The sequence below is a fragment of the Marinobacter orientalis genome, from assembly GCF_004792665.1.
Taxonomy (GTDB): Bacteria; Pseudomonadota; Gammaproteobacteria; order Pseudomonadales; family Oleiphilaceae; genus Marinobacter; species Marinobacter orientalis.
Window position 1 is genome coordinate 1260670 of sequence record NZ_SRZX01000001.1, and the last position, 57311, is coordinate 1317980.

Genomic DNA, 57311 nt, shown 5'->3' on the forward strand with positions numbered 1-57311 from the left:
CTTCACCGCCGTCCACAGTAATGAAATCCGGCAGCAGGCCGGTTTCCAGCATCGCCTTGCAGATTCCGAGGAACTCGCGCCGGTTACCGGGGCAGAATTTGAATCCCACCGGCTTGCCACCGGACAGCTTGCGAAGCCGGGCTACGAAATGCAGCAATTCCAAGGGGTTGGTGAAGGCAGAGTGCACGGGCGGTGACAACACATCCTCCCCCAGGGGCACCATGCGGATACGGGCAATTTCTTCGGTAACCTTGGCAGCCGGCAACACTCCCCCATGTCCGGGCTTGGCACCCTGGGACAGTTTGACCTCGATCATCCTGACCACGTCGCGACCTGCCTGCTCCGAGAACAGCTGCGGATCGAAGACACCCTCTGGTGTGCGGCATCCAAAATAACCGGTCCCGATTTGCCAGATCAGGTCACCCCCGTATTCAAGATGCCAATCGCTGATTCCACCCTCGCCGGTGTTATGGGCAAAATTCCCAAGTTTCGCGCCACGGTTCAGTGCCATTACGGCATTGCGGCTCAGGGCGCCATAACTCATGGCAGAGATATTCAACGGCGAGGCTTCATAGGGCCTGGTACATTCCGGCCCGCCAAAAGTAACCCGCAGATCAACTGGAAGGCATTCCTTGGGTGCCAGCGAGTGGTTTACCCATTCGTAGCCGTCGCGGTAAACATCGAAGATGGTGCCGAAGGCGCGGGTGTCGTTGTCTTTTTTGGCGCGTTGATAGATCAGGCTGCGGAATTCGCGGTTGACCGGAGCGCCATCCAGATCGGATTCCACAAAGTACTGTTGCAGCTCCCGCCGAACCGACTCAAACAGGTAACGGAAATGGCCAACAACCGGATAGATCTTGAGCAGTGTGTGTTTTTTCTGGAAGAGGTCACGAATACCCAGTGCAATGAACGGGCCGATGACCAGCCAGGCCCAGTTAACGCCCGGCCAGACGATACCGGCGATAATCAACAAGGCGCTCAGCGCCAGACTCGAGATTATGAAAGCTTGACGGAAGACCATTTGGGGAATCCTGTTTCCAGCGCTGATGGTTGATTATTTGTCTGGATTAAGGGACACGCTTGCGGCCTGCCTGTTACAGGCTTCAGGAGATGGCAGATGCGTGGGGTAAATTTCTTTGTAACGAAGCAGGTGCGTGAGAGTCTATAGTGGTGGGAGTTCAGACAACGGGTTTAACAGAGAGTTACCATGACAAGATCCAAAGTAGAGTTTGTAAACGCACAGGGGCACAGCCTTGCCGGCTTGCTGGAACTGCCGGGCCAGGGCAAGCCTCGCGCCATGGCGCTGTTCGCCCATTGCTTCACCTGCGGGAAAGATATTGCTGCAGCCTCCAGGATCGGACGTGCACTGGCAAAGCATGGCATCGGCGTGCTGCGTTTTGACTTTACCGGGCTGGGTAGCAGTGATGGCGACTTCGGCAATACCAGTTTCTCTTCCAACATCGAAGACCTGCTGTCGGCCGGCGAATTTCTCGAGGAACATTATCAGGCACCCCGTATCGTCATTGGCCATAGCCTTGGCGGAGCTGCTGTGCTGGCGGCGGCCCAGCGCATGGCGTCCGTAGAAGCGGTTGCCACCATCGGGGCGCCGTCTACCGCCGATCACGTACAGCATCTGTTCGACGGCAAGGCCAACGAGATTCGTGAGCTCGGTGAAGCCGAGGTGACCCTGGCCGGGCGTAAATTCAATGTAAAGTCGCAGATGCTGGATGACCTGGTGCAATGGAATACACCGGACCACATCGGCAACCTGCGCAAGGCGTTGATCATATTTCACTCGCCGGTTGACCAGGTCGTGGACATCAGCGAAGCCGCCGCCATCTATCAGGCCGCGAAGCATCCCAAGAGCTTTATTTCCCTGGACAATGCCGACCACCTGCTCTCGAGGGCGGCGGATGCGGAATACGTGGCAGATATGCTGGTGGCCTGGTCCAGCCGGTATCTATAGGGCTATGTAGGCTAGCGCACCGACCTGGTAGCGCCTCGCAGTCTAGTGTCGGGGTTTCTTCCCTCATATTCCCCCACGGAGAAAACCTGATGTCAGACTCCAACAAGACCATTAACCCTGCCACCGAAGAAGCTCTTGAAACCTATCCCCTGATGTCCCGGCAAGAGGCCGAGGGTATTATCGAGCAGACCCACGATGCGTTTCTGAGCTGGCGCAAAACGACATTCAGCGAACGTGCCGGGATTTTGCGCAAGACCGCCGCGCTGATCCGGGAACGCCAGGACGACTACGCCGCACTGATGACCCGGGAAATGGGCAAGACCCTGACCGAAGGCAAGCAGGAGTGCGAGCTGTGTGCGGCTGTGTGTGAGTACAGTGCCGAGCACGGCCCCAAAGAGCTGGCGGATGAAACCCGGGAGCTCCCGGGTGGCCAAGCCCTGGTGTCCTATCAGCCTCAGGGCGTGATCTACGGCATACAGCCGTGGAACTTTCCGCTTTACCAGGTCATCCGTTACAGCGCCGCCAACCTGATGGCGGGCAACACGGTGCTGTTGAAGCACGCTGCCAATGTCTGGGGTATGGCGCTGGAAGTTGAAAAGCTTTACCGGGATGCCGGGTTGCCGGAAAACGCCTTCCGCACCCTGCTGATTGGCCACGATGTGTCGGATGCAGTCATCGAGCACAAACTGGTGCGGGGTGTCACGCTCACCGGTAGTCCCAACGCGGGACGCGCGGTGGCCCAGCGTGCGGGTAAAGTGCTGAAGAAGACCGTACTTGAGCTGGGCAGCAACGATGCCTATCTGGTGCTGGCGGACGCTGACGTGCAGAAGGCGGCCGAAGCCTGTGTCCTGGGCCGTACCAATAATGCCGGCCAGACCTGCGTGGCCGCGAAGCGTTTTATCGTTGTTGACTCGGTCTACGACGAGTTTCGGGATGCTTTCCTGGCCGGGATGAAAAAACTCGCCGTCGGTGACCCCACCCGCAGTGACACCCAGATGGGCCCCATGGCGCGTTCGGATCTGCGAGATGGCCTTCATGAACAGGTTCGGAAATCGTTTGATGCAGGTGTCACTTGTACTCTGGGGGGTGAAATCCCCGAAGGCAAAGGCTACTTCTATCCGGCAACCGTGCTGGAAAATGTTGCGCCAGGGCAGCCGGCCTATGACGACGAGTTATTTGGCCCGGTGGCCGCGCTGATCCGGGTAAAAGACGACGCCGAGGCGATGCGGGTTGCCAACGACTCCATCTACGGTCTGGGCGGCGGCATCTTCTCTGCCAATGAAGACGAAGCCCTGCGCCTGGCCCGCGACGAATTCGACACCGGCATGATCAATATCAATGGCTACAACCTGGCCCTGCCCAATCTGCCCTTTGGTGGTGTCAAGCAGAGTGGCTATGGCCGTGAACACGGCGGTTTTGGCATGCGCGAGTTTGTGAATGTGAAGGCGGTTATGGTGGCCCAGTCCTGATTCAGACTTCAGCGGCCTCGGTTAACGCGAGGTCCGCGATGATCTGGTGCTTAATGCTGGTTCAGAAAATCCTGGATCAGGGCGCTGATCTGATCGGGTTTTTCTTCCAGCAGAAAGTGGCCGACATCGTCAATTACGGTAAGTTTGGCGTTGGGTATCGCCTGTTCCAGGCGAGGGCCATACTCTGGTTTCTGGAAGGGGTCCTTCTCCCCCCAGACAATCAGGGTGAAATGCGGTAACTGTGAAAGCTCGTCGGATATAGCGAGAGTGTATTCGCTGTTCAGGCGCCGCAGATTTCGGAAAAAGGCCCGCTTTCCTTTTTCGGTGGACCAGGGTTTCGTGTAGAGGTCAACGACCGATTCGGTCATGACCTGCGTATCGACAACGCCCTTTGGCAGAAAGCCACGAATCATCTCGACGAAATCATCGAGTGCCATGTCGTCTTCAGCTCCGGGTTTCTGCAAGGGCTCGAATTCCGGAATGGGCCAGGAGTCGAAGCAGATGCTGTCAATCAGCACCAATCGGTCGACGCGCTCGGGTCTTTCGACCGCCATGAGTTGTGCCACGCCGCCACCAATGTCATGGGCAATCACATGAGCCCGCCGGATACCCAGTGAATCGAGGAGCCCGAACAGGATGCGTCGCTGGGCGTTGATTGAAACATCGGCGTTTGCGGGCATCCCCGACTGGCCATAGTTGAGAAGGTCCGGCGCAATAACGCGAAACTGTTTTGACAGCACCGGAATGACTTCGCGCCACATAAGGCCATTGCTCGGGATACCATGGATCAGCAGCAGGGGTACGCCCTTGCCTTCATCGATGTAGGCGATTTGATGGCCATCGACCTGGGTGAATTGTTGGGTGGATGTCGAGTTGACCTGATTACTGTCCATAAACTGATCTCCAGGTGAATGTGTCGTTCTGTTCAATCCAGCGAATTGACAGCTTCCCGGGTGGTCAGGGCCTCGCTGGCGATAAATTTAAAGTTGACCAGGGCGGCCTGATAGCCATCACCAAGCTCCGGATCGATGGCGGCTGCGGTGGCATCCGTGACCACGAACACCTCGAAGCCCTGTTCCACCAGGTCACGCAGGTGCGATTCGACGCACAGGTTCGCCGACATTCCGGCCAGGATGACCTTGCTGATTCCGTGCTTGCGAAGATTGAGTGCCAGGTCGTTGTTCTGGGGGCCGTAGACCTTGTGCGGGCTAACCACGATGGTGTTGTCGTCGTTCAGCAATGGCTTGAGCCGCTCCAGCCAGTCAGCGCCGGAGCCTTCAAATCCGGTCAGATCCAGCGGTCCACGGCGGGTGAACATGCCGATTTCATGCATTTTGGTCTCGAGCGTGCCGCCGAACTGCCACTCCTTGTCAGCGGGGTAATAGTAATGCGGCGACACAAACGTCCGGTAGCCGCCATTGCGGGCGGCGGTCAACAAGGCTTCCAGGTTGGCGATGGTGTTGTTCTCGCGAACGCTGTCGCTGACCAGACCCCAGGCGGCACCGTTTTCGCTGAGGAAATCATTCTGGGGGTCAGTCACAACCAGCGCGGTGGTTTTGTTGTCGATGTTCATACCGGGATCCTCGGAATTGGCCAAATTTATTCAGAACACACTTCAAAGGCCAGTTTTAGGAATGACGGTAGCGGTGTCGGTGCGTTGTCGCACTTAGCGGAGGACAGCGGCAACTCCAAAGCGGCGTAAGCGTTCGCTATCGAACAGACAGATCCCGCCAGATAATTCAGCTTCACATTCAAATTCACGAACATAGAGCAAACGAAACTCGCTAGCTCGCCCATTTCATTCAACCTGAAGGATTCCTCTATGAGCATGACCATTCTTGTCGCCGGCGCGACCGGCGGAACCGGCCAGCATCTGGTCCAGTACCTGATCGACCAGGGCCATAAGCCGACCGCGCTGGTTCGCGAAAGCTCTGACACCAACGCATTACCCAAGGGCCTCGACCTGCGGCATGGTGATCTGGCCGATCTGCAGGCTGGCGTTTGCGACGGCATGGACGCTGTAATCTTTGCGGCAGGCTCGGGTGGATCCACGGGCCCCGAAATGACCCGCAAAGTGGATCGGGAAGGCGCCAAACGCCTGATCGATCTGGCCCGTGAATCCGGCGTGAAACGTTTCGTGATGCTCAGCTCGATCGGCGCAGACCAAGCCAACCCCACGGGCGACATAGCCCCTTACCTGAATGCCAAACATGAAGCGGACGAACACCTGAAGGGCTCTGGAATGACCTACTCAATCCTGCGACCGGTGGCACTGACCAACGACGGGCGCTGCAGGAACGTGATCCTGGGCGCGAAGGTCGACAAATCTGCAAAGGCCTCCCGTGCGGACGTGGCCTATGTGCTGGCCGAGGCCGCCACGACAGGCCGTTACGACGGTATGGCGCAGGATATGCGGTCCGCCTGACTCATTCATATTCAAAGGAGAAGAACCCATGTCAGAAATCAATGGCAAGGTCGTCATCGTCACCGGCGCCAGCAGTGGTCTCGGTAAAGCCATCGCCCACCGCCTGGCCAAGGGTGGCGCAAAACTGGTGCTGCCCACCATGCGCGAACAGCATGGCGGCCAAATAATCAATCTCTCCTCCGTCGCCGGGCATAAAGTATTTCCCGCGTCGGCTGTCTACTCTGCAACCAAGTATGCGGTGAAGGCGCTTTCAGAAGGGCTTCGTCAGGAAGGCGACGGGGAAATCCATTCCACCAATATCTCGCCGGGGGCTGTGGCGACCGAGCTGACCAGGCAGGCTCAACGCGAATGCCCGGGTCCGTTGCGGTTGCAGCAATGTCAGAGGCGGCATGCAGTGCGTCACGAACAATGTGTCGCCTGGCCCTGAGGGGCATGTCCGGTTGATCTGGCGCTGGCTGGCGGGTGGTGACCGGTTCGAAAGCCATGGCGTTCTCCGCCAGCCACTCAGGGGTTGCTGTGAAATCCGTGCGTCCAGGGCGTCGCCCTGAACCAGCCGAGCCAGAATGCAGCTGTAGCCAACGCCCGGGCTTCATCACATGGCTGCCGTCTTCCGGCTCTTCACTTGTTTTTCAGATATTTAATCAGTGCCAGAATCGCAAGCACCAGAAGGGCGATAAGAAGAAGCCAGACAACTATCGTAAATATCCCCATGACTCCCGTACCGGGCATCATAAAGCCATCCATCATGCCGCCTCCCATACGCCCGGGACCGTCGGCAAGAGCTAAGAGGGGCAGGAAAAGCCCTGTCATCAAAATACACAGCTTCTCAAAAACTTTCATTTCAGTTTCTCCATATGTTTGGTGCCTCAATGCCATAAAAGGCGTTGCGGATGAGTCTGTAACACCTGTTCGCCTCTTGCAATAAATACAAAAAATCCGCGATTAGATCCGCAATCTATGCTGCATCGAGACGGTTTTATCCAGGATTTTGGAGGAATGTTCAGGGAAAAGTCCAGTGGGGCTGGCGGGCATCATCGCCCATGAAATCTGTGGCGCCGCGTGAGTCTTACCGGTAACCGGGTCGAGAAATGGCAACCTCTGAGCTAGGCTGACTGGAGCGGTAGGACAAAGAAATCCCATTTATTTGCAAGATCAAGGAGATTCTTCATGGGCAAAACCTATCAATCAATCGTGGTCAATACGCCGGCTGAGGCGGTCTGGGAAAAGCTTCGCGACTTTCATGACCTGAGCTGGGCGCCGGATGTGATAACCAATGTTGATGTTGTCGGGGACAAGGCAGGCGATCAGCCAGGCGCCAGGCGGGTGCTGAACGGGGCATTTCACGAGACCCTGCATGCTCTCGACGACGACAACCGGGAGCTCACCTACAGCATTGACGAGGGCCCTTCTCCGGTCTCTTCCGGCGAAGTCAGCAGTTACGAGGGGCATGTCCGGGTTCGTCCGGTAACCGAAGGCGATGGCGGCACCTTTGTGGAGTGGTACTCACAATGGAAAGGTAATGACGAGTCTGCCGCTGAATTCTGTCACGGCATTTACGCCGGACTGCTGGAGCAGCTCAAGAAAACCCTGGAGCACTAAACGTTCAGCCTGGCTTTTTCGTGAGCAGGCCGGAAAGGCTGGATCAGCATCCGGTCCAGGCGCAGATCCTGCACCGTGCGAAAGTCCTCAATTCCGATGGTCATGCCCAGATGGCCCTTTTCCGGCTGAGCGCGGTAGGTGCCGAACAGCCGATCCCACCAGGGCAGGTTGAAGCCGAAGTTGCTGTCGGTCTCCCGCACGATGACGGAGTGGTGGACCCGATGCATGTCGGGTGTCACCACAAACAGCCGCAAATATCTGTCAAACCAGAGCGGAAGGCGTGCGTTGCCATGGTTGAACATGGAAGTGGCATTCAGCAATACCTCAAAAATCACCACGGCCAGCGCCGGGGCACCCAGTGCCAGAACTACGGCCAGTTTGATGGCCATGGACAGAATAATCTCTATGGGATGGAAGCGCAGGCCGGTGGTCACGTCAAACTCCAGATCCGCGTGGTGCATCCGGTGCAGGCGCCAGAGCCAGGGCACGGCATGGAACAGCCGGTGCTGGAAGTAGATGGCGGCATCCAGCAGCAGAACCGATACAATGACCGTAAGCCAGCCTGGCAGCGACACCAGATTCAGCAAGCCCCAACCGTTTTCCGATGCCATAAAGGCTGTACCAACCGCCGCCACCGGAAATACCAGGCGTACCGCCAGGGTGTCCACAACAACGATAAGCAGATTGTTGGGCCAGCGGGTCAGTCGACCGATCTGCTGGGGCCTGCGCGCCGCAAACACTTCCCATACAGCCATCACGGCCAGCACTGAAAGAAAAAAACTGACCCGAATGAGGGGTTCGTGTTCAAGCAGTGTGTCGGTCACAACAGCGTCTCAGGTTAATGGATGGGCAGCCCAGCTGCTTTCCATTCTGGAAAGCCTTCGTCGAAACGACGCACCTGATAGCCCAGTTTCCTCAGGCGCTGAACCGCCTCGTGGGAAAGCACGCAATAGGGGCCGCGGCAGTAGGCAATAATTTCCCGGTCCCTGGGCAACTCGTCCAGCATGGACTCAAGCTGCCCCAGCGGAATATTGATCGCCGTGGGCAGGTGTCCTGCCTCAAACTCCTCTTCCGGGCGCACATCAAGTAATGCCACGTCACCACTATTCAGGCCCGAAAGCAGTTCATCCCGGGAGATGGCTTCCAGGGCTCCATCCGGGTTGGCATCGGGAAACATCCGGCTGACCAGGCGTTCCATTTCCGCAAGATTGGTTTCAGCCACCTCTCGCATCAGCCCCATGAGCGTCACAATCCGCTGGTCAGTGAGCCGGTAAAGCATCTGCTTGCCGCAGCGGGTGGCTGTAACCAGCCCGGCTCTGCGCAGATGTTGCAGATGCGCCGAGGCATTTCCGACTGTCAGGTCCGCTGTGCTGGCGAGGGTTTCCACGGAAGCCTCACCCTGGGCAATACGCTCCAGCAGCATGAGGCGGTGGCCACTTCCCAGAGCCTTGCCAACCTGGGCCAGGGTATCGAACAGATCCTGTCGGGATGTCATTGCTGTTTTGAGCTCCATCAAATTCTCGGAATTGTTACTTGACAGGTGATGACGTTATTTTATTCTAATGATAATTAGAATGTTGGCAAGAGGGAAAAGCCATGAATACGCTGATTATCATCAACGATCCTCCCTACGGTACCGAACGGCTCTATAACGGATTGCGACTGGCTCACGCCCTGCTGAAAAAGGAGTGTGATGTGACGGTGTTCCTGATGGGCGACGCAGTTACCGGGGCCAAGGCCGGGCAGAAAACCCCGGACGGTTTCTATAACGCGGAACGGATGATCAAACGCGTTGCTATCAAGGGCGCTGTGCTGATGTGCGGAACCTGTATGGATGCCCGCGGAATTACTGAAGAAGAAATGGTTGAAGGCGCCGACCGCAGCACCATGGACGCTCTGGCGGAGGCGACGCTGAGCGCCGACAGGGTGCTGGTGTTCTGAACAGGGGTTTCTCGCCGGTCAGATTGATGTATGTCACCCATAACGTCCGCTTATGGGTGCAGACTACGGGGATATTCGCCTCTCAGGAAAGGAGATCCTTCAATGGCCCGTCCAGATATCCCCGCAACAGCATCCTCAAAACTGCAAGTCCATATCGACGCTCTGCAGGCGCAGGAGGTCGAAGTCACCCCCGACGCTTCCTCCCGGCACCTGCACAACGGTCTCGATACGCCGCTGCCACCGGCGGACCTGCACGGTGCCTATGTCAATAATCGCCCGCTGCCCACCGAAGGTATCACAAACCGGCGCACCTGGATTGTGGGTAGTGGTATCGCCGGCCTGTCCGCCGCTTTCTTTCTGATCCGCGACGGTCATATGCCGGCTGGCAATATAACCTTCCTGGAAGAGCAGGACATTGAGGGCGGTTCCCTTGATGGCGCCGGTAACGCCGAGGACGGTTACATCGTGCGCGGTGGCCGGGAAATGGAAATGACCTACCAGAATTTCTGGGATGTTTTCTCGGAAATACCAGCTCTGGAATTGCCGGAACCTTTTACCGTGCTGGATGAATACCGCATCGTAAATGATGCTGACAAGAACTGGTCAAAGGCACGGTTGCTGGAGAAGCAGGGCCAGATCCGGGACTTTTCGACCATGGAGCTGAGCAAACGGCAGCAGCTGGAAGTGGTCAGGCTTCTGCTTGCGCGCAAGGAGGACCTGGATGACATCACCGTTGAGGAATGGTTCAGTGAAGGGTTTCTGAACAGCAACTTCTACACCTTCTGGCGGACGATGTTTGCCTTCCAGAACTGGCATTCCGTGCTTGAAATGAAACTCTACATGCACCGTTTCCTGCACCTGATGGACGGGCTCAACGACATGACCTCGCTCGTCTTTCCGAAATACAATCAATACGATGCTTTCGTGCGCCCACTGATGAACTGGCTGAAAAACCAGGGTGTTAACATCCAGTACGACACGATTGTCGAAAACCTGGAGATGGAAACCTCTGGTGACACCCGAACGGTCACGGCTATCCAGTGCCATGGCAGCGAAGGAGACAAGACCTTTAACGTCGGCGAGCGTGACCTGGTGTTCATTACCACCGGCTCGATGACCGAAGACACTGCCTACGGCGATGACGACACGGCGCCGCAACTGAAAGAAAGCAGCGAGGCGGGCGCGGGTTCAGGCTGGCAGTTGTGGAAAAACCTGGCGCAGCAATCGGACGTGTTTGGCCGGCCGGAGAAGTTTTGCGGCAACATACCGGGTTCAACCTGGGAGTCCGTCACCCTGACCTGCAGGCCCTCCCCCTTGATGGACAAGCTCCGGGAGCTGTCGGTCAACGACCCCTGGTCCGGTTTCACGGCAACAGGGGGCATCATCACCTTTACCGATTCTGCCTGGCTGATGAGCTTCACCTGCAACCGTCAGCCACACTTCCCGGATCAGCCTGATGACGTGATTGTGCTGTGGACCTATGCCCTGTTGATGGAAAGGCCCGGCGATTACGTCAAAAAGCCGATGCCGGAATGTACCGGCAAGGAGGTGCTGGCCGAGATGTGCTATCACCTGGGCCTGGTTGATCAGCTCGACGAGGTGATGGCCGCCACTAAAACCCGGATTGCGCTGATGCCCTACATCACCGCCCAGTTCATGCCGCGCGCCAAAGGTGACCGGCCATGGGTCGTGCCGCAAGGCTGCAGCAACCTGGCCTGCATGGGCCAGTTTGTGGAGACCCACAACGATGTGGTGTTCACCCTGGAAAGCTCGGTGCGCACAGCCCGGGTTGGCGTCTACAGCCTGCTGGGTATCAATAAACAGGTGCCGGACATCTATCCGGGCCAGTACGATATCCGCCGGCTGCTGCGGGCGACCCGTACCCTGAACAACGATGAGGCGTTTCTGGGCGAAGGCTTCCTGCGTAGGATTCTCGGCGGCACCTATTTCGAACATATCCTGCCGCTGGGCCCGGATGAGAAGGCCGAGGAGCTGAGCCGGCCGGGATTGTTCGAGCAGCAGGTCCAGGCTGTTCGGGGCCTTGTCGAAGACAATCACACACTGGAAGAAGCCAGGGACTGGGTTCAGGGTGTATTGAGCAAGTTGCGAGGGCGCCGCTGACGCCAGTCGTCTGAAACCGCCAGCCAGGCCCCTGAGCTGGCGGATTCATTACCTCACCAGAATGACTCCATTGTAGCTACCCCTCCAGATCTCGCACCTGCAACAACGCCGGGTTACGTGTGTCTTGTCCATAAGTCGCAGTAAATCATCTGAATTCTGTAACACCCGCTGATGTGATGTGTCCATGCGGGTGTGCAACAGAGAATAAAGACAGGTTCAGGGCGCAAGGGAGAACAGTTCGACATGACTCGACACTACTGGATGGGCGGCAACCGCACCTACGAGCAGGACCGCTTTTTTGAAGCATCACTTGATCAGGACCGCTGGCAGAAAGGCGACAGCCCGGACGACTGGAACGCCTGCTGGTATACGGGCATGCCCGACCCGGAGTTTTTCAGGCACGTCGGCCCCGGGCGCAAGATCAACCATATCCCGGGCAACAATGCCCTGACCGTCAAAAGCCGGCTTTACCAGAGCCTTCTGACGCTTCGCGACCGGGTGAGCCTCCAGGATACCGGACAGAACGGTCAGGTTGATCGTCTGCAGTTTTTCCCGCGAGTCTATTCCATGCCCGGGGATTACCATGCCTTCCAGCAGGAAGCACTGGATGAGCCTTCCAAACGCTGGATCCTGAAACCCAAGAACGCGGCACGTGGCAAGGGCATTCAACTGGTTAAGGACCCGGCTAATGTGCCCATGGATTCGTCGTGGATGGTGCAGGAGTACATAGAGAACCCCCATACCATGCACGGGCGCAAGTATGTGTTGCGGTTGTATGTTGCGGTCACATCGGTTGCACCTTTGCGGGTGTATCTCTACCGCCAGGGCTTTGCCAAGCTGGCATCGGCGCCTTATGACGAGGAAAACGCAGACAATCCCTATAGTTACCTCACCAATCCCGATGTTAACGCGCTGAATCTTGACGCCGATGTACCCGTGGAGTTTGTCGATCTGGATCGTTACCGTGCCTGGTTGAGGGAGCAGGGGCACGATGATGATGCCCTGTTTGCCAGGGTTGAGGATATGGTGGCCCTGACCTGCCTGTCGGCTGTCGAATCCATGCGCGAACGCTCAAGGGTGGTGGGAGCCGACACCCGTGGCTGTTATGAATTGCTCGGGATCGACTGCCTGGTCGACAACAGGCTGAAACCCTGGGTACTGGAATGCAATCTCAGCCCTTCCCTGGAGGTCTGTGCCGGGCCTGAAAGCGGTGGTGATATTGAAGAGAGCGTCAAGGGTTCGCTGGTGGCGGACCTGGTAAGCCTGGTGGGACTGAATGGCAAGCCCGAAGCCGTTTCCGGCGCGTCTGCGGAGCAACAGTTGATCCTGGAAACAGAGAGCGAGCAGTCCCGGGCGGGCAATTTCAAGCGTCTGTTGCCGTCGGAAAACCCCGCGGCCTATCTGCCCTTTTATACGCTGCCACGGCTGGAGGACTGGGTCGTGGCGAAAGCCCTTTCCGGCAACGGCTTACCACAGCCAACCCTGCAAAGGCGCTGCGCCGAGGATATGATCAGTGAGGATCGGGTGTATGTCTACGATACCCGGCTGGGGCATCTCAGTGTGCTGAACGAAACGGCGTCGCTGATCTGGCTTATGGCCACCGATGGTATTGCGCCTGACGACATTGCCGATGCCCTGACCCAGTCAGCCCGGCAGAACGCTTCAGCAGAGCCCGATGCCTGGGCCATTCGGCGGGACGTCTGGAATTCTCTGGCGGACTGGGTCAACAATGGTTTTCTGGTTCAGGCGAACGCGGGTGGCGCACCCGCCACTGACCTTTCCCCTGCAGCGAATATCCCCCTGCCGCAGGTGTCCGAGCCCTATTCGTGTGTTCTTGAATGTGGCGGATTCCATGTGGAACTTTTCACCGACAGCCCGGCGGTAGTGAGCCGGATCGGCTCGTTACTTTTCCCGCTTGAATCGAAAAGCCGGCCCGGTTCCCGTTCAAGGCTCGAGGTTGTGCGTGATACCCCGGGATACACACTGATCCTTGATGGCAAGGTTGTGCAATCGCGGCTCGCCCTTTCCCGGGTGGCGCCGGCGGTCATGGTCTGCCTGACCGGACACGCGGCAGACGAGGGCGACATCATCATTGACGCGGGCGTTGTTACCCGGCCGGACGATCCGGCAAGTGCAGTGCTGGTTGCCAACAGTGACCCCGAGCTCGGTGATGCGCCAGCGTTGGCGCTGGCCAGCCATATCAGTGCGAGATTTGGCCGTGCCCTGAGGATTTCCGCGAAGCCGGATGCGGCACTGTTTGCGCTTGGCCTGCCGGCACAGGTGCCTCCGGCCAGGGCTGATGATCCTGTGATCTCGGGTCATTTTTCCGTGCATTCACCGAAGGATGGTCATGAAGTTGCGCTGCAACCGGCGTCGCTGGGGATGGCTGGCAAGGGATACCAGGTTACGACGGTTCTGATACCCGCCCGGTCACCGTCGCAGTACGGAAGCGGTCTGCAGTCCGTGTCAGTGAACGAAACCTTGCGTTATCTCATCCCCGGTTGCTGTGGCCCTGACGGGCAACCTTTGGATGCGGCGGGGTTCTCGCGCTTTGCAGAATGGCTCGAGACAGCAGACCGATATCTGGTGGACGCAGATAACCTCGATGGCATTGCGGCAGAGCTATCAGATGCGGATCGGCCAGAGATAGATCAAGCATTCGGGCAGTAGCCTGAAGATCCGGGCACACATATGCCCGGTGTTAACCAGAGAAACGGATAGGAGAGGAAATATCATGTCCAGAGATATTCAGAAAAGACAGTTGTTGCGAAAGCTTGCCAGGGGTATCACCTACACCGGGCCGATGCTGGCTGTTGTGGTTGGCGCTTCGGCCTTGGGTACGGCTACCGCTGCAGAAGTGAATGCCCAGAGTGAGTACATGATGCTTGCAGCGGGTGAAGCGGAAGCAGAAGGCGAGGCCAAAGGTGAAGCTGAAGGTAAAGCCGAGGGTGAAGGAGAAGGAGAACGAGAAAGCGAAGGCGAAGGTGAAGGAGAAAGCGAAGCCGAAGGTGAAGGAGAGGGTGAAGGTGAAGCCGAGGGCTGAGCCGGAATCTGCGGCACCTGAAAAGGCAGTGGCCCGGCCAGGGGGAATCGGATTTATCGATAACCCTGGCGCCGGGGCCAGTCTGCGGCTCCTTTGCTGCTTTCAGTGAATGAATCAACCCAGACGATACGGGTGAAAAAAATGCCAAATTCAAGTTCCGGGTCTGTTAGTTGTGAAGAACTTGTTGCCGAAAATGCCCACGCCATCAACCAGCTTGCAGAGCTGCTTGTTGAGTTGCCTGGAAAGCTTTATCGGCAAACGTTCGGGGCGAAAAAACAGCACGTAATCGGTAAACATGTGCGCCATATCATTGACCACTACATGGCTCTTCTGAAAGCCGTTAACGGACGATCCGCCGGGCCACTCGATTACGAGAAAAGGGAGCGTGAGGAAAGGCTGGAGCTGGATAATTACGCCGCCTGCAACAGGCTTCTTGCCATCATCAACTTGCTGGGTCGTTTCGCTGATGTGCCGCAGAATGCGCCACTGGAGATGGAACATCTCAGTGATAATCAGCGTCGCACTGTCGCCACCAGTATTGACCGGGAACTGGTGTTCCTGGCCAGTCACACCATTCACCACATGGCCATTATCGCGATGCTGGCGGAACAGGGCGGGGTCGAAATCCGTGACGGATTCGGAGTTCATCCTTCAACCCTGCGCCATCAAAAGCAGCTCAAAGCGCAGATGGCAAAGATCGCATGAACACCGGGTTCATGCCAAAAAAAATCCAATAATCAATGATGATCGGAGAGTGATCAAATGAATACTGACAGTCATCGTAAAGAACTCCTGCGTAAGCTTTCCCGAAATCTCATGGTGTCGGTACCCGTGATGACGGTAGTGGCAATGGCAGGTGTATCGGCAGTATCCGAACATGGCCTGGGACTGATCCCTTCAGCCGAAGCAGCCCAGGGTGAAGCCGAGGGCGAAGCGAAAGGAGAAGGAGAAGGCGAGGCCGAGGGAGAAGGCGAAGGCGCTTCCGAAGCCATGAAAGAGGCGGTTCGGCGCCCTGAAGGGTATGAGCCCTATGACGGCGATGCCGAATCCCTGGCCAGGAAAGGGGAAGCTCTGTTCAATGACACATCCCTTTCCTCCAATGGCTTATCCTGTGCGACCTGCCATACCAACGGCGCCGGTTACGCTGATACCTTCTCCAACGAGTACCCGCATTTCGTCGCCATGGGCAAAAGCGATTTCGGGATGGACAAGGTCCATCTGGATGAGATGGTCCAGATCTGCATGGCTGCTCCCATGGCAGCAGAGCCGCTGGACTGGGATTCCGAGGAGCTGGCTGCTCTGACCGAGTACATGCGCATCGAGCAGGAGAAATTCCGGAAGCGTTGAGGGAACCAGTTCATTGCCATGATGAATGTGCAGATTGAATAGGATGTCGTAGGTCGACTGGAGGAAAACTGATGAAGATGCAAGTCCGGACGTTTATGGTGTTAGGTATGTTGCTTCTGGTGGCCGCTCGCCGGGGCCTGACCCAGGAGAAAAACGGGTTTGATCTGAGTAATGCGCTGATACCGGTGGATGAGATTCTCAGTGGCGGGACACTAGGCGCTGAATTCAAGTCGGGAGAGGGTAATCAGTCAGAGTTGCCGTTTCCCGAGTTTCGCGCATTCAGCGACTCGGTGACACGTTCGTCGATCCGGCGAACAAACTCTTCGTCCACCTGCTGGCTGGAATGGGCGTTTATCAGGTCCACGCTGGCGCGGAGGTTGCCAATAAAAGTCCGGCAGTGCCCGCACATCATCAGGTGCATCTTCACAGACACCCTATCCATGGGGCCCAGCTCGCCATCAATGTAATCGCTGGCGATACGGGCCAGATCCCGGCACATTAACATTCACCTGTCTCCTGAAACGTCTCGACCATCAGAAAGATTTTTTGCCGTCCCCTATGAAGGAGCACCCGCAGGTTAGAGGCACTGACATCCAGAATGTTACACACATCTTCGGATTTGTGCTGGTGTGCCTCATAAAGCATCAGCGCGGATCGTTGCGTTTCCGGCAATGCGGCCAGATGTTGGTCAAGGCAGTCGCTGAGGGCGTCGTTTTCCATCAGTGCCTGGGCGGACTCGTTGATTTTCAGGCTTGGAGGGGTGGCCCAGCGGCCATTGGGCGCAAAGCGATCGGCAAGTTCCGGATCCAGCGTCTCGGAAAAATCTGCGCTGACTTCCCGCTTTGCTTTGCGGAGGTGATTCTTGGCCCGGTTGGCCACAATACGGTGAAGCCACGTTTTCAGGCCGGACCGGCCCTCGAATTTCTGTATGGCATCAATCACCGTCACCCAGCAGTCCTGGACGGTTTCTTCCGCTGCCGAGTGGTCCAGGTAGAAGCGGGCAACTGCCAGCATGCCCGGTGTGTATAAACGAACAGCTTTGCGAAAGGCAGACTGATTGCCGGATTTCAGGCCTTGGATGAGGATATCCTCGTCAGACTGATGTGTCGCGGTGTCCATTCCGTATACCCCCGGATCTCTGCGTTAGTGCGCTGTTATAAAGATGTTATTGGTCTTCGAGAACTGACTGGAGCATGGTATGTCCATGGTGGTGGCTCTAAGTTCCTGTGTTGATGAGTAAACGCTCAAAAAAAAGTTTAGACTGAAGCCGCTGTAACATCCAGCGCAGCTCCGTGTCTTTCAGGGCAACCCGTTTTCATTCTTGACCAATGGATTTAGTTATGAACTCCAAAAAGCTCATTCTGCTGCTGATTATCGGTGCCGTGGTTGCGCTGTTTATCGGTTTCGGCGGTCCTGAGATACTGACCCTGGAAAACCTGCAGAAGCACCAGTCGTCGATTGAACAATGGATCAGTCAGAATCTGTTGGTGGCTGTGCTCGGCTTTGCCGCCATTTATGTGGTTGTCACTGCATTGTCGCTTCCCGGCGCAACCATCATGACGCTGGCTGGCGGTGCCTTTCTGGGCAACATTTATGGTTTGCTTGCTGTCTCTGTCGCTTCAACCATTGGTGCCTCGCTCGCCTTTCTGGTGGCAAGATTCCTGATGCGCGACACGCTGCGCAAGCGCTACGCGGCTACCGTCGCAAAAATGGACCGGGGCATCAGAAAAGACGGAGCGTTCTATCTGGCAACCCTGCGACTGGTGCCGGTGTTCCCCTTCTTCCTGATCAACCTGGCCATGGGCCTGACCGGCATGAAGTTGAGGACTTATGCGCTGGTGAGCTGGGTGGCGATGTTGCCGGGAACCTTTGTTTATGTGAACGCGGGGACCCAGCTTTCCCAGATTGAGTCCACTGGTGACATCCTTTCCGCCGACCTGCTGCTGTCGTTCGCACTGCTGGGTCTGTTCCCGCTGATTGCCAAGTTCATTGTCGGCTTTATTCGCAAGCGCCGGGTGTATGCCGGTTGGCAGAAGCCGGAGTCGTTTGATTACAATCTGCTGGTGATTGGCGGGGGCTCCGCCGGCCTTGTATCGGCCTACATTGCAGCCGCCGTCAAGGCCAGGGTGGCGCTGATCGAGAAAGACAGGATGGGCGGTGATTGCCTGAATACCGGTTGCGTGCCTTCAAAAGCACTGATTCGCAGCGCCAGGGCCGCGGACACCATGCGCCATGCCAACCGCTATGGCCTGGAGTCTGTGCCGGTGAAAGGCTCGTTCAAAAACATCATGGACCGCGTCAAGGACGTGATTGCCAAGGTGGAGCCCCACGACTCGCCGGAGCGTTATCGCAAGCTGGGTGTGGACTGCATCTCCGGTAACGCCAGCTTCGTATCACCCTGGGAGCTGGAAGTTGTTCATAATGATGGCCGCACCGAACGTCTGACTGCCCGCAGCATTGTGGTTGCCACTGGCGGCAAACCGGCAGTCCCCCCCATTCCGGGACTGGCGCAAATGGAGCCTTTGACTTCCGACAATCTCTGGTCGCTGGACACCCGGCCGGAGCGGTTGCTGGTGCTGGGCGGTGGGCCCATCGGCTCCGAGCTTGCCCAGGCCTTTGCACGACTTGGCAGTAAGGTGACCCAGGTGGAGATGGGTGACCGCCTGCTGGCGAAGGAGGACAGTGATGTCGCTGACGTGGTCATGAAGCAGTTTGAGCGGGATGGTATCGACCTCAGGCTGAACCATGCTGCCAAAGAGTTTGCTGTCGAGGACGGCGAGAAAGTGGCGTACTGTGATCACAACGGTGAACGTGTCAGGATCCCGTTTGATCAGGTTCTGGTGGCCGTGGGCCGTACCGCCAACACCAGGGGCCTGGGGCTGGAAAAGATCGGTGTCGAGCCCCTGTCCAACGGTACTGTGCCGGTGGAGGAAGACATGAGCATGCGCTTCCCCAACGTATTCGCCTGCGGCGATGTTGCCGGCCCCTATCAGTTTACCCATGCCGCCGCCCATCAGGCGTGGTACGCGGCTGTAAATGGTCTGTTCGGGCAGTTCAAACGCTTCCGGGTGGATTACCGGGTGATGCCCTGGGTGACCTTCACCTCGCCGGAAGTGGCCCGCGTGGGTCTCAGTGAAGCAGAAGCGAAGGAGAAGGGCATCGCCTACGAGCTAACCCGTTACGGCCTCGATGATCTGGACCGCGCCATTGCCGAGAGCGAGGATTACGGTTTCATCAAGATTCTCACCCCGCCGGGCAAGGACAAGATACTGGGTGCCGTGGTGGTGGGTATGCATGGGGGCGAAATCCTCGCGGAATTCACCCTGGCCATGAAGCATGGCCTGGGCCTCAGCAAGATTCTGGGTACGATCCATCCCTACCCGACCTGGAATGAATCGGCCAAGTATGCTGCCGGCGAATGGAAGCGTGAACACGCGCCACAGGGCATCCTCAACCTGCTTGAGAAGCTTCATGGCTGGCGCCGTGGCAGAAAGCCCCGGGACAAGGCCGTAAAAGAAGTGACAACGTAAAACAAAGAAATGGCACCGGTAACGTAACGCCGGTGCCATTGGTTTGTCCGTACAGACAGATTCACCGTAAACACGGAGCAGCTATGCCCCTGACAGAAACCGCCGAAAGACGTATTCCCGCCGTGGAAGTGCTGGAACCCAGGGCCCGAGACAGCTGGACCCACACCCGCAACGGCGACCCGCGCGGCTACATTGACTCGGATAGGCTCAAGGAACTGTGGATTCATACCGGCACCGCCTGCAACCTGGCCTGCCCATTCTGCCTTGAAGGCTCACATCCCGGCGACGGCCGTATTCCTGGCATGAAGCTGAGTGACGTGAAACCGTTTATCCACGAAGCCCTGGATATGGGAGTGGAACAGTTCTCCTTCACCGGCGGCGAGCCGTTTGTGATCAGGGATTTTATCAATATCCTGGATTACGCCAGTCACCACCGCCCGTGTTTCGTGCTCACCAACGCCACCGACCCGCTGCTGAAACGCCGCCACCAGGTATTGCCGCTGCTGGGCAATCCCTATCCGATCCATTTCCGCGTCAGCCTGGATTTCCCGGATCGCGCCCGCCACGACGTCGACCGCGGCGAAGGCAGCTTCGACAAGGCGCTTGAGGGTATTCGCTGGCTGGTGCATCAGGGCTTCAAGGTGTCCATTGCCCGCCAGACCGACCCGGACGAAATCCCTGCCAATGTGGAATCGGCTTTTCGCGGTATCTTCCGCGCATGGGGGATTCCGGAAACCCTGGCTTTCACGGCCTTTCCGGACCTGGGTACACCAGGCTCCGAGGACGGTAGCCCGGAGATTACTGAAACCTGCATGGAGAAGTATCCCACCAAAGAGGCCCGTTCCCATTTCATGTGTACCTATACCCGCATGCTGGTGAAGCGGGGCGACCGGGTGCGGGTATATGCCTGCACTCTGGTGGATGACGACCCTGAGTACGATCTTGGGGGGACGCTGGCGGAGAGTATGGATGAGCGCATTATGTTGCGGCATCACCGGTGTTTTTCCTGTTATCGGTTTGGGGCTAGTTGTTCGGCGCCTGGGTGATTTTCTTTTTTTTTAGGATTGCTTGCTTGGAGTTGGCGGCCTGGGGGTGGTGTTTTATTTCCTTGGGAAAAAGAACTCGCTGCGCTCAGACACCTTTTTCCTGGCGGAAATAAAACACCACCCCCAGACCGCGGTAAATACACTGCCATTCGTTTGGTTAAAAGAAAAAGCAGGTTCTGACGGGGTTGCTATGCCTTAGGTGTCGGGGATGGCATGGCGACGTTGATGACAGAGGCAGTGGTGGAGGGGGTTCAAAAAATGTGGAGCGCCAGGGATGGCGCGACCAAGCCCCCCATGGATGGGTTCACGGGCGTTTTTTTGAACCCCCTCCACCACTGACTCAGGCACCCCAGCCCGAAGTAACCGAACCAGCCCCGGACTGCAAACAAAGAACGAGGACAGGACAGATAATGAATTTTACGGAAGCCTCCCTGTTTTGGGGATTTTTGGTGGTTTATGGGGTGGTGATGTATGTGTTGTCGCCCAGGAGCAGGAACGCCAATTCTTTTTACAAGGGAGCGGATGACGAAGGCAATCCGGTGGGGCAGTGGTCGCTGACGGCTAGCATTTTTATCAGCTGGATCTTTGCCAAGTCGGTGACCAATGCTGCCAACCTGGGTGCCGCCTACGGTGTGACCGGGGGGCTTGCCTATGCCAGTTACTGGCTGTCGATTCCGGTGGCCGGATACATTATTTACCTGATTCGTACGCAGACCGGTGCCCGTAGTCTGCAGGAATTCCTGACGTCCCGTTTTGGGCGGCTTGCCAGTCTGGCGTTTGCGGCGGCCATTCTGATCCGGCTGTACAACGAGGTCTGGAGTAATACCGCTGTGGTTGGCGGTTATTTCGGGTTGCCGGGGGAGTGGGAATACTATGGCGCAGCCATGCTGTTTACGGTGTTTACCCTGGCCTACAGCCTCAAGGGCGGTTTGCGGTCTTCGATTTTTACCGATGTGATCCAGACGTTTGTGTTTGTGTTCTTCGTCGGCGCGGTGCTGTTTCTGATCTTACCGGCCAACGATACCAGTGCCCTGCTCAGCAACGGCGAATTCAGGCTCAACGCCGGTGTTGACCTGTTGCTGGTGGCTCTGTTGCAGATGTTCAGCTATCCCTTCCACGACCCTGTGCTCACGGACCGGGGCTTCGTGAACAGGGAGAAGACCATGCTGAAGAGCTTTGTGGTGGCCGGGCTGTTGGGATTTGTGGCGGTGTTTATCTTCAGTCTGGTGGGTGTGCATGCGCGGCTGAACGGTATCGAGGCCATGGGCAATGCGCCCGCAGCGGTAGGGCAGTCTTTGGGTCTGGCGGCGCTGTTCTTTATGAGTGTGGTGATGATGACCTCCGCCGGCTCGACGCTGGATTCCACCTTCAGCTCGCTGGCCAAGTCGCTGGCGGTGGATCTGCCGCGGCTGGCGAAGCGGGCGAAAGAACGGTTGCCCAGTGTGCGTGTGGGGGCGGTGATCATGATTGTCTTCGCATTTCTGGGCAACCTGCCGATGTTTGCAGGCACCGACATCCTCAAGGCCACGACCATCTCCGGCACCATGGTGATGGGGCTGGCGCCGGTGTTCCTGTTCTATGGGTTTACGCGCTGGTCGCCCTGGAGTTTCCACCTGAGTTTCTGGACCGGCCTGGGGTTGGGCTTGTTGCTGGCCACGGGTCTGATCCCATCGAGCTGGGCTATAGGTGACGGAGCCTACGCGATGCTTCTTGGCGTGAATGCCTATGGCTTCCTGATCTGTACCGCCGGGTTCTTCCTGCCCCTGGCGGCTCGCAGGCTGGCCGGGCGCACGCTCGCGACCGGCGAGGCTTGGAAACTGCCATGAACGAAGGTCGAAGCTGCCCTCTGGCCTATCGATACCGGCCCTCCGAGTTGTGCCGGAAACCCCGCCAGGTGTCAGAAGATGTGCTCTACATTATCGGTGGGCTCTACGGGAACCCTTACGCGCTTGATGAAATTGAGCGGATGGCGCTTGCGGAGGAGCGGCAGGGGCGCAGGGTGAGGCTGGTTTTCAATGGGGATTTTAACTGGTTCAATGCCAGCGACAGCCTCTTCCGCGAGATCAACAGCCGCGTGCTGAAGCATATGGTCAGCCTGGGTAATGTGGACTATGAACTGGCCAATCCGAATGATGGCGCGGGTTGCGGCTGTGCCTATCCGGACTTTGTTGATCAGGGCGTGGTGGAGCGCTCCAATACCATCATGGAGCGGCTGCAGCGCGTGGCTGGCAACCATCCGGATATCCAGAAACGGCTCCGCCTTCTGCCCCGCTATCGGTGCCTGTTGTTTGGAGGCCTAAAGGTTTTGGTGGTGCATGGTGATCCTGAGTCCCTCGCCGGATGGGGACTGGCACGTGAATCCTTTGTGGCGGGCAATCAGTTGAAGCTTGCGGAGTGGTTTGTTGAGTCCGGTGCCGATGTGATTGCCTCCACCCATACCTGCCTGCCTGTGCTCTGGTCGGGAACCGTGGAGGGGCGCAGCTGTATTGTGGCGAACAACGGCTCTGCGGGTATGGGTAACCTGGCGCAGGACCCGCGGGGCCTGATTACGCGCATTGGTTTGAGAGGTCCTTTGGCTGAGCCTGTTGCCGGTCTTGATGGGAGAGGATTGAGCGTATCCCTGATGCCCGTAGCCTACGATCTCGATGCCTGGCTGCCCCGATTCGACCAGCTATGGCCTTCCGGCTCGGCAGCAGCAGAATCCTACCGTAAGCGGATAGCAGGTGGAACGTCCCTGACCCCTGGCAGCGTGGATTTTCCTTACACTGTTTAATCCATTTGTCACTGGCCTGCGCCATAATCCGGTCTATTATTAAAGAACGGACGGTGGCTCCTGCGGGCGCACTCCCGTAAGCACGACTTGAAATATATTTTGTGGTCTATATAATTAGACGCTAACTTTTTGGGACAAATCGATCACGCTATGACATCAGAAGGCTCGAATTCCACCGCCATCAACCTCCGCAAACCGGTCAAGGATGATGGCTACAGGCTTCACCAGCTGGTGGCAGAATGCCCGCCGCTGGATACCAACTCGATCTACTGCAACCTCCTGCAGTGCAGCCATTTTGCCGAAACCGGCGTGGCCGCGGAGATAGATGGCGACATGGTCGGCTTTATTTCCGGATATATTCCCCCCAAACAGCCCGAAACCGTCTTTGTCTGGCAAGTGGCCGTTCACGAGAAAGGTCGTGGGCAGGGCCTGGCGAAGCGGATGCTGAAGGCGATTGTGGCCCGGGACGCGTGCAAAGACGTGACCCACATGGAAACCACCATCACCGAGGACAACGCGGCTTCCTGGGCGCTGTTCCGGTCATTTGCCCGTGACATGGGTGCCGAGCTCACATACCACGAGCACTTCGAGAAAGACACCCACTTTGGCGGCAAGCACGACTCCGAATTCCTGCTCCGCATCGGGCCTTTCACAAAGCCGGCGTAACCGCCGCCTTCCCGAACGACCGATACCCTTCTGGACTGGCCGGCAGATTGCTGAGGTGAATCTGTCACAACGGCTTTAACCAACGTGCCACAGCACAACTACCTCGAACCTGACATGCTAAGAGGCAAGACCATGGAACTTTTCAAGTCGACCGAATCCGAAGTACGTGTCTATTCCCGTGCCTTTCCGGTGATTTTCAACCGCGCCAAGAACGCACATCTTTACACCGAAGATGGCAAGGAATACCTGGATTTTCTCGCCGGTGCCGGCTCACTGAACTATGGCCACAACAACGACATTCTCAAGAAAGCACTGCTTGAGTACATTGAAAGCGATGGTGTCAGCCAGGGCCTGGATATGTTCACCACCGCCAAGCATGACTTTATCGAGTCCTACAAGAAGCACATCCTGGATCCCCGTGGCCTGGACTACAAAATGCAGTTCACCGGCCCTACCGGCACCAACTGTGTGGAAGCGGCCCTCAAGCTGGCGCGCAAGGTTAAGGGCCGTAATGGCATCGTTTCCTTCACCAATGGCTTCCACGGTGTGACCATGGGCGCAGTCGCTGCCACCGGCAACAAGCACCACCGTGGTGGCGTTGGTACCCCGCTGGGCAACGTGGACTTCATGTTCTACGACGGCTACCTGGGCGAAAACGTGGATACCCTGGAGATCATGGACAAGGTACTGTCTGACGGTTCTTCCGGCTTCGAGCTGCCGGCTGCGGTGATTGTTGAAGCGGTCCAGGGCGAAGGTGGCCTGAACGCGGCTCGCGCCGAATGGCTTCAGGGCCTTGATAAGCTGTGCAAAAAGCACGACATCCTGCTGATTCTGGATGATATCCAGGCGGGTAACGGTCGCACCGGCGAGTTCTTCAGCTTTGAATTTGCAGGTATCAAGCCGGACATTGTAACCGTTTCCAAGTCACTGAGCGGTTACGGCCTGCCCATGGCGCTGGTGCTGTTCAGGCCGGAGCTCGATATCTGGGGCCCGGGTGAGCACAACGGTACCTTCCGCGGTAACAACATGGCTTTTGTAACGGCCCGCGCAGCCGTCGAGACTTACTGGAAAGACGACGCCTTTGCCAATGAGGTGAAGGCCAAGACCCGGGTGCTCGGTGAAGGTCTGCAGGCCATTTGTGACCGGTACCCGGGCGAGTTTAAAATGAAAGGCCGCGGCCTGATGCGTGGCATTGAAGCTACCCGCGCCGGGCTGACAGACAGGATTACCAGTCGCGCCTTTGAAAAGGGGCTGATTATCGAAACCAGTGGCCCCAACGACGAAGTGATCAAATGCCTGATGCCGCTGACTACCAGCGAGGAGGATCTGCGCAAAGGTGCTAGACTTTTAGCTCAGAGCGTGGAGGAAGTCATGCAGGAAGGAATGAGCAAGGCGTCCTGAGACGCCGGCCATCTCCCCAAATTCATTCTGCAGGATAACGACGGTAACACTATGACTAGCGAACTACATACCGTAGAGAAGATTGGCGGCACCTCAATGAGCAACTATGAGGCTGTACGCGACAACATCGTTCTCGGCGGGCGCGAAAAAGACGACCTCTACCAGCGCATATTCGTGGTCTCCGCCTATGGCGGTGTCACCGATGAACTGCTGGAACACAAGAAAACCGGGGAGCCGGGCGTTTATGCCCTGTTCGCTGATGCGGAATCGGATTGGGCCTGGGGCGACGACCTGACCAAGCTGATCAAGTTCCTGACCGATATCAACGGCGAGCTGTTCGGCGATCCCATGCTCAAGCAGCAGGCCGATCAGTTTATTACCGACCGCATTGAAGGTGTCCGTGGTTGCCTGATCGACCTGCAGCGTCTGTGTTCCTATGGCCAGTTCCAGCTGGAAGAACACTTGCTGACGGTTCGGGAAATGCTGGCCGGAATCGGTGAGGCCCACAGTGCCTTCAATACCGCCCTGAAACTTCAGCAGGAGGGTATCAATGCACGCTTCGTGGACCTGACAGGCTGGCGCGACAATGAACTGCTGCCACTGGACGAGAAACTCAAGCAGGCCTTCGATGCGGTGGACCTGACCCGTGAGCTGCCTGTCGTTACCGGCTATGCCCAGTGCAAGGAAGGCCTGATGCGGACCTTTGACCGGGGTTACAGCGAGATGACCTTCAGCCGGGTGGCGGTCATCACCAACGCCCGCGAGGCCATCATCCACAAGGAATACCATCTCAGCTCTGCCGACCCCAATATTGTGGGCGCGGACAAGGTGGTGCCTCTGGGCCGCACCAACTACGACGTGGCCGACCAGCTGGCGAACCTGGGTATGGAAGCCATCCACCCCCGTGCCGGCAAGGGCCTGCGCCAGAACGAGATTCCGCTGCGGGTCATGAACACCTTCGAACCGGAACACACGGGTACCCTGATCACCGGCGATTACGTCAGTGAGAAGCCTCAGGTAGAGATCATTGCCGGCAACAAGGGTGTGTTTGCCATCGAGGTCTTTGACCAGGACATGCAGGGTGAGCCCGGCTCCGACCGTCGTATCCTCGAGGTACTTGGCCGCTTCAAGGTGCGCTTCGTGTCCAAGGACACCAACGCCAACACCATCACCCACTATGTCGACAGCACCCTCAAGCACGTCAAGCGGGTAGTACGGGCGTTGAAAGACGAATTCCCCAACGCCGAAGTCAACACGCGCAAGGTAGCAATTGTTTCTGCCATCGGCAGTGATATCAAGATACCGGGCATTCTGGCGCGGTCGGTCAAGGCCCTGGCGGATGAGGAGATCAGCGTTCTGGCACTGCACCAGTGTATGCGCCAGGTGGACATCCAGTTTGTGGTGGACGAAGACGCCTACAAAAAGACCGTTGTGGCGCTCCACGCCGTCCTGATCGAGCCCTATAACCACGAGTACGCGATCGTCGCGGCGTAATCCGGGCCGGGTTCGCCCTGTCCGTAATTGCCGCAACTTGCCCTCGTGGCCCCGCCAGCCGGGGATCCATGGCACTGTTCCGCGCGTATCTTCTGGAAATTTACGATCGGAACCTGTGCCATGAATGACCTTCAGAGCCCGGGGCCGTCTCCGACCATAGCCCACTCCGGCGAAACGGAATCCCTGGTAGGGCTGTACTTCAGGGATGCGTCCCGTTATGAACTGCTGACCAACGAAGGTGAGCGCCGTCTGTCCCGCAGATTGTCTTTCTGTTACCGGATCATCTCTGCGGAGCTGGGCTTGCCGGACGACACTTCCCAGACCTTTCGTGAAGTCGTCGGGAGCCTGGGTGATGCCTGTTCATTTTCCACCCGCTGCCGTCGCGCCTACCATCTTGCCACTGACAGCCGTCAGCGGCTGATCCGCAGTAATCTCCGCCTGGCAGTGCATATTGCACGGCGCTATGCCAACCGTGGTATCCCCATGTCGGATGTGATCCAGGATGCCAACGTTGGTCTGATCAAGGCAGTGGAGCGGTTCGATCCCACCAAGGGATTCCGTTTTTCAACCTATGCCTACTGGTGGATCAGCGAAGAGGTGAAACGCTGCATGAAGCGGGGCACCCGTCTGGTGCATACGCCTGAAAACGTGGTGGATGAAATCCGCCTGTTGCAGAAAAAGTCCCTGATACTCCACCAGTCCCTGGGCCGCACGCCATCACAAAGCGAGCTGGCACATGAGATTGAGGTATCGCCTTCGCGCATCGGAGAGCTGCGCGCCCTCGCGAGCATGGAAGTGTCTGTGGATGCGCCGGTGACCACAGAGGGTAGCGTCACCCTCGGTGACAGTTTGAGCGCCAGTGAGCAGTCGGCGCCGGAGCATGAGATGGTCCAACGGGATCGCAAGCGCACCCTCGCAGCCCTGCTGGCCGACCTGAGTTCGCGGGAAAAAGAGGTGTTGTCGAGACGTTTCGGGCTGGGCCTGCCCGAGCCTGAAACCCTGCAGGTGATTTCTGACAATCTCGGCATCAGCCGCGAGCGGGTAAGACAGATCGAGAAAGGCGCTCTGAAGAAGCTGAGAAATCTGGTGGATAGTCCGGGCGACTCTCTCCGGGGCTAGGCCCCGGCATTTCGCTTGCCAGTGACGCGGATGGCGGCAAGTGCCGGCCGTGGGATGTAAGTCTCAGCCGTGAACCATTAAAAACCAGGTTCCGGCTGCAATCTGACATAGCAGAACCACCGCCGTCAGCACCAATCGCAGTTTCAGATACCAGTCCGGCCAGTACACCTTCATCCAGCGCGCATCAACCACGTAGAGCCCCAGGTAGGCGGCAGTGTAGAGCACGATTTGAGCTGCAACGGGCAGCAAAAGCCCGATGCCGGCGGTAATGAAAAAAACCTGGCTGAGGAGCATGGTGACCAGTGGCGAAATCGGGTAGCACCGGTTTTCAAGCTGCATGGCCAGTGGCCAGTAGATACCAGCCATAAACGCCAGGATGCCCGCGCTGTAAAGATAGAAATAACTGATAATGGTCAGGCTCTTGGCCGGCATCATGAACAGGCCGAGTATTGCCGCGAGAAATGGCAGTAGCCCGGCAATGCCAACGACAATCGCCAGTCTGGCGACCGCAATCACGAGTTGCGCCCCTGCACCCGTATTCTCATGGGCCCGATGTCAGCGGGCTCCATACCAATCATTTCATGGTAAGCAGAGGGGTGAACAACATCGGTGGCAACGACATTGAATAATGCCAGGGCATCCTGGATTTCCCAGCTGCTGCGGAATAATTGCGTCCTGCTGTTGGCATCGGACAGCAGAAAATATTCGCCATCGATTACCAGCCTCGCCATGTACTGCTGGCCTTCCAGCGAAATGATTTCCAGCAGGTCGACGGAAAGGTCTGGCGTTTGCCTCAGATCTTGAATAGTTATTCTCACCGTTTCGCTCTCATAGTAGTACCGGGGATGATGTGCTACCCCCGGACTTACGAGCGATGAATGGTTTGGGATCATCCGGCGGCCTGAAACCGGCAGGTCAACAGTGCCTCACGCGTTTCAGGCCAGTTCCCGGCAGACAGCGTGTTGGGGGCATGTGGTCAGGTGGTCATTCACCATTCCCACCGCCTGCATGAACGCATAAACAATGGTGGGACCGACAAAATTGAAACCGCGCTTCTTCAGGGCCCTGGACAGGGACTCCGCTTCCGGGGTGTAGACCGGAACGTCTTCGATGGTCTGCCAATGATTCTGGATCGGCTTACCATCAACGTACGACCACAGGAAGTCACTGAAAGAGTGGCCCTGCGTCTGCAGATCCAGGTATCCCCGCGCGTTACGGATGATGGACTCCACTTTCAGGCGGTTGCGGACAATGCCCCGGTCCTGCAGCAGGGACTCGATCTTTCTGTCGTCGTAACGGGCGATCCGTTCCGGGTCGAAGTGATCGTAGGCTGCCCGGTAGTTTTGCTGCTTTTTCAGAATGGTAAGCCAGCTCAGTCCCGCCTGCTGGCCGTCGAGGCACAGTTTTTCGAACAGCGCCAGGTCATCATATTCGGGGCGGCCCCAGACCTCATCGTGGTAGGCAACATAGAGAGGGTCGTTGCCACACCACGGGCACCGTTGCTGATCATCCATGGTTGCTCCTGTTTGTAGGGTGCGGTATCAGGGCTGCAGCCGGTCGATGGTCCAGCCGCTGTCCTGTTTCACGTACTCGAACCGGTCGTGAAGCCGGCTTGGCCGGCCCTGCCAGAACTCGACCCGTTCCGGTACTACCCGATAACCGCCCCAGAAATCCGGCAGTGGAATCTCGCCCTCACTGAAACGGCGCTTCATTTCGGCAACTTTCTGTTCAAGCAGCCCCCGGGAGGTAATGGCCCGGCTTTGTTCCGATACCCAGGCGCCGATCTGGCTGCCCCGCGGGCGAGATGCGAAGTAACGCAGTGACTCGGATTTGCTGACCTTCTCCACCCTGCCCTGTATTCGCACCTGGCGGTTAAGGGCTATCCAGGGAAACAGCAAAGCCGCTTTCGGATTCTCAGTCAGTTCCCGGGCCTTACGACTGCCATAATTGGTGTAGAAAACAAAACCGGACTCATCAAAATATTTCAGCAGTACCGTCCGTATGTCCGGCATGCCGCTATCGCCTGTAGTGGCCAGTGACATGGCATTGGGCTCGAGAATGCCAGCTTCGCGGGCATCCCCGAACCAGCTCTGGAACTGTTTGACCGGGTTGTCATCGAGAGCGTCACGATCAAGGCCCTGGCTCTCGAATTCGCGCCGCATATCGCTAATGTCCATCAGGATTACCTGTGTCGTGAGTTCGTCGTTCAATACGTTGATAACAGAATATCGGGTTCATTGCGCCTTGTCAGTCCGCAGGCGTTTTCCGGCTGACAAAACCGGCACTTACGGACTATCCTTATAAAACAGGAAAGGGGCAGCGCTGTGCCCGTCGCTGACAGTGGACAAGGAGAAAACGGTGGTTGCAAACCGCACACGACGATTGTCGGCAAGAAATATTTCCATTGCTGTACTGGTTCTGGTCGTGATTTACGCCCTTGTCGGGTTTCTGGCGCTGCCCTGGTGGCTGGAACGGGAGCTGCCAGAACGGCTGCAGCGGCACTTGGGCTGGCAGGCGGAGATCGGAGACGTCGGTGTGAATCCGTTCGTCATGAGCGTTGAAGTGCTTGGCCTGGATGCCGAAGACAGCGATGGAGAGCCGGTTCTCGCCTTTGACCGCCTTTTCGCCAATCTCGGGGTGTGGCGACTGGTTACCGGTACGGTAGCGTTACAGAACATTGAACTGGAAGAACCCTATATCCGTCTGGACCTGCTGGATGACTACAGCGTCAATGTTGCCCGGGACTGGCTGGCGAACAATCCACCGGCAGAGGAAACCGCCAGTGATGAGACCACATCCGACGAGCCGGCCCGTCTGCAGTTTGACCGGGTCCGTGTGGCCGGGGGTGAGCTGTTATTCCGGGACTTCAGCCAGGAAAGCCCGGAGGAATTCCGGGTGGCTCCGCTGGACCTGGCACTCAATGACCTGGCTACCTGGCCGCGGGAAGACACCGATAGCAATTACTACCTGCTGGCAGTGGTTGGCACCCAGACCATCGAATGGGAAGGCGACCTCAGTATTGCCCCGCTGTATTCCAGGGGGTTTATCAAGCTCGGAGGAGTGACTCATGCCACGCTCCAGCATTTTCTCAAACCGTACCTCCCGTACCGGCTCCATGACGGCAGGGTAACCCTGAGCTCCGACTATGAGCTGCAATCCGCAGAAGAATTCCTGCTGACCACTGCCAACGGGCAGCTGAACATCGAAAATCTTGGTCTTGGCCTGGCGAATAGTGACGACTTGCTGCTCGAGACGGACAGCATCCGTGTCGGCGAAATCAGTTTCGGGCTCAACAGCCGCGAGGCGTCTAGCGGAACCGTCACCATTGATGGCATGAACCTGTCGCTGCATCGCGACCCGGAGGGGTTGGTCAACCTGCTCAAGCCGTTTCAGGGTAATACTGACGATGAGCAGACAGACGGTTCTGCTGGCAGCAATATGCCATTCCGCTGGACCGTGGCAGGCCTGGAGGTCGATAACAGTTCAGTGAGCTGGCGGGATGAGCAACCCCAAACCGAGGCCAAGCTGTCGTTAACGGACCTGAATATTCGCGTTGACGAGCTTTCCCACCAGCTGGAAGACCCGGTCAATTACAAGGCTGACGCCACACTGGGTGGTGGCGGCCACCTGATGTTCAACGGCCAGACAACACCAATGCCTTTCACGCTGGAGGCGGGAATAACCGGCTCCGATATTGTCCTGGCCCAGTTTGAAGCCTATTTCAACGAAGCGGCAAACCTGAACGTCAGGGATGGCCGTCTGAATGTGGATGGTAACCTGGATCTGGACCAGCAGCAGGATCCCCTCACCGGAACCTTCAGTGGCACCGGTGAAGTTGCGTCGCTTGATCTTCGGCTCGGCGACACTGAGGAGCGACTGATTGGCTGGCAGACTCTGCGCCTGCAACCAGTGGAATACAATGTCGCCCCGGCGCGCCTGGAAATCGGCACCGTTACCCTGGCGGGGCCAACCGTTAACGTGGTTCGGGAAGGGGATGGTGGCTACAACCTGCAGCGTATTGTGCGGTCGACATCGACGGAAGGCTCCGCCGGGGATTCATCAGCGGATGACAGTGAGCCGGAGTTTATTTTCCGTATCGGGCAGGTGATGCTGGAAGAGGGTGCTATTTCCTATACCGACCGCACCCTCGACCCGACCTTTACCACCCGTTTTGATCGGCTGCGGGGTTCAGTAACCGGGCTAAGCAATGTTGCCCCGCAACAGGGCAAGGTGTCTGTCCAGGGCCGTGCTGGAGACGTTGCCAGCATGACGCTTGACGGCTCTCTGGCGGCTCTGGGAACAGACGATACCAGTGAGCTCAGGCTGAGCATGGAGAATCTCTCCCTGCCCATGTTGTCGCCCTACTTTGGCCGCTACCTGGGTTATGGTGTTGACAGCGGTAAACTGAATCTTGATCTGGATTACAAATTTTCCGGTAGCACCATTGATGCCGGTAACACGGTTGTTCTGGACCGTCTCGAGCTCGGGCAACCGGTGCCCAGTGACCAGGCGGTCAGCGCTCCGGTCAAGCTCGGTCTGGCGCTGCTGAGAGACAGTGACGGGGTTATCGACATTAATATTCCCGTCAGTGGTGATCTGGAGAGCCCGGACTTCAGTGTGGGCCAGGTCGTCATGAATGCGTTCGTCAACCTTGTAGCCAAGGCAGCTACATCGCCGTTCAGTATGCTGGGCTCGATCGTGGATATGGCTGGCCTGTCGGGAGAGGATCTGGGCAGGATCAGCTTTGAACCCGGACAGGTTGAGCTGGCCGAGGGCGAGAATGCCAAGCTGGAGGCGTTAGGGGCAGCGCTCAATGACCGCCCCTCCCTGGTGTTGAACATTCGTGGTGCAGTTGCACCGCAGGCCGATGCCCGCGGACTGAGACGGCAGCGGCTGTTCGATCAGGCGGGTATCGCGGAAACTGCCCCGCCAGCCAAGCGTATCGCCAGGCTTGAGCAGGCTTACAGCAACTCGGATAACCTCGCCTCGCTGGACGCTTTCCGGGAGAATGTTGCCGGCGAGGATGGTGAGCTCAGTCAGGCGCAATGGGAGCAGGCGCTGGTGGACAGGCTGATTACGGACATCGATCTGCCACCGCAAGCCCTTGATAATCTGGCCTCGGCACGGGGGGGCTGGTTACGCCGGCAAATGCTGGAAAACCATGACGTGCCGGAAAGCCAGGTCTTCCTGCTTGACCCCGTACGTGACGCAAGTGCCAAGGAGGACGGAAAGGTTACCATCGACTTTGAACTGGATGCCCGCTGAGCTTCCGGAGTTCACCGCCCGCTTTCCTCAGCGATAACAATTGAACGTACGTTCACATCAACATCGCTGTTTCATTCTCAGAAGAGATTAATGATAAACTCATGCAAAACCGGAAATACTTGTGAGCCGCCCTCTCAGCCATTTTTTTGCCTACGTATCCCGGCTCCGGTGGATCAAGCGCTGGGGGTTGATGCGTAATGCCATCGAAGAAAACGTCGCTACCCATTCCTGGGAGGTGGCAACGCTGGCACACGCCCTGGCTATTATTCGCAATCGGCACTTTGGCGGGCAGGTGAATGTTGACCGCATTGCAGCGGCAGCGCTCTATCACGACGCTACCGAGGTGATAACCGGTGATATGCCGACACCGGTCAAATATCATTCCAAAGTCATGCGGGAAGCTTTCGGCGATATAGAGCACAAGGCCGAGGCGGAGTTGCTGGCTTTGCTGCCCGACGATCTGCGTGATGAATTTGCGCCCTACATCCGCGAGTGCGCTTGGGCACCGGAAGAAAAGGAACTGATCAAGGCAGCGGACCGCCTGTCAGCACTGTTGAAATGCCAGGCGGAAATGCAGGCGGGTAACAAGGAGTTCGAGTCAGCGGCGGGCCACATCCTCAAAAAGCTGGAGCAGGATGCCCTGCCGGAGGTGATGTACTTCCTGGAAGTATTCGCGCCGGGTTACCAGCGGCCGCTCGACAACCTTCTGGGATAAGGCTGGCGACGGCCACCACGGGCCAGTGTACTGTCAGCTATTGCCGGCAGAGGCCACCATACCGCCGCGCAGGCCATCCTGCTTCCCGCTCTGGCGCACTATATCCTCGGGACTGCCGGCCAGTTCCCGGAACATACCCATGGAGCCCAGCAGGGCGGAGGACTCGTAAGGCACGAAGACCCGCTCACCATCCTTCGCCATGTTGGGCAACACCTTGATATAGCTCTGGCCGAGCAGGTAACCGATAACCGTCTGCTTGTTGTCCTCGGTATCGCCGATGGCGCTCAGCACCAGGCGGATCGATTCCTGTTCACCCTGGGCGCGCAGGATTGCCGATTCCTTGTCACCCTCGGCATTGAGAATCGCCGATTCACGCTGGCCCTGGGCCATGGCGATGGCGGCTGATTTCTCACCTTCCGCCTCGGTCACTGTGGCGCGGCGTTTACGTTCCGCCGCCATCTGCAGGCGCATGGCCTCTTCCACTTCTTCCGGCATGCTGATGTCCTGAACTTCGACACGGGTCAGTTTCACCCCCCATTTGGAGGCCGCTTCTTCCATCTCCGCCTGGATCGCGTTATTGACCTCGCTGCGGGATTCAAACAGCTTGTCCAGCTCCATCTTGCCCACCACCGAACGCAGGGTGGTCTTGGCAAGTACTTCCACCGCCTGGCTCATATTGGCCACTTCATACACGGCACGGCGCGGGTCGATGATCTGGTAGTACAGTGCGCCATTGATGTTGACGGTGACGTTATCAGTGGTCACCACCGGCTGGCCGGGAAAGTCCATCACCGTTTCGCGACGGTCGATGCGGGTTTCGAAGCTGCTGCTGGGGTGGTATTCGTCACCCATGCGGACATAACGGGTCATGATGATGGCGCGGGGACGCTCGATAAACGGGATGATGATGTTCACACCGCTTTCCAGGACCCGGTTGAACGAACCCAGCCGCTCGATAACCATCACCTCGGACTGGCGCACGATAACCAGGCCCTTGGCGATGATGAAAATACCGATAATCACGAGAATAAGGCTGATAACCAGCCCCGGGGAAATAACCGATTCCATGTCTACTGTTCCTTGTTACTGATTGTGTGAACAACGGCGGTGGTGCCGTCAAAACGTTCGAAGATGACCGTTGTGCCTTCCGGCAGTTCGGTCATGCCGGTATCGCTGGTACGCAGGCGGTAGAAATCGCCATTGACCTTGATGCCGCTGGCGTTGTCGAAATCCCGTTTCAGCGTCCGGTACCGGTTGCCCTGCTCGACGCCTGTGCCGGTTGTTCCGTAGGCGACGCCTGTGGGGGAAAATCGTGGCTTGATCCAGCGCACGGCGACCGGCACCAGAATACCTGAAAACGCGCCCATCCCTACCAGCTGCCATTCAAAGGGTACGCCCAGGAAGCTCAGCACTGCTGTCAGCGCAGCCGCCATGCCCAGAGCCAGCAGCACCAACACGCCGGACGTTACCTCGGCAAGACTCAGCGCCAGTGCGAGAATCAGCCAGAAATGCGTGAGACTCCATTCCATACAAGAGAACATCCGTTAGTGGCAGAGAAATGATGAGAGCAACGGATTGTACCCTGTTAGAGTTAGCAACACATCGCATAACAGAAGGTCATCAACGATGAAGGATCTGAACAACAGGGTAGCCGTGGTCACCGGAGCGGGTTCCGGTATTGGCCGGGCACTGGCAGTCGCTCTGGCGGCAAAGGGGTGTCGTCTGGCGCTGTCGGACATTAATGACGGAGGCCTTGCTGAAACTGCGGCGCAATGCAGCGTCACCGAGGTCAGAACCTATCATCTGGACGTCTCGGACCGGGATGCCATCTATGCCCATGCGGACAAGGTTGTGGGTGATTTCGGGCAGGTCAGTCTGGTGGTCAATAATGCCGGCGTCGCCCTGTCGTCCAGTGTCCGCGAAATGACCGACGAAGATTTCCGGTGGATCATGGACATCGACTTCTGGGGAGTGGTCCACGGCACCCGCGCGTTCCTGCCGCACCTGATTGCCTCCGGAGCCGGCCATGTGGTCAACGTTTCCAGTGTGTTCGGATTGATTGGCGTACCCAAACAAAGTGCCTACAACGCCGCGAAGTTCGCGGTTCGGGGCTTTACCGAGTCCCTGCGCCAGGAAATGAAACTGGAAAAGCAGCCGGTAGCCGTGAGTTGTGTGCATCCCGGGGGTATCCGCACCAACATCGCCAATTCGGCCCGTATGGGCAAATCCGAAAATGCCGATGCCCAGCGCAAGGGCTTCGACAAGATCGCCATGACCACACCGGAAAAAGCAGCCGACACCATTGTGAAGGGTATCCTCAAGGATGAGTCCCGCATTCTGGTGGGACCGGATGCCTGGGGCATTGACGTCCTGAACCGGGTTCTGGGGTCTGCCTATCAACCTCTGGTTGAGCGGTTTTCCCGCAAGAACCTGTACCTCTGATTCGCAGCCCGGTCGCTGGAGTGATTGAAGCCCGATAACGGGCGCTGTATATTTTGCGTTCAGGGCTGGTGTGCCGGGCAGGCGGGACGCCAGCACCATGTTCGCTGTATTTCAGGGAAAGAGGCAGCATGAAAGCACCACAGCACCCGGACCTTGGTGCGTCGCTTGAACAGAGCCGCTCAGGTCTCCGGGATACCCATCGCCGCTCACTGACGCGGATGCTGTTTCTGGTTACCGGTTCCGCGCTGGTGGTTTTTGCCTGCCTGCAGGTTCTTAATGGTTATCTCTGGCTGGCTGCCGGGGAGTTTGTTGCCGGCGCAATGCTGTTTCTTGGTGTCACCAGAATCAACCGCACGCCTCACCTGCAGGGCTGGATATACAGTTACCTGATCAGCGGATTTTCCTTTTTTCTGCTCATAATGCTGGTGCCCGAGGCTTCCGTTACCGCGTTCGTGTGGGTGCTGATGATGCCGGTGCTGGCCTATCTGCTGCTGGGCAAGAAGGAAGGCTTTCTTCTCAGTGCGCCGTTCATGCTGGCCGGCTGTGTGGCCTATTACTTCCATCTGGAATTCATTGTCGAAGCGGGGAGCATGATCGATCTGCTGAACATGGTGCTTTGCGCCGTGCTGATGCTGGTCTTTATCCACCTCTATGAAACCCGGCGCGAAGAAGCCGAGCAGAAGCTGTTCACCCTGGCGCAGACTGACGCACTTACCGGTCTGTCCAACCGCGCCAGCTTCCAGAGCGCCCTGAGCCGCACTCTCGCGGAGTGCGATCGCAGTGGCTCGGGTTTTGCCCTGGTGATCATGGATATCGACCACTTCAAGGTGGTGAACGACACCATGGGTCACGATGCCGGAGACCACGTGCTGCAGAGTATCGGCCACCGGTTGACTGAGCGCTTGCGCACCACCGATTCTGTTGGCAGGCTTGGAGGAGAGGAATTCGGGCTGATTCTGCGGGACGTGAAACCCGAGGACTCTTTTGAACTGATGGATGAACTGCGCCAGCGTATTGCAGACAGCGAACTGCGGTACGGCGAAGCCGTTATCCACGTGACTGCGTCGTTTGGCATTGCCCACTATCCCGACCATGGCAGGGAAGTGGAAACACTTTTCCGGACCGCTGACCGCTGCCTGTTCAACGGCAAACGCGCCGGCCGCAACACCGTCGCCAGGGCGGGGGTATCACCGGTCAGGGGTCAGCGCCTTGCCGGCAGACCTGGTTAGCTTGCCCCCGCATTACCGGCCCACATGGCTGGTGCATGTCTTCGGGTTGGGAGCATGCTTATCCTTCGGGCCTCAGGATTGAGAGCGTGGTTGCGGGGTGGGGGTATTTATTTTTTTCGAAAAATGAACTCGCTTCGCTCAGACACCATTTTTTGCGAAAAAAATAAATACCCCCACCCCACACCCAGTGACCATGGGGTAGGCCGTCTGTCGTTTTATTCACTTTTTTCAGTTTATATTTTACAACTATGCCCTAATAGTCTGACGGACGGGGGGAGGGATTCTTTTTCCCAAGGAAAAAGAATCCCTCCCCCCGGCCAGGCACCACAACTAACAGGCCGGCGCCAAAGAATCAGGCAACCACCAAAGTCAGAAGGAAACCCAACTGAATGCCAATCAACCAGGATACACACAGCAAACTCATCGGATACCTGCTCTGGATCTTCGGATTCCTCGGGGCACACCGGTTCTATTACGGCAAGCCGATTACCGGCACCATCTGGTTCTTTACGCTGGGGCTGCTGTTTATTGGCTGGTTTATTGACCTGTTCCTGATTCCCGCCATGGACCGGGAAGCCGACATTCGGTACGAGGCCGGTGAAGTGAGTTACAACATCAGCTGGATTCTGCTGACGTTCCTCGGGGTATTTGGTCTTCACCGGATGTATATGGGCAAGTGGGTCACCGGGATCATTTACCTGCTGACCGGTGGTCTGTTCCTGATAGGTGTGCTCTATGACTTCTGGACGCTGAATGATCAGATTTCGCAGCGCAATCGTGAAGCCAGGTTCGGTTAAACCTCAAATCCCGGCCGCGTTTTCCAGCTCTGCCAGGCCGTCCTCCAGGTAATCCAGCATCCGCTGCAGGCTGGGCAGGGTGCGGCGGCAGCCGATCAGCCCGAATTCTATCTGATCGCAGTAGCTGGTCAGGGTCATGTTCAGGGCAATCCGGTCCATGGCGATGGACACCGGGTACATCCCTTCAAGCCTGGCGCCATTCCAGTAACTGGGTTCTTTCGGTCCGGGCACGTTGGAAATCACCACATTGAAGGTCTGCCACTTCGGAGCCAGGCCCGTGAGCAGGTTGAAGCCTGCCGGCGCCAGCAGCAGGGCAGTGTAATTCAGGATTCCCTCCGGTGACATGTTGGCATAGCGCTCCTTGGAGGCTTTCACGTCCTCATGGATATAGCGCAGCCGTTCGGCAGCGTCATTCAGGTGGGTGCCCAGCGAGGCCAGGATGATACCCACCTGGTTGCCGCCAGAGCTGTCGTCCTTGCGCAGGGAAACGGGCACCATCGCCACCAGGGGCTTCTCTGGCAGTGCGTCCCGGTTCATCAGGTAGGTTCGGAGTGCCGTGGCGCACATGGCCATAACCACGTCGTTAACCGTTGTATCGTAAGCCCTGCACACGGCCTTGATGCGCTTCAGGCAATAGGACTGGGCCGCGAAGCGGCGGGAGCCTGTGATCTTGCCGTTGAGGACGCATTGGGGGGCGTGGAAGATGGAGTCGTAGGCCGGGTCTTTTCGCGCCCGGTTGACGGTGCCCAGCAATGCCCTGGTTACTGCTGGCACCGTGCCCAGCTGTTTTCCGGATTCCCCCAGCAGATGGGCGATGTTACGCCACATGGAGGGGCCGTTGTCATCGGTGTTATTGCGACTGCGCAGTGGCAGGGACCAGATCGGGGGCATGTTTCGTTCGTCCGGGTCCGCGGACAGCATACGCTGGAACAACCGCATCGCTGACACGCCATCCACCAGGGAGTGGTGTATCTTGATGTAGACGGCGAACTGCCGGTCTTTCAGGCCCTCGATCAGGTGAAACTCCCACATGGGGCGTTCCCGGTCCATCAGGTGGCTGTGTTCCGCAGAAACGAACGCCAGCAATTCACGAATCCGGCCCGGCGTTGGCAGGGCCTCGAAGCGGAAATGATGCTCCAGATCCAGGTGCTCGTCATTCACCCAGAACGGCTGACCGAACCGGTTGGTCAGGCGCTGGTCGAACGGCGCTGTGACAATGCCCTGCTTTCGTAACTGGTCCGCCAGCTGTGCCACATAGTCATCCGCTGCGTCCTCGGGGAAGGAAAACAGTTGCAGGCCGCCAACGTGCATGGGTTGCTGGCGCTTTTCCAGCCACAGAAATACCTGATCTAACGGGCTCAGTGGTTTCACTGTACAAATCTCGCATTGTTTCTGGTTGTTGTCTGATTACCAGTGTTGCAGCATTTCAGGTTCGGTGGAAGTGTCGCCTGCTGGCCTGACGGGTCCGAAACACCGGTTTCGACAGGTCTGTCCGGGGATTCCGGGCGTAGGTTAAAGTTGACTTCAGGAGACAGAATTCAACGCGATAGCCGCACAGGAATAAAGGGGTAACGCAGTGAAACCAATCGTCCGGCAACTGGTCGCCCTGGCTGGTTTGTGGTGTTTTGCGCTTCCACAGGTCCAGGCGCAGGACCGACCGGGGGTTGAACTGGCACCGGTTGAAACATCCGATATCATCAGTGAAGTCAGTCTCAATGGCACCGTCAATGCGCTGCGTACCTCCGAGCTGTCTACCGCAGTGGCCGGGCTTGTGGAGGATGTGCGGGTCGAAACCGGTGACAGGGTTGCCCGCGGCGATCTGCTGGTCGGACTTGATGACGAACAGGCGGAATTTGAGCTGGCAAGCGCCCGCGCCGAAGCCTCCGAAGCCCTGGCCCGGCTTGAAGAGGCGCAGCGGAGGCTGGCGGAAGCCCGCTCGGTGGGTGCGGGGCGCAATATTGCCGCCACTGAAGTCAGCGCCCGCGAGAGCGAAGTCGCTGCCACGGAAGCCGCACTCGCCCGCCTGCGTGCCGAGGAGAAACGCAGACAGGTTGTACTTGACCGGCATCGCATCGAAGCGCCATTCGACGGCGTCGTCAGTGACCGGATCAGTGACCTGGGAGAATGGGTCACCCCCGGCGACCAACTGCTGACCCTGGTAGACACCACCAACCTGCGCCTGGACTTCCGGGTACCCCAGGATTATTACCAGCGCATAACCGACGACTCCAGGCTGTTGGTGCAGGCCAGGGGCGCTGACCAGAAACCGGTGCCGGTCACCATTGAGTCCCTGGTGCCGGTCAGTGATCCCCAGGCCAGAACCTTCCTGATTCGGGCTACAGCGCCCGAAGATCTGAATGTGCTGCCCGGTATGGCGGTGCAGGCCACGCTGAGGGTTTCCACGGGTGAACGGGGGCTGACGGTCTCCCGCGATGCCATCAACCGCTACCCGGACGGCCGCATCACGGTGTGGATTGCCGAGGCGGTGGATGAAGACCTCTATGAAGTCCGGGAAAAGCGGGTGGAGGTAGGCTCCGGCTTTGATAATCGGATGGAAATCCTCAGCGGTCTGGAGGGCGATGAAGAAGTGGTGATCCGTGGCAATGAATCCCTGGAAGAGGGTGCCAGGGTAAGGCTGGCAGAGCGGGGATCGCGCTGATGTTTGCCGGCGTCATTCGCCACGGCACCCTGGTGACCGTGGTTACGCTGATTATCGCTATTATTGGTGCCGCGGCGGCCTTCCGGATCCCAGTGCAGATGATTCCCGACCTGGAAGTCCGCACCATTACCGTGGAAACCCGGTGGCCGGGGGCGACGCCACAGGATATCGAGAAGGAAATCCTGATCGAGCAGGAGCGTTATCTCCGCAATGTGCCCAACCTGAGTGAGATGGCCGCCACCGCCTCCAGCGGTTCTGCTGAAATCGAGCTGGAGTTTCCTTTCGGCGTTGATATCACCGAAACCCTGATTCAGGTAAACAACGCACTGAGCCAGGTTTCCGACTATCCCACCAACGTGGACGAGCCGCGTATTGTCGCGGCCTCTTTCTCCTCCAATGCATTCATGTATTTCCGGGTTTCCACGCTGCCCGACAATCCTCGGGAGCTGGATATCGATCTGATGCGGGATTTCGTGGAAGACCGGGTTCGCCCCCGCATGGAAAGCGTGGCCGGGGTTTCGGAAGTGACAGTCGGCGGCGGTGCCGATCGCCAGATGCAGATCACTGTGGATGAGGCAAAACTGGCGCAGCGCGGCCTTAGCCTGCTGGACCTACGGGATGCCATCACCAGCCGCAACCAGGATGTTTCCGGCGGCGAAGTGGACGCAGGCAAGCGCCGTTACCTGCTGCGCACCGTGGGGCGATTCCGTGACCTTGACGAACTGCGCAACCTGGTTGTCTCCCGCACCGGCGACAGTGTGGTCCGGCTCTATGATGTGGCCACTGTGCGCCAGGACCATTCCCGTATCCGCCAACTGTCCTTTATCAATGGCCAGCGGGTTCTGGGCCTGCAGGTGCGCCGGGAAAGCGGCTCCAACGTCATCGATATCAAACAGGCGATGCTGGAGGAAGTTGATGCCATCAACCGCGAGGTGCTGGAGCCGGAGGGCATGGAGCTGGCCCTGACCGCAGACGACGCCCGCTATGTGGAGGCTTCGGTTGCCAATGTCTGGACCAATCTGGGTATCGGCGCCGTGTTTGCCACTCTGGTGATGTTCCTGTTCCTGCGGTCGTCCCGGGCCACCTTCGTGGGCGTAGTGGGTATTCCCCTGTGCGCTATCGCCGCCTTCCTGGGACTGATGATCACCGGCCGCACCATCAACGTGATCTCCCTGGCCGGCGTCGCCTTTGCCATCGGCATGACGGTGGACAACAGCATCGTGGTGCTGGAGAACATTGAACGCCACCGCCGCCTGGGCCTGGACCGCTTCGAGTCGGCGCTCAAAGGTGTGCAGGAAGTCTGGCCCGCGGTACTGGCCTCCACGATGACCACCATCCTCGTGTTTTTGCCGATCCTGTTTATCGAGGAAGAAGCCGGGCAGTTGTATTCCGATGTGGCCATTGCCATTTCGGCGGCCATTTTTGCATCAATGCTGGTGGCGGTCACGGTGATTCCCACCCTCAGTGCGCGGCTGGATTTCGGCAAGCGCAAAGGCGACATAGACCAGTATGGCAACACCGTGACACCGGGCTGGGGCACCAGAGTGGTTGCCGCCGTACGCTGGATGGTCAGTGGCACGGTCAGGCGGCTTGTGGTGATTATCGGAACAATTATGCTGAGTTTCTGGATCATTATTTTCCTGACGCCGCCGGCGGAATACCTGCCCGAGGGTGAGGAGCCCAAGACCTTCGCCTCCATGAGCGCCCCGCCAGGGTACAACCTGACCGAGATGGAAAGTATCGCCAAACAGGTGGAAGATCGCTTCCTGCCCCACGTCCGGGCGAACCGGGAAGCCTATGAGAGCGGCGAAACTCCGATTCCGCCGCTGGCCTACCTGAACATGCAGGTAAGCCCCACCAATGTGCGTATCATCGCAGAGACAATCAACGCCCGTGATATTGAAGTGTTGATGGACCAAATCACCGGTTTCTATGAGCAGTTCCCGGGCATGCGGGCGTTTGCTGCCAAGGGCTCCATCATCTCCAGCAACGACGGTGGTACCCGCAGTATCAGCCTGGATATCTCCGGGCCGGACCTGGCCTCTATCTATGAAGTCGCCAACACAGCCTATGGCCGCGCCCAGACGATTTTCGACAACCCCCGCATCCAGACCCGGCCCGCCACACTCTCCCTGGCCCAGCCACTGATCCAGGTGCGGCCGGACTGGGACCGGGCCGCGGAACTGGGCCTTGATACCGAGGCAATCGGTTTCACCGTGGCCTCGCTGACCGAAGGCTCCTATGTGGACGACTTCTTTCTGGACGACGACAAGATCGACATTTATATCTACGGCAGCGCAGGACGGAATCCGGGCCTGGACGAGTTGCCCGATGTGATGATTTACACCCCCCAGGGCGCGACGCTACCGCTGTCTAGCCTGGCCTCCATCGAGGAAACCGTGGATACCAGTACCGTACGACGGCTGGACGGTCGACGCACCGTAACCCTCAACGTAATCCCGCCAGACGATGTGCCGCTGGAGGCCGGTGTTGAACGGGTGCGCACAGAACTGCTGGGCGCCATGCGCGACAGCGGCGAATTACCCACGGGGGTATCCATCAACATCTCCGGCGCCAGCGACCAGCTCAATGCCACCCGCGATGCCCTGAGTGGTAATTTCATCATTGCGGTGGTGATCGTGTACCTGTTGCTGGTGGCGATCTTCGCCCACTGGGGCTTCCCGCTGCTGATTCTGACAGCGATTCCCCTGGGCATCGCCGGCGGCATCGTCGGTCTGGCACTGATGAATCTGGTAGGCGGCCTGCTGCCAAAAATTGGCCTGCTGCCCCTGAACCAGCCCTTCGACATGATCACCATGCTGGGCTTCCTGATTCTGATGGGTACGGTGGTCAACAACCCGATCCTGGTGGTGGAGCAGGCAAGGCAGAATCTGCGGCACCGGGACGTGTCGGTGGTGGATGCGGTCATCGGCGCCGTGGAAACCCGCCTGCGGCCCATTGCCATGACCACCCTGACCACCATCTGTGGCCTGTCACCACTGGTCTTCCTGCCGGGCGAAGGCACCGAGCTCTACCGCGGTGTTGGCGCCATCGTTCTCTTCGGCCTGGCCGGAGCGGCGACGGTGACCGTTACCTTCTTGCCGGCGCTTACGGTGTTTGTGCTTGGGTGGCGTCGTCGGCGGACTTCGGAGGTTTAGTCTTGGTCGTCTGAGGCTTGGGGGGAGTCGCCGCTTCGGGGGTAGGTTATTTTTCTTTGGGAAAAGAACTCGCTGCGCTCAGACACCTTTTCCTGGCAGAAAAATAACCCTACCCCCACGCTCCACCCGCCAGCAAGCAGTCTACAGTTTAAAGAGGACCCTTCAACAACGACCATAAAACATCACCACCCGGTCACAGGCCATCAGCTTCCGCCTCCATAACAAAAAAAGCCGGAGCATCTATTCCCGGGGGAGGGAGTTCGATGATCCGGCGTCAATGCCAACAACAATGATCTGATGGTCCGGCCGGTCCCTGGCCGGGAGGTTCTTCCCTGCCAAATACCAAGCGAACACTGTGCCAGAATTGGCGGTCTTTTATTTACAAAGAGTTATCGTTGTTCTGGTGGGAAAGATCAGCCGTGGGATGCGCCCGCACAGTGCGATGCGCACCGGACCGGTGCTTACCGGTCAATTCGGCCGCCTGACAGAGGGTCGCGTGGCTGGATCTGGATTCAGACCTCAGTCAGTGAGCACGCGTAACAGGACCACTGGCACCCGATATCTCAAGCCACTGCATGGCCCCGTGCCCTCTACGGTGCAGGTTTTCCGGTTTGTCCGGATAATCCTGCCTTGCAGTTGTCGTTTGCCGGCACCAAATGCAACAGCGTCCCCCACTGACCATTTCGCCATCAGCTGGCGTGTATCCGGTGGCTGGATAGGCTCATCGGGCACGGGCATATCGGCACTTTCTGCCTGCTCCGCCAGATGGCGCCTGGCGGCATCGGCACCACCGCTGCCGTGAAGTTCATCCAGTATCCGGTAGAAATACCTGTTATGTACCGATCCGCGATAACGCTGGCCGGAGACATGCTGGAGCAGGTGGGCAAATTCGTGGCAGCAGGTGTGGGCCAGAAGATTCAGTGTGGTGACCTCGCCGTCGAAGTACCCGCGCTGGCGTATCTCCCGCCCGGAAAGCCAGCCAGCGACCGCATCAGGCTGGTGCTTGGCCATGATCATGCGTCTGCCGTAGGTAATCTGGTGCTGTTTCAGACGCGGGTCGAAACGATGGTAGGTCGCCTGACCAGAACCGACCCGGCACAGCAGGGTTGTGGCTGGTATCTGTTTGCGGACCCACTGTTGTGCAGGCGACCAGAGAATTGCGTTGGTGGTGTCGCACATGATCTGGCCCAAACGGTGGGCAATCGGTAATTCAATAGTCATGGGTCAGACGCACGCATAAGGAAGGGGATCAGGTGGGTATTGATAATACCGCGTGCAGGCCGTTCCGTAAAAGTCACAACGGGCCAGGTTATATTTGGCTCAGCGCAGGCGGAATCTCACCGGGAGGGCGTAAGTAAAGGTTCTGCCTTTCATGGCGTCCGGCACTTGCGGCAATGGCTCGGCATCCTTGAGCATGTTGAGGGCGGCATCATCCAGCAGTGAATGATCCGAGGAGTCACGCAGGGACTGTCGCACCAGGGTGCCGTCACGGCTGAACTCGAATACCACCACCGGTGCTCCCTCCTGCCCGAGGCGGCGGGCACGGCGCGGATATTCGTAGAACCGGCTCAGGTGCCGGCTGAGTTCCGTGAGGTAGCGGTCCACATCGGAGGAGTCGCCGGCGGTGAGTTCCACCTGTTGATTGGGGTTCTCTTCTTCGGTGATGTTCTCCGTGGTCTCTTCTGAACCGGTCTCGCTTTCGGTTGCCGTGGCCTCGGTAACCTGCTCGACTACTTCAGGCTCAGGCTCAGGCTCAGGCTCAGGCTCAGGCTCAGGCTCAGGCTCAGGCTCAGGCTTTGGTTCTGGTTCTGGTTCCGGCTCTGGTTCCGGCTCTGGCTCCGCTGGTTGCTGCTGAACCTCGGGTTCGGGAGTGTCGGGCTCCTTCGGCTTGCGGGTGCCGGCCAGGGATATCCGGACTGCCGGGGCGGAATTGACGGCCGAGTCCCCCAGTGGTTTCAGTTCGGGCACGCGTTCAGGCGCAGCGATCACCAGGGTTACGGCGGTAATGGCCATGGCAGCGATCAGCAGCAGGCCGCGTACGGTTTTACTGACACCCATCAGCTGGCTGGCTCCGTCAGCAGGATGATCTCCTCGTAGCCACTGTCCTCAAGTACCCGCAGAAGTGCTTCCAGGTTAGCCATGGCAATGTCCTGTTCGGCCGCTATTTTCAGGGGGGATTCCTTAGCGGGAGCCGGTAGCACATTGGCAAGGCCTCCAGAGCCTACGGTCTGTCCGCCCACCTGCCAGTCGCCGGCTGCAGTAACCACCAGGTCTGCATGGGGCTGCTCATTGCCCGCCCCGCTTCCGGTACCAGGCAGGTCCGGCAGCGGCGTATCTGACAACTGGCCTGCCACAATAAAAAACATCAGTAACAGGAACACCAGGTTGATGAGCGGCAGCAGCGCATCTTCCAGGCGCTCCATGAGGCGCTTTCCGGATCTGGCCGGAGGTGGTACCAGATCACTCATGGTTGCTCCGCGGGCTGCCGTGAGCGTTTCCAGTGGGTGGTGATGCCGCTGTCCGAAAAACGGCCGTAGGCTGTGGTGAAATCCGTCAGGCGCGTGGCGGAGGTGGTTGCCAGGTTGATTTCGTCGATGCCAGTGGCCTTCAGTTCGTTCACAAGGACCTCAATATCGTAGATTTCACCTTTCCAGTTGGCCGCACCATCCCGTTGTACTGTTACCTCCGGCACGGGTTCCCCGGTGACCGGGCTGGTATCACCGGTGCTGTTGCTCAACTCCATGAAACTCACTGGCAGCAAGCGGCTGGTGAGCATGAAGAACACCAGCAGGATAAAAACCACATCGATCAGAGGCGTGATGCGGATGGGGATCGGCCGCGCCGGCCTTGGCTCAACCAGTTGCATTGGCCAGGCGGCCCTGCTGTCCGGCTGCGGAATAGTCTGAAAAGCGATGGTGTGCAGCGGCAGTATCCGCTGCCGTCCCCGGACTTTCCGGGGCTGCGTGGCTTTCAGATGTTGTCAGTGGCACCGACATCACACTCACCAGGGCGCTGTTAATGGTTTTCTGGATCCGGCGAAGGCGGAATTCGATCCAGGCGGCCAGAGCGGCAAACGGAATGGCAATCACCAGACCTGCGGCGGTGGTGGTGAGGGCTTCGTATATGCCCCCGCTCAACTGGGAAGCGTTAGCCCGGCCCTCGGTTGCAGCCATGGCACTGAAGGCTTCCATCATGCCCATAACCGTGCCCAGAAGGCCCAGCAGTGGCGCCAGCGCAGCAATAACTTCAATAATTTTCAGCGGCGCCTCGAAAGGTTCCAGGGCGTCATGGGCATCGCTGGCAACGGATTCCCGTATCTGTTGAGGGTCCGCAGCCTTCAGGCGGGCGTTCATGGTGTTGACCACCAGGTGATGCAGGGGATTCAGTCGGCTGTAACGACCGGCATTTTGCTCCAGCCGGCCAGGCACCTCGCTGCAGGGCTTCTGTTGCCAAAGATTAATGGCATTTTTAAGTCTGGCAGTGAATCTGGGGGCAAAAAAAGCCCCGAACAGCATGAGGTAAACGAAGGTGACGATGCCCGCCACCGCAATTGCCAGCAGCACCATCATGACAGGGCCACCCATTTCCAGCAGCTGGCTGAGCGGGCCGGTGCTCATTCCGGTGGCGTCAGTGAGCAGTGAATCTGACATATGGGGCCTCAATCGGTAAAATAGATCTAAATAGTAACGATTATCATTGAATTTGCAAGCCCCGTAACGTCACAAGCAGGTGCTGTCTGTTAGACTGCAATTGTCGGTCAATTACAACATCGGTGTTTTACCCTGTGAGTCAGGCCCCCAGCAGTTCCTGTGAAAAACCAATATGCCTGACCAATCGTTTCTCATTGTCCGGGGCTTCGTTCCTGTGTTGATGAAGCGTTGGTTTGCCAGTCTTGTCAATCGGGCCGTCGCCTTCGTTATTCTGGTTATTGTGCTCTCCGCGTTGGCAGTGGCACTGATCAGTTCCGTGGTCAGCCGCTCCGAGCTTGAGGCCCAGGCCAGGGTGCAGGTGGCAACCATTGCCGACCTGGTTGCCAGTGATCTGGACACTCGCCTTGCACAACGCAGAGATACACTCTCCCATGTGGCCGAAGGACTTGCGATGGAGGAGCGTGTGCTGACCTCCCGCGCCCGCTTGCTTATCAGGCGCGAGATAGCGCTTCAGCATCTGTTTGATGCAATCTACCTTTTCGACGCCGATGGCAATGTCATTGCCGAACATCCGGAGCGATACCAGCAGGCCGGGCTGAACATCAGTGAGCGCGAGTACTTCCGGCAAACCTCCAGCCAGCTGGCCCCGGTGATCAGTGCCCCCTACGTCTCCAATTATCAGGACCGGCCGGCCATCATGGTGACCGCGCCCATTTTCGACCATCGTCAGCGGTTTATCGGGGTTATCGGCGGCGCATTAATGCTGGCCGGGGACAATTTCATGGAAGAAGTAAGCACGGTGCGCATCGGCAAGACGGGCTATATCGGTATCGCCACACGCAGTGGTGTCACCCTTGCCCACGGCCGCACCGGTGAAACCATGACGCCCCTGAGGCTGGAAAATCCGGTATTGCGTGACGCCATGGGCGGCTTTGAAGGCACCCTGAGAACCAGCAATCAGGAAGGTACCGAGACCATCATGTCGGTACGGCAGATGTCCCAGGTGCCCTGGTTCGTGGCGGCGGTATGGCCAGCGCAGGAGGCTTATGCTCCGGTCAGCCGGCTGACAGACAGTTTTGTACAGGTGTTACTGATTGTCATTCTGGTGGTGGCGCCACTGGCGCTGATCGTGTTCCGGCGTCTGATGGCCCCGTTGCGCAATCTCGGTTTCCAGATCAGTGAGCGTCATCTGGCTATCCGCACCGAGCCGGTGGAAGTGGCTGGTGGTTCGGAAATCCGTCAGGTGGCAGAAACCTTCAATACCGTAATGGAAGAACGGGATGAGGTGCTGGCGTCACTGGCCGAGCGCGAGGCATTCTTCCGTTCTCTCACTCAAAGCGCCCCGATTGGCATCATCCAGACCGATGTGCTGGGCCGGATTGAATTTGTTAACCCGGCTTTCGAGCAGATTGTGGGCATTGACTCCAACGATCTTCTGCACAGCCGGCTGATTGACGGGGTCTATGAAGACGATCTTCCCGGTGCCGTAGACAAGTGGCGGGCAGCGCTGAGAAACAATGCCGTTTTCCGCGGCCGTTTCCGCCTGAAAACCCCTGAGGACCGGCCCCTGGTGTGGGCAGATGTAATGACGGCTGTCATCGGTACCGAAGAGCGAACGCTGGGGACGATTACAGTAATCCGGGATATAACCCACGAACTGGAAATCGAAGCGGAACTGGCTGAAGAGCAGGAGCGGGCCGACAGCATACTTGGCGTTCTTCAGGAAGGCGTGCTGATGCTGGATGTCGACGGGTTTATCCGCTATGCCAATGACGCCGCCTGTGGCTTTCTGGGGCTGCCGGAAGGTTGTGAACAGGCCAATTTCTTTGAGCGCGCCGCGATAGAGAGCGATAACCAGCGTTGGCAGCCGGATGATTTTCTCCGCAGCGCGGATGTGGACAGCCTTTATGCGACGATGAGAGACAATCAAGGGCGGGTCTTTGATGTGGACCTGGCCATGCTGCACCTGCACAGGGGCAGTGACCATCATCAGCTGATACTGGTGATCCGGGATGATAGCGAGCGCCGTCGTGAGGAAGAACGGCTGTCCTGGGAGGCAACCCATGACAGTCTCACCGGGCTACTCAATCGACGTGCATTCAACTCGTCCCTGGTGAAATGCCTGGGCGACGCCAGTACAAAGGCTGTTGCCAGTGTGTTGATGCTGATTGACCTGGATTATTTCAAACCGGTCAATGACGAAGGTGGGCACCTGATGGGGGACGATCTGCTCAGGCGTCTTTCCGATCTGCTGCGGATATCGGTGCGGCAATCCGATACGGTAGCACGCCTTGGTGGCGACGAATTCGGCATCATTCTGCCTGCCTGTGGTCTGGAGCGTGCCGCAGAACTGGCGGAAACCATTCGTCGGGGGGTTGAGTCCATTCGTATCGAGCAGGACGGTAAATCTTTCGGTGTCACCGCCAGTATCGGTCTGACGGAGATGTCCGAAGCCGATTCCGGTCCACGTGAGGTCATGGCCAGGGCAGATGAAGGCAGCTATGCCGCCAAGGCCCGTGGTCGCAACCGGGTGGTCACCGTTTCTCCGCCGCCCCGGCATTGGCCTGACTGACCAGGCGTCCCGGGAAGACATTACCACCAGCCCGCAGAGCCTCCTGCCTGCCATAGCAATCGCAGCGCCAGCAGTGTCAGCAGGACATTGAACACGCGGCTGAAGTGCCGGTTACTCATTGACCTGAGCACATGCAGCCCCAGCCAGGTGCCTGCGAAACCGAAAGCGATCATTGCCAGGATAAACAGGATCCAGTCCCGGAACATAAAACCCGCAAGCCCGAAAACCAGGGCTTTCGGGGCGTGCTGAAGTGTCATGGCGGTGGCAAACGTGGCCACGGTGGTGAAACGGTCGACATGCATCTGTTTGATGAAGGATGCCACCAGCGGGCCGGTCGCTCCTACAAACAGGGTAATGAAACTGGTAAGGCAGGAGGCCAGAAATATCCCGGGAGTGCCAAAGACGCCGCGGGGCAATGCCGGCCCCCAGCACAGATAGAGTACAAACAGGCCAATGGTGACTTGCCACAGGTGAGTTGGCAGATCCACCAGTATCCATGCCCCCAGAGCTGCGCCCACCAGCACCCCCGGTGCGAAGGCAGCAATGGCCTTCCAGTCGGTATGGCGCCATGTCAGCGTCGCCCGCCCCGCGTTTGAGCCCAGCTGGATCATGCCATGCACCGGGATGATCGCCGCCGGCGGAATCCAGAATGCCATCAATACCAGTAACAGGAGGCCACCACCAGCGCCGAGACTCGCGGTAATCATCGAGGTCATGACCGAGCACAGCAACAGGAAGCCCGCAGTTGTTGCACTCAGGCCTTGCGGAATCAGTGTCAGTTCCAATGCAGCCCCCCCGGGCTATTCACAGAAAGGCGTAGCGCCCAGGCGCGCCGTTTCGCACAGTGCCTCGGTTGCAAGTTGCACGTCCGCCACATAGTACAGCGATGCCAGGCCGAAACGGTCCCGACCCAGATTATGAAACACCATGCCAAAAGCAATATCACCGGCGCTGAAGTTCTCGTGTTCGCTGGCAAAGTAGGCGGCCGGTTTCGACAGGGTTTCATCCTCCAGCAGCGCGCTTACCCGGCCCGCACCGCCGTGGTAGGCCTGGACCAGCAGCAGGGTAAACAGCTGATCGCGTTTGTCTTCGGGCAGATCGCCAAAACGCTGGTTGAACGGCTCCCGCAGATTGCGGGCATTCTGGTTTGTTAACCTGAGGGCACAATCGATCTGTGCCAGCCGGTGCCAGTGGTTAGCCGGCTTGATCCGGCAGTCGCTGAGCGCCGAGGGAGACAGCTGCAGTATGCCTTTGGCATTTGCGGCGGAATGGGCCCTTTGCTGGCCGCTGCTTTCGATCAGTATCTGGCCCGCAAGGTATTTTGGCAGGGTTGCGGGCAAGTTGTTTCGCTGCTGTTGTTGGCGGGTTCCATAGACATACATCAGGGCATCATGGAGAGGTCCGGGTTTCTCCTGTGCAGCAAATGAAAGATCGTCCCAGGCGCCCCAGATCAGCTCGGTGGGCAGTGTACCGAGATAACGGGCAACGGCTTCATCGAGGTTGACATGGGGCTGGTCACAGGCGAGTGCGAAAGGGTAACCGGTCTCGCCCGGCCCACCGGCTGCCCAGCTATCCGCCCGGCCGCTGGCAGCGAGTGCAAGACGGGTATCGTTCAGGTGCTGCTGGGTCGCCTCGCGACTGCTTTCATCGTCAATATAGCCAAGGAACCGGCCGCGCATATCGAACAGAATATGCCGGTCCGTGTCAGAGCAGTACCCTGACTCTTTCAGAACCCAGCGCCGGATGGTGGTGATGTTGTGGTAAACCCCCTGGCTCACCCAGTAGGGCGAGCTGCGGATGATATCGGTCCAGCTGTCCACCGGCTCTGGCGGCTGTTCGCTGGCGCCCGCAGTTGGTGTGATAATGGACGCGGCCATAAAAGCAGCAGCGAGTAAGCGACGTCCGGGACTCTTGTTCATAGACGATGGTTCCCTCAATCTTCAGGGTTCAGAATAACAAACGGAATCGATCATGAAGCAATCCGAATACCTCAGCTATGACGCAGTAGCGCTTGCAGACCTGGTTCGCCGCAAAGAAGTGTCAGCCCGTGAAGTCTGTGAGGCTGCCATTGAGCGGGCAGAGGCGGTGAATGGCAAGCTGAACGCGATCTGCTATCCCCAGTTCTCTGAAGCGCTGGACCAGGCCTGTCAGCCCGATGGTACCTTTTCCGGCGTTCCCATGCTGCTTAAAGATCTGGCCCAGGAGCAACAGGGGCATCCCTGTACGTTTGGCAGCCATGGCCTGAAAAATAACATCGCGCCACAGGATTCGGAGTATGTCCGGCGGGCCCGTGCCGGTGGACTGGTGTTTCTTGGCCGCACTGCGACCCCCGAGTTTGGCCTCAAGGCGGTGACAGAATCAAAGCTTTGGGGCGCGTCCCGCAATCCCTGGAATACCGACCTTACTCCCGGTGGTTCCAGCGGTGGCTCCGCTGCTGCTGTGGCCGCGGGTATCGTACCCGTGGCGGGTGCCAATGATGGTGGCGGATCGATACGTATTCCGGCGGCCTATAACGGATTATTCGGGCTCAAGCCATCGCGCGGCCGGATTTCATCCGGCCCCTACGCCGGAGAGGCCTGGACCGGTGCGTCAATCGACCATGTGGTAACCCGCACCGTCCGTGACAGCGCGGCCATGCTCGACGTTCTGTCCGGCCCGGCGGTGGGGGATCCGTTCATCATCGCTCCGCCGTCAGCCCCCTATGCACAACTGATGCAGCAGGCACCGCGCCGGCTCAGAATCGGTGTCTTCACATCCTCTCCCTATGACACCGACGTGGCGAGGGAATATGTGGAGGCCGTGGAAGACACCGCGCGGCTGCTGGAGACGCTTGGACACCAGGTGGAATATGCCCGCCCGGAGTTCGACGGCATGGCGCTGGCGCGCTGTTATCTGGGCCTTTATTTTGGCGAGGTATCAACCCTGATGGACAGGGCAAAAACCGGATTCGGCGCCAGGGATGAAGATTTTGAGCTGGATACCCGGCTGCTTGCCATGCTGGGCCGGTCAATGCCGTTGCCGGATTATGTAAAGCGGCGCCAGCAGTGGAATGACTTCGCGCGGGCGCTGGGGGCCTTTTTCCAGGGATATGACCTGTATCTGTGTCCCACGGCGGGGCAACTGCCTGCAAAGATCGGTGAGCTGGATACGCCTGGCCACCTGCAGGTGGCCGCCCGCCTGATGCTGAAGCTCAGGGCGGGTAAACTGTTGCATCGCAGTGGCCAGGTGGATCAGATGGCGCTGGAAAACCTGGCCCGTACCCCGTTTACCCAGTTGGCGAACCTGACCGGCACACCGGCCATGTCGGTGCCCACGGTGTGGACAGCTTCCGGGCTGCCCGTCGGGGTCCAGTTCGGAGCGCCCCACGGCGACGAAGCGACTCTGTTGCAACTGGCGGCACAACTGGAAGAGGCCAGTCCGTGGTTTGGTCGCTACGAGCAGTTGGAGACGATGGCGTGATGCTACGTACTGAAACAATAAATGACGTATTGTGATCCGTGATCACCGCATCCACGTTTATCTTTATGGCCGGAACAGGCTATGCTGTGAAGCAGGGGGAACCCTTTCCCCCTGGAATATCCTGATGGCATCGAGGAGGCGAGCGTATTATGAACCAACCGATGGCAATCGACGAACTGGTGTCTGTAGCACAGGCCGAAGCCATGGGGGAGCTTGATGCCCCGATGATGGCTATCGTTCTGTCCAGTGAACAAAGCTACGACTTGCCCATTAACTCTCTTGAAACCGATGCCGACAAGGCCCGCTGGGGACTGATCCTCCGCGCCGCCCGCGAGCATGTAGAGGCTGATGCGGTGGCCGTGCTGTATCCGGCGTGGACCACCATTCGCAATAAAAAGCCGGCAAAAGCCGACGCAATGTCCGAAGAAACCCCCGCCGCGGAAGACCGCAGCGACGACCTGTTGCGGGGTGAAGATCCCGCCGAACCCATCGACACACTGTTTGTCCAGTTGCATACCCGCGACCGGATCTATTGGCGCGGCTTTGAGCAAATCCGTGATCCGAAGCACCAGCGGATCATCGGTTTCAAGCGTATCAAGGCCCTGTCTACGGAATATGGCCGCGATGAAGCGCCCTCCGTTACCTCCTGGCTCAACACCCTGTTTGAGCCCCTGCCGGACGAAGGCCAGGAAACTGATGTGGATATGGAGCTGGCGGATCTGCTGGAGGAACCGGAAGTCAGCGCGGCCCTGTATCCGCGCCAACTCCGCGCCCTGCATTGACACCAGGCCAGGGTTCGGATCGCTCAGTTCTTCGTCGCCAGCAAGGTGATGCAGAGCTGGGCGTTCTGGACCAGATGATTGAACGAGATCAGCTGTTCTTCGGAAGGCTGGTAATCATTGGCTGCGTTGTCCGCATAGAACAGCCCCACCAGGCGACCGTTGGCTTTCAGGGTGCCGACCAGTGCCGGCACCCGCGTCAGCCAGCGATCATAAGGGACGCCTTCCGGTCGTTTGTCCGGGAGGTAAATCGCGCTGGCAGAATGTGGCAGGAGCCGGCCTAATGGTCCGGTGCCGTCCCGGTTGATGGCCAACTGCTCGCGCCAGCCGTCGGTGCCCTTGCCACCGAGTTTGCGGGGCACCAGACGGGTTCCGGAGCGGTCCCCCATCAACAGTACGACACGCTGCATTCCGACAGCCCTGTGAATACCTTCTATCACCAGTTGGCAGACTTCGTTAATGTCAGGTTTTTCGGTCAGGCTGCGGGTCAGATCCTGAAGAATGGCCAGTTGTAGCCGGGAGTCCACCGGCGGAGCTTCGACCTTCGCTGTTTTGCCCTCGCTCTGGTTACCGGGCATCAACTCCGTGACCTGGGGAATGCCCAGCGATACAGCCACCTTGGCGGCTTCGCCCGCGTTAACTTTGAGCTGGTCCCGGACTGTGGCCGGATTCTCGCCGATGTCCCTGCCAATCTTCTCCAGAACCTCGTCCATTTCCCGGCCGCTCCATCCGTTTTCGGACAGGCGCGCCATCTCTACCGAGTGGCGCACCAGACTGGACGCTACCGAATTGGCTTTGCCGGGTGATACCACTTCCTTGATGAACGGTCCCAGAGACCAGGCCTCTACCAGCCCCCGGGTGATTTCGGTGAAGGTGGCGTGAAGCACCTTCTTCTGGGCTTCTACCGGTGGTTCACCCTGCTCCAGTAGTGTCTCGAGTTCGGTGGCCTGTTCGGTTTCGCAGGACCAGAACGCCAGCTCTCCGATATTCATCAGCAGTGCACCAATGAAAACCTCCTCCAGAGCCTGCTCATTCCGTTTCGGCAGCAGGCAGCGAGCCTGTACTGCAGCATGAATGGCCCGTGCCAGGCAGCGTAGCAAATGCGGCCGGTCATTCTTTTCCAGCAGGGTATCCACCAGCAGGGAAGAGATGGCCATGGATTTGACTGAATCAAAACCGATCAGTGTGATGGCGCGGCTCACCGTGCTCACCTGTGTGCGTGTCTGGTTGTAGAACACCGTATTGGAAAGCCTCAGAACCTGGGAGGTGAGCTGGGCGTCATTGAGAATGACGTTGGCCAGCTCGTTGACGGTGCTGTTGCTGCTGTCTGTGAGCTCGTCGATTCTGCGCAGCGTATTCGCCAGCACCGGCAGCTCAACTTTGCTGAGATAGGTTACCCATGCCTGGGTGGAGTTCATCCTTGCGGGCGGAGTTTCTGTTGTAGTGCTCAAAATGGCGCGAGCCTCGGAATTGTTTTGATTACGTGCTTTTAATCTGCCAGTTTAGTCCAGTAGCCATGGCTGTGTCAGGTGGTCTGATGGTGTAAGGGGATATACCAAGACCGCGGATTCGGGTTTGACGCCGGTTTGGTTTATAATCGCCCGCTTTATTGCTGCACCCACAAGGCGCGGACAAGGCGCTCACAAGGCATAGCTGTGATTGTATTTGACCAGGTAAAGAAGTCATATCAGGTAGGTGGGCGGGCGATCCCCGCGTTGCACTCCACCAGTATGACCATCGAAACCGGCGAAGTGTTTGGTATCGTCGGGCATTCCGGCGCGGGAAAATCGACCCTCGTGCGCCTGATCAACCTGCTGGAACCGCCCACCGGCGGCCGCATCCTGATCGATGATGAAAACATCACCGGTTACAACGCCAGTGAACTGCGGGCCTTCCGCCGCAAGGTTGGCATGATTTTCCAGCATTTCAATCTGCTGTCCTCGAAAACCGTGGCCGACAACATCGCCTTTCCCATGAAACTGGCGGGTATCTATTCCCGCGCCGAGATCCGTGAGCGGGTGGATGAGCTGCTCAAGCGGGTCAGCCTGGCAGACCAGGCAAACAAATACCCCTCGCAGCTTTCCGGCGGACAGAAACAGCGCGTGGGGATTGCCCGGGCGCTGGCCTGCCGCCCGACGATTCTGCTGTGTGACGAAGCCACCAGCGCCCTGGACCCGCAAACCACCCAGTCGGTGCTGAAACTGCTGGCAGACATCAACCGCGAGTTGGGACTGACCATTGTACTGATCACCCACGAAATGGACGTGGTGCGCCGGGTCTGCGACCGTGTGGCAGTGATGGATGCCGGCGAAGTGGTTGAAATGGGCGCGGTCAGCGACGTGTTCCTGCACCCGAAGCATCCGACAACACGGGATTTTGTCTTCGAGAGCGAGAGCATCGACCGGGAAGAGATGCAACGGGACCTGGCACAGGCACCGGGACGCATCCTGCGCCTGACTTTCCGTGGCCAGTCCACCTACACGCCACTGCTGGGCAGTGTCGCACGGGAATCCGGCGTGGATTTCAGTATCCTCTCCGGCCGCATTGACCATATCAAGGACACCCCTTACGGCCAGCTTACCCTGTCGCTGGTGGGCGGCGATCTCGACATTGCCATGAACGCATTCGAAGCCGCAGATGTTCACG

General features: G+C 58.2%; 53 protein-coding genes (2 of these 53 only partly in view). 30 read left to right on the forward strand and 23 right to left on the reverse strand.

The window, feature by feature from the left end:
* Positions 1–1021, reverse strand: partial view of an FMN-binding glutamate synthase family protein gene (locus DIT72_RS05910; protein WP_135954239.1) — the 5' portion only. It extends 566 nt beyond the left edge of the window; only the first 1021 of its 1587 coding nucleotides appear in the window; it begins with the start codon at positions 1019–1021; its stop codon lies beyond the left edge, outside the window.
* A gap of 186 nt (positions 1022–1207) precedes the next feature.
* Here DIT72_RS05910 and DIT72_RS05915 point away from each other — a divergent pair, with 186 nt between their 5' ends.
* Positions 1208–1966, forward strand: a complete 759-nt coding sequence (locus DIT72_RS05915; RefSeq protein WP_135954240.1) for an alpha/beta hydrolase family protein — start codon at positions 1208–1210, stop codon at positions 1964–1966.
* Between the two features lie 89 nt (positions 1967–2055).
* Complete coding sequence (locus DIT72_RS05920; RefSeq protein WP_135954241.1) at positions 2056–3435, forward strand: NAD-dependent succinate-semialdehyde dehydrogenase; 1380 nt, start codon at positions 2056–2058, stop codon at positions 3433–3435.
* 50 nt (positions 3436–3485) lie between these two features.
* Here the strand turns inward: DIT72_RS05920 and DIT72_RS05925 are convergent, their stop codons facing one another.
* Both DIT72_RS05925 and DIT72_RS05930 read right to left on the reverse strand, forming a co-directional pair.
* Positions 3486–4328 (reverse strand): alpha/beta fold hydrolase, encoded by an 843-nt coding sequence (locus DIT72_RS05925; RefSeq protein WP_135954242.1) that lies wholly within the window; start codon positions 4326–4328, stop codon positions 3486–3488.
* A 32-nt stretch (positions 4329–4360) separates the two neighbouring features.
* A complete protein-coding gene (locus tag DIT72_RS05930) occupies positions 4361–5008 on the reverse strand; it encodes a cysteine hydrolase family protein (protein ID WP_135954243.1) in 648 nt (215 codons plus the stop codon).
* A gap of 249 nt (positions 5009–5257) precedes the next feature.
* Here DIT72_RS05930 and DIT72_RS05935 point away from each other — a divergent pair, with 249 nt between their 5' ends.
* Positions 5258–5860 carry an SDR family oxidoreductase gene (locus DIT72_RS05935; protein WP_206081050.1) on the forward strand — a complete coding sequence of 201 codons (603 nt, stop codon included), beginning with the start codon at positions 5258–5260 and terminating at the stop codon, positions 5858–5860.
* A gap of 28 nt (positions 5861–5888) precedes the next feature.
* Positions 5889–6287 (forward strand): SDR family oxidoreductase, encoded by a 399-nt coding sequence (locus DIT72_RS05940; protein WP_135954244.1) that lies wholly within the window; start codon positions 5889–5891, stop codon positions 6285–6287.
* A 191-nt stretch (positions 6288–6478) separates the two neighbouring features.
* Here the strand turns inward: DIT72_RS05940 and DIT72_RS05950 are convergent, their stop codons facing one another.
* Positions 6479–6700, reverse strand: a complete 222-nt coding sequence (locus DIT72_RS05950) for a hypothetical protein (protein ID WP_135954245.1) — start codon at positions 6698–6700, stop codon at positions 6479–6481.
* A 327-nt stretch (positions 6701–7027) separates the two neighbouring features.
* On the opposite strand from DIT72_RS05950, the gene DIT72_RS05955 reads away from it, so the two are divergent.
* Entirely contained in the window at positions 7028–7459 is a 432-nt protein-coding gene (locus DIT72_RS05955) for an SRPBCC family protein (protein ID WP_135954246.1), read from the forward strand.
* Here the strand turns inward: DIT72_RS05955 and DIT72_RS05960 are convergent.
* Positions 7456–8283 carry a sterol desaturase family protein gene (locus tag DIT72_RS05960; protein WP_228260735.1) on the reverse strand — a complete coding sequence of 276 codons (828 nt, stop codon included), beginning with the start codon at positions 8281–8283 and terminating at the stop codon, positions 7456–7458. The genes DIT72_RS05955 and DIT72_RS05960 overlap by 4 nt on opposite strands.
* Before the next feature lie 14 nt (positions 8284–8297).
* Positions 8298–8954 carry an ArsR/SmtB family transcription factor gene (locus DIT72_RS05965; protein ID WP_135954247.1) on the reverse strand — a complete coding sequence of 219 codons (657 nt, stop codon included), beginning with the start codon at positions 8952–8954 and terminating at the stop codon, positions 8298–8300.
* Between the two features lie 101 nt (positions 8955–9055).
* On the opposite strand from DIT72_RS05965, the gene DIT72_RS05970 reads away from it, so the two are divergent.
* The 6 genes from DIT72_RS05970 (at position 9056) to DIT72_RS05995 (ending at position 15911) form a co-directional block, all read left to right on the forward strand.
* The gene (locus tag DIT72_RS05970) at positions 9056–9400 is read left to right on the forward strand and encodes a DsrE/DsrF/TusD sulfur relay family protein (RefSeq protein WP_135954248.1); all 345 of its coding nucleotides are present in this window, start codon (positions 9056–9058) and stop codon (positions 9398–9400) included.
* 102 nt (positions 9401–9502) lie between these two features.
* The gene (locus DIT72_RS05975; RefSeq protein WP_135954249.1) at positions 9503–11521 is read left to right on the forward strand and encodes an oleate hydratase; all 2019 of its coding nucleotides are present in this window, start codon (positions 9503–9505) and stop codon (positions 11519–11521) included.
* Between the two features lie 243 nt (positions 11522–11764).
* Positions 11765–14191, forward strand: a complete 2427-nt coding sequence (locus DIT72_RS05980) for an amylase (protein ID WP_228260736.1) — start codon at positions 11765–11767, stop codon at positions 14189–14191.
* Between the two features lie 64 nt (positions 14192–14255).
* A complete protein-coding gene (locus DIT72_RS18345) occupies positions 14256–14564 on the forward strand; it encodes a hypothetical protein (RefSeq protein WP_169449984.1) in 309 nt (102 codons plus the stop codon).
* A 141-nt stretch (positions 14565–14705) separates the two neighbouring features.
* Positions 14706–15269: a DinB family protein gene (locus tag DIT72_RS05990; protein WP_135954250.1), complete on the forward strand. Its 564-nt coding sequence runs from the start codon at positions 14706–14708 to the stop codon at positions 15267–15269.
* 57 nt (positions 15270–15326) lie between these two features.
* On the forward strand, positions 15327–15911 hold the full coding sequence (locus DIT72_RS05995; protein ID WP_135954251.1) for a cytochrome c peroxidase: 585 nt from the start codon (positions 15327–15329) through the stop codon (positions 15909–15911).
* 244 nt (positions 15912–16155) lie between these two features.
* Here DIT72_RS05995 and DIT72_RS06000 read toward each other — a convergent pair whose 3' ends face one another.
* Both DIT72_RS06000 and DIT72_RS06005 read right to left on the reverse strand, forming a co-directional pair.
* A complete protein-coding gene (locus tag DIT72_RS06000; RefSeq protein ID WP_135954252.1) occupies positions 16156–16416 on the reverse strand; it encodes a zf-HC2 domain-containing protein in 261 nt (86 codons plus the stop codon).
* Positions 16410–17030 (reverse strand): RNA polymerase sigma factor, encoded by a 621-nt coding sequence (locus tag DIT72_RS06005; protein WP_135954253.1) that lies wholly within the window; start codon positions 17028–17030, stop codon positions 16410–16412. The genes DIT72_RS06000 and DIT72_RS06005 overlap by 7 nt, the downstream gene beginning before the upstream one ends.
* 221 nt (positions 17031–17251) lie before the next feature.
* Here DIT72_RS06005 and DIT72_RS06010 point away from each other — a divergent pair, with 221 nt between their 5' ends.
* The 8 genes from DIT72_RS06010 to DIT72_RS06045 all read left to right on the forward strand — a co-directional run bounded on the left by DIT72_RS06010 (position 17252) and on the right by DIT72_RS06045 (position 27940).
* Entirely contained in the window at positions 17252–19441 is a 2190-nt protein-coding gene (locus DIT72_RS06010) for an FAD-dependent oxidoreductase (RefSeq protein WP_135954254.1), read from the forward strand.
* 83 nt (positions 19442–19524) lie between these two features.
* Entirely contained in the window at positions 19525–20487 is a 963-nt protein-coding gene (locus DIT72_RS06015) for a radical SAM protein (protein ID WP_135954255.1), read from the forward strand.
* Positions 20488–20897: 410 nt separating this feature from the next.
* Positions 20898–22313, forward strand: a complete 1416-nt coding sequence (locus DIT72_RS06020; protein WP_135954256.1) for a sodium:solute symporter family transporter — start codon at positions 20898–20900, stop codon at positions 22311–22313.
* Complete coding sequence (locus DIT72_RS06025; RefSeq protein ID WP_135954257.1) at positions 22310–23260, forward strand: metallophosphoesterase family protein; 951 nt, start codon at positions 22310–22312, stop codon at positions 23258–23260. Before DIT72_RS06020 ends, DIT72_RS06025 begins: the two co-directional genes overlap by 4 nt.
* A gap of 150 nt (positions 23261–23410) precedes the next feature.
* On the forward strand, positions 23411–23926 hold the full coding sequence (gene ectA / locus DIT72_RS06030; protein WP_135954258.1) for a diaminobutyrate acetyltransferase: 516 nt from the start codon (positions 23411–23413) through the stop codon (positions 23924–23926).
* Positions 23927–24058: 132 nt separating this feature from the next.
* The gene (gene ectB / locus DIT72_RS06035; protein WP_135954259.1) at positions 24059–25327 is read left to right on the forward strand and encodes a diaminobutyrate--2-oxoglutarate transaminase; all 1269 of its coding nucleotides are present in this window, start codon (positions 24059–24061) and stop codon (positions 25325–25327) included.
* Between the two features lie 51 nt (positions 25328–25378).
* Positions 25379–26821: an aspartate kinase gene (locus DIT72_RS06040; RefSeq protein ID WP_135954260.1), complete on the forward strand. Its 1443-nt coding sequence runs from the start codon at positions 25379–25381 to the stop codon at positions 26819–26821.
* Between the two features lie 120 nt (positions 26822–26941).
* A complete protein-coding gene (locus tag DIT72_RS06045) occupies positions 26942–27940 on the forward strand; it encodes a sigma-70 family RNA polymerase sigma factor (RefSeq protein WP_135954261.1) in 999 nt (332 codons plus the stop codon).
* Positions 27941–28003: 63 nt separating this feature from the next.
* Here DIT72_RS06045 and DIT72_RS06050 read toward each other — a convergent pair whose 3' ends face one another.
* From DIT72_RS06050 to pdxH, 4 genes are all read right to left on the reverse strand, one after another.
* Positions 28004–28456 carry a DUF3429 domain-containing protein gene (locus DIT72_RS06050; protein ID WP_135954262.1) on the reverse strand — a complete coding sequence of 151 codons (453 nt, stop codon included), beginning with the start codon at positions 28454–28456 and terminating at the stop codon, positions 28004–28006.
* Entirely contained in the window at positions 28453–28758 is a 306-nt protein-coding gene (locus DIT72_RS06055; protein ID WP_135954263.1) for a DUF6482 family protein, read from the reverse strand. Before DIT72_RS06055 ends, DIT72_RS06050 begins: the two co-directional genes overlap by 4 nt.
* Positions 28759–28875: 117 nt before the next feature.
* Entirely contained in the window at positions 28876–29454 is a 579-nt protein-coding gene (locus DIT72_RS06060; RefSeq protein ID WP_135954264.1) for a DNA-3-methyladenine glycosylase I, read from the reverse strand.
* Between the two features lie 27 nt (positions 29455–29481).
* On the reverse strand, positions 29482–30117 hold the full coding sequence (gene pdxH, locus DIT72_RS06065; RefSeq protein WP_135954265.1) for a pyridoxamine 5'-phosphate oxidase: 636 nt from the start codon (positions 30115–30117) through the stop codon (positions 29482–29484).
* Between the two features lie 181 nt (positions 30118–30298).
* Between pdxH and DIT72_RS06070 the strand changes: the two genes are divergently transcribed.
* Together DIT72_RS06070 and yfbR are read left to right on the forward strand one after the other, a co-directional pair.
* Positions 30299–33205, forward strand: coding sequence for a DUF748 domain-containing protein (locus DIT72_RS06070; RefSeq protein ID WP_228260737.1), 2907 nt, complete (start codon positions 30299–30301; stop codon positions 33203–33205).
* A gap of 121 nt (positions 33206–33326) precedes the next feature.
* Positions 33327–33920, forward strand: coding sequence for a 5'-deoxynucleotidase (gene yfbR / locus DIT72_RS06075; RefSeq protein ID WP_135954267.1), 594 nt, complete (start codon positions 33327–33329; stop codon positions 33918–33920).
* Between the two features lie 33 nt (positions 33921–33953).
* On the opposite strand, the gene DIT72_RS06080 is transcribed toward yfbR, so the two are convergent.
* Complete coding sequence (locus DIT72_RS06080; RefSeq protein ID WP_135954268.1) at positions 33954–34988, reverse strand: SPFH domain-containing protein; 1035 nt, start codon at positions 34986–34988, stop codon at positions 33954–33956.
* Positions 34989–34990: 2 nt separating this feature from the next.
* Positions 34991–35449, reverse strand: coding sequence for an NfeD family protein (locus DIT72_RS06085; RefSeq protein WP_135954269.1), 459 nt, complete (start codon positions 35447–35449; stop codon positions 34991–34993).
* A 97-nt stretch (positions 35450–35546) separates the two neighbouring features.
* On the opposite strand from DIT72_RS06085, the gene DIT72_RS06090 reads away from it, so the two are divergent.
* The 3 genes from DIT72_RS06090 to DIT72_RS06100 all read left to right on the forward strand — a co-directional run bounded on the left by DIT72_RS06090 (position 35547) and on the right by DIT72_RS06100 (position 38388).
* Complete coding sequence (locus DIT72_RS06090; RefSeq protein ID WP_135954270.1) at positions 35547–36362, forward strand: SDR family NAD(P)-dependent oxidoreductase; 816 nt, start codon at positions 35547–35549, stop codon at positions 36360–36362.
* A 128-nt stretch (positions 36363–36490) separates the two neighbouring features.
* Positions 36491–37591 carry a GGDEF domain-containing protein gene (locus DIT72_RS06095; RefSeq protein WP_135954271.1) on the forward strand — a complete coding sequence of 367 codons (1101 nt, stop codon included), beginning with the start codon at positions 36491–36493 and terminating at the stop codon, positions 37589–37591.
* A gap of 389 nt (positions 37592–37980) precedes the next feature.
* A complete protein-coding gene (locus tag DIT72_RS06100; RefSeq protein WP_135954272.1) occupies positions 37981–38388 on the forward strand; it encodes an NINE protein in 408 nt (135 codons plus the stop codon).
* 3 nt (positions 38389–38391) lie between these two features.
* Here DIT72_RS06100 and DIT72_RS06105 read toward each other — a convergent pair whose 3' ends face one another.
* Positions 38392–39759, reverse strand: coding sequence for a WS/DGAT/MGAT family O-acyltransferase (locus DIT72_RS06105; RefSeq protein ID WP_135954273.1), 1368 nt, complete (start codon positions 39757–39759; stop codon positions 38392–38394).
* Between the two features lie 205 nt (positions 39760–39964).
* Between DIT72_RS06105 and DIT72_RS06110 the strand changes: the two genes are divergently transcribed.
* Positions 39965–41047 carry an efflux RND transporter periplasmic adaptor subunit gene (locus DIT72_RS06110; protein WP_228260738.1) on the forward strand — a complete coding sequence of 361 codons (1083 nt, stop codon included), beginning with the start codon at positions 39965–39967 and terminating at the stop codon, positions 41045–41047.
* On the forward strand, positions 41047–44205 hold the full coding sequence (locus tag DIT72_RS06115; protein ID WP_135954274.1) for an efflux RND transporter permease subunit: 3159 nt from the start codon (positions 41047–41049) through the stop codon (positions 44203–44205). The genes DIT72_RS06110 and DIT72_RS06115 overlap by 1 nt, the downstream gene beginning before the upstream one ends.
* A gap of 519 nt (positions 44206–44724) precedes the next feature.
* Here DIT72_RS06115 and DIT72_RS06120 read toward each other — a convergent pair.
* The 5 genes from DIT72_RS06120 to DIT72_RS06140 all read right to left on the reverse strand — a co-directional run bounded on the left by DIT72_RS06120 (position 44725) and on the right by DIT72_RS06140 (position 47855).
* Entirely contained in the window at positions 44725–45426 is a 702-nt protein-coding gene (locus DIT72_RS06120; protein ID WP_228260739.1) for a hypothetical protein, read from the reverse strand.
* 99 nt (positions 45427–45525) lie between these two features.
* Positions 45526–46263: an energy transducer TonB gene (locus DIT72_RS06125; RefSeq protein ID WP_135954275.1), complete on the reverse strand. Its 738-nt coding sequence runs from the start codon at positions 46261–46263 to the stop codon at positions 45526–45528.
* The gene (locus DIT72_RS06130) at positions 46263–46673 is read right to left on the reverse strand and encodes an ExbD/TolR family protein (protein WP_135954276.1); all 411 of its coding nucleotides are present in this window, start codon (positions 46671–46673) and stop codon (positions 46263–46265) included. The genes DIT72_RS06125 and DIT72_RS06130 overlap by 1 nt, the downstream gene beginning before the upstream one ends.
* A complete protein-coding gene (locus DIT72_RS06135) occupies positions 46670–47071 on the reverse strand; it encodes an ExbD/TolR family protein (RefSeq protein WP_135954277.1) in 402 nt (133 codons plus the stop codon). The genes DIT72_RS06130 and DIT72_RS06135 overlap by 4 nt, the downstream gene beginning before the upstream one ends.
* Positions 47058–47855, reverse strand: a complete 798-nt coding sequence (locus DIT72_RS06140) for a MotA/TolQ/ExbB proton channel family protein (protein ID WP_135954278.1) — start codon at positions 47853–47855, stop codon at positions 47058–47060. The genes DIT72_RS06135 and DIT72_RS06140 overlap by 14 nt, the downstream gene beginning before the upstream one ends.
* A gap of 172 nt (positions 47856–48027) precedes the next feature.
* On the opposite strand from DIT72_RS06140, the gene DIT72_RS06145 reads away from it, so the two are divergent.
* A complete protein-coding gene (locus DIT72_RS06145; protein ID WP_228260740.1) occupies positions 48028–50427 on the forward strand; it encodes a sensor domain-containing diguanylate cyclase in 2400 nt (799 codons plus the stop codon).
* Positions 50428–50447: 20 nt separating this feature from the next.
* Here DIT72_RS06145 and DIT72_RS06150 read toward each other — a convergent pair whose 3' ends face one another.
* The gene (locus DIT72_RS06150; protein WP_135954279.1) at positions 50448–51212 is read right to left on the reverse strand and encodes a sulfite exporter TauE/SafE family protein; all 765 of its coding nucleotides are present in this window, start codon (positions 51210–51212) and stop codon (positions 50448–50450) included.
* A 15-nt stretch (positions 51213–51227) separates the two neighbouring features.
* Positions 51228–52346, reverse strand: coding sequence for a lytic transglycosylase domain-containing protein (locus DIT72_RS06155; RefSeq protein WP_211578554.1), 1119 nt, complete (start codon positions 52344–52346; stop codon positions 51228–51230).
* A gap of 52 nt (positions 52347–52398) precedes the next feature.
* On the opposite strand from DIT72_RS06155, the gene DIT72_RS06160 reads away from it, so the two are divergent.
* Together DIT72_RS06160 and DIT72_RS06165 are read left to right on the forward strand one after the other, a co-directional pair.
* Complete coding sequence (locus tag DIT72_RS06160; protein ID WP_135954280.1) at positions 52399–53886, forward strand: amidase; 1488 nt, start codon at positions 52399–52401, stop codon at positions 53884–53886.
* A 149-nt stretch (positions 53887–54035) separates the two neighbouring features.
* Positions 54036–54668: a hypothetical protein gene (locus DIT72_RS06165; RefSeq protein WP_135954281.1), complete on the forward strand. Its 633-nt coding sequence runs from the start codon at positions 54036–54038 to the stop codon at positions 54666–54668.
* 23 nt (positions 54669–54691) lie between these two features.
* Here DIT72_RS06165 and DIT72_RS06170 read toward each other — a convergent pair whose 3' ends face one another.
* Complete coding sequence (locus DIT72_RS06170) at positions 54692–56083, reverse strand: HDOD domain-containing protein (RefSeq protein ID WP_135954753.1); 1392 nt, start codon at positions 56081–56083, stop codon at positions 54692–54694.
* Positions 56084–56320: 237 nt separating this feature from the next.
* On the opposite strand from DIT72_RS06170, the gene DIT72_RS06175 reads away from it, so the two are divergent.
* Positions 56321–57311: the 5' portion of a methionine ABC transporter ATP-binding protein gene (locus DIT72_RS06175; RefSeq protein ID WP_135954282.1), read on the forward strand. Its footprint extends 17 nt past the window's final position; the window shows 991 of its 1008 coding nt (coding positions 1–991); the start codon lies at positions 56321–56323; its stop codon lies beyond the right edge, outside the window.

What these genes read in the sequence shown, in the direction of transcription:
- DIT72_RS06165 (WP_135954281.1), top strand. Translation starts at nt 54,036, where the DNA reads ATGAACCAACCGATGGCAATCGACGAACTGGTGTCTGTAGCACAGGCC.
- DIT72_RS05975 (WP_135954249.1), top strand. Translation starts at nt 9,503, where the DNA reads ATGGCCCGTCCAGATATCCCCGCAACAGCATCCTCAAAACTGCAAGTC.
- DIT72_RS05990 (WP_135954250.1), top strand. Translation starts at nt 14,706, where the DNA reads ATGCCAAATTCAAGTTCCGGGTCTGTTAGTTGTGAAGAACTTGTTGCC.
- DIT72_RS06045 (WP_135954261.1), top strand. Translation starts at nt 26,942, where the DNA reads ATGAATGACCTTCAGAGCCCGGGGCCGTCTCCGACCATAGCCCACTCC.
- DIT72_RS06100 (WP_135954272.1), top strand. Translation starts at nt 37,981, where the DNA reads ATGCCAATCAACCAGGATACACACAGCAAACTCATCGGATACCTGCTC.
- DIT72_RS05920 (WP_135954241.1), top strand. Translation starts at nt 2,056, where the DNA reads ATGTCAGACTCCAACAAGACCATTAACCCTGCCACCGAAGAAGCTCTT.
- DIT72_RS06040 (WP_135954260.1), top strand. Translation starts at nt 25,379, where the DNA reads ATGACTAGCGAACTACATACCGTAGAGAAGATTGGCGGCACCTCAATG.
- DIT72_RS05915 (WP_135954240.1), top strand. Translation starts at nt 1,208, where the DNA reads ATGACAAGATCCAAAGTAGAGTTTGTAAACGCACAGGGGCACAGCCTT.
- DIT72_RS06140 (WP_135954278.1), bottom strand. Translation starts at nt 47,855, where the DNA reads ATGTCAGATTCACTGCTCACTGACGCCACCGGAATGAGCACCGGCCCG.
- DIT72_RS06025 (WP_135954257.1), top strand. Translation starts at nt 22,310, where the DNA reads ATGAACGAAGGTCGAAGCTGCCCTCTGGCCTATCGATACCGGCCCTCC.
- DIT72_RS06015 (WP_135954255.1), top strand. Translation starts at nt 19,525, where the DNA reads ATGCCCCTGACAGAAACCGCCGAAAGACGTATTCCCGCCGTGGAAGTG.
- pdxH (WP_135954265.1), bottom strand. Translation starts at nt 30,117, where the DNA reads ATGGACATTAGCGATATGCGGCGCGAATTCGAGAGCCAGGGCCTTGAT.
- DIT72_RS06125 (WP_135954275.1), bottom strand. Translation starts at nt 46,263, where the DNA reads ATGGGTGTCAGTAAAACCGTACGCGGCCTGCTGCTGATCGCTGCCATG.
- DIT72_RS06170 (WP_135954753.1), bottom strand. Translation starts at nt 56,083, where the DNA reads ATGAACTCCACCCAGGCATGGGTAACCTATCTCAGCAAAGTTGAGCTG.
- DIT72_RS06000 (WP_135954252.1), bottom strand. Translation starts at nt 16,416, where the DNA reads ATGTTAATGTGCCGGGATCTGGCCCGTATCGCCAGCGATTACATTGAT.
- DIT72_RS06095 (WP_135954271.1), top strand. Translation starts at nt 36,491, where the DNA reads ATGAAAGCACCACAGCACCCGGACCTTGGTGCGTCGCTTGAACAGAGC.
- DIT72_RS06060 (WP_135954264.1), bottom strand. Translation starts at nt 29,454, where the DNA reads ATGGATGATCAGCAACGGTGCCCGTGGTGTGGCAACGACCCTCTCTAT.
- DIT72_RS05935 (WP_206081050.1), top strand. Translation starts at nt 5,258, where the DNA reads ATGAGCATGACCATTCTTGTCGCCGGCGCGACCGGCGGAACCGGCCAG.
- DIT72_RS06010 (WP_135954254.1), top strand. Translation starts at nt 17,252, where the DNA reads ATGAACTCCAAAAAGCTCATTCTGCTGCTGATTATCGGTGCCGTGGTT.
- DIT72_RS06155 (WP_211578554.1), bottom strand. Translation starts at nt 52,346, where the DNA reads ATGAACAAGAGTCCCGGACGTCGCTTACTCGCTGCTGCTTTTATGGCC.
- ectB (WP_135954259.1), top strand. Translation starts at nt 24,059, where the DNA reads ATGGAACTTTTCAAGTCGACCGAATCCGAAGTACGTGTCTATTCCCGT.
- DIT72_RS06085 (WP_135954269.1), bottom strand. Translation starts at nt 35,449, where the DNA reads ATGGAATGGAGTCTCACGCATTTCTGGCTGATTCTCGCACTGGCGCTG.
- DIT72_RS06145 (WP_228260740.1), top strand. Translation starts at nt 48,028, where the DNA reads ATGCCTGACCAATCGTTTCTCATTGTCCGGGGCTTCGTTCCTGTGTTG.
- DIT72_RS06160 (WP_135954280.1), top strand. Translation starts at nt 52,399, where the DNA reads ATGAAGCAATCCGAATACCTCAGCTATGACGCAGTAGCGCTTGCAGAC.
- DIT72_RS06005 (WP_135954253.1), bottom strand. Translation starts at nt 17,030, where the DNA reads ATGGACACCGCGACACATCAGTCTGACGAGGATATCCTCATCCAAGGC.
- DIT72_RS05950 (WP_135954245.1), bottom strand. Translation starts at nt 6,700, where the DNA reads ATGAAAGTTTTTGAGAAGCTGTGTATTTTGATGACAGGGCTTTTCCTG.
- DIT72_RS05955 (WP_135954246.1), top strand. Translation starts at nt 7,028, where the DNA reads ATGGGCAAAACCTATCAATCAATCGTGGTCAATACGCCGGCTGAGGCG.
- DIT72_RS05940 (WP_135954244.1), top strand. Translation starts at nt 5,889, where the DNA reads ATGTCAGAAATCAATGGCAAGGTCGTCATCGTCACCGGCGCCAGCAGT.
- DIT72_RS05925 (WP_135954242.1), bottom strand. Translation starts at nt 4,328, where the DNA reads ATGGACAGTAATCAGGTCAACTCGACATCCACCCAACAATTCACCCAG.
- DIT72_RS06115 (WP_135954274.1), top strand. Translation starts at nt 41,047, where the DNA reads ATGTTTGCCGGCGTCATTCGCCACGGCACCCTGGTGACCGTGGTTACG.
- DIT72_RS05930 (WP_135954243.1), bottom strand. Translation starts at nt 5,008, where the DNA reads ATGAACATCGACAACAAAACCACCGCGCTGGTTGTGACTGACCCCCAG.
- DIT72_RS06080 (WP_135954268.1), bottom strand. Translation starts at nt 34,988, where the DNA reads ATGGAATCGGTTATTTCCCCGGGGCTGGTTATCAGCCTTATTCTCGTG.
- DIT72_RS06090 (WP_135954270.1), top strand. Translation starts at nt 35,547, where the DNA reads ATGAAGGATCTGAACAACAGGGTAGCCGTGGTCACCGGAGCGGGTTCC.
- DIT72_RS05965 (WP_135954247.1), bottom strand. Translation starts at nt 8,954, where the DNA reads ATGACATCCCGACAGGATCTGTTCGATACCCTGGCCCAGGTTGGCAAG.
- DIT72_RS05970 (WP_135954248.1), top strand. Translation starts at nt 9,056, where the DNA reads ATGAATACGCTGATTATCATCAACGATCCTCCCTACGGTACCGAACGG.
- DIT72_RS18345 (WP_169449984.1), top strand. Translation starts at nt 14,256, where the DNA reads ATGTCCAGAGATATTCAGAAAAGACAGTTGTTGCGAAAGCTTGCCAGG.
- ectA (WP_135954258.1), top strand. Translation starts at nt 23,411, where the DNA reads ATGACATCAGAAGGCTCGAATTCCACCGCCATCAACCTCCGCAAACCG.
- DIT72_RS05980 (WP_228260736.1), top strand. Translation starts at nt 11,765, where the DNA reads ATGACTCGACACTACTGGATGGGCGGCAACCGCACCTACGAGCAGGAC.
- DIT72_RS06020 (WP_135954256.1), top strand. Translation starts at nt 20,898, where the DNA reads ATGAATTTTACGGAAGCCTCCCTGTTTTGGGGATTTTTGGTGGTTTAT.
- DIT72_RS05995 (WP_135954251.1), top strand. Translation starts at nt 15,327, where the DNA reads ATGAATACTGACAGTCATCGTAAAGAACTCCTGCGTAAGCTTTCCCGA.
- DIT72_RS06135 (WP_135954277.1), bottom strand. Translation starts at nt 47,071, where the DNA reads ATGCAACTGGTTGAGCCAAGGCCGGCGCGGCCGATCCCCATCCGCATC.
- DIT72_RS06120 (WP_228260739.1), bottom strand. Translation starts at nt 45,426, where the DNA reads ATGACTATTGAATTACCGATTGCCCACCGTTTGGGCCAGATCATGTGC.
- DIT72_RS06130 (WP_135954276.1), bottom strand. Translation starts at nt 46,673, where the DNA reads ATGAGTGATCTGGTACCACCTCCGGCCAGATCCGGAAAGCGCCTCATG.